The 57671-nt window shown below is 41.5% G+C and carries 45 protein-coding genes and 1 tRNA gene (1 of these 46 running past the window's edge); 37 read left to right on the top strand and 9 right to left on the bottom strand.

The window, feature by feature from the left end; all coding sequences use genetic code 11:
• On the top strand, positions 1–1130 hold the 3' portion of the coding sequence (gene proS / locus G632_RS0105050; RefSeq protein WP_022767942.1) for a proline--tRNA ligase. 304 nt of this gene lie to the left of the window's left edge; only the last 1130 of its 1434 coding nucleotides appear in the window; its start codon lies beyond the left edge, outside the window; it ends in the stop codon at positions 1128–1130.
• Between the two features lie 14 nt (positions 1131–1144).
• Here the strand turns inward: proS and G632_RS0105045 are convergent, their stop codons facing one another.
• Both G632_RS0105045 and G632_RS0105040 read right to left on the bottom strand, forming a co-directional pair.
• A complete protein-coding gene (locus G632_RS0105045; RefSeq protein ID WP_022767941.1) occupies positions 1145–2827 on the bottom strand; it encodes a diguanylate cyclase domain-containing protein in 1683 nt (560 codons plus the stop codon).
• Complete coding sequence (locus G632_RS0105040) at positions 2820–4541, bottom strand: GGDEF domain-containing protein (RefSeq protein WP_022767940.1); 1722 nt, start codon at positions 4539–4541, stop codon at positions 2820–2822. The genes G632_RS0105045 and G632_RS0105040 overlap by 8 nt, the downstream gene beginning before the upstream one ends.
• A gap of 99 nt (positions 4542–4640) precedes the next feature.
• Between G632_RS0105040 and G632_RS0105035 the strand changes: the two genes are divergently transcribed.
• From G632_RS0105035 to G632_RS18875, 16 genes are all read left to right on the top strand, one after another.
• Positions 4641–6014: a CCA tRNA nucleotidyltransferase gene (locus tag G632_RS0105035; RefSeq protein ID WP_022767939.1), complete on the top strand. Its 1374-nt coding sequence runs from the start codon at positions 4641–4643 to the stop codon at positions 6012–6014.
• On the top strand, positions 6001–7758 hold the full coding sequence (locus tag G632_RS0105030; RefSeq protein ID WP_022767938.1) for a PEGA domain-containing protein: 1758 nt from the start codon (positions 6001–6003) through the stop codon (positions 7756–7758). Before G632_RS0105035 ends, G632_RS0105030 begins: the two co-directional genes overlap by 14 nt.
• Positions 7759–7760: 2 nt before the next feature.
• A complete protein-coding gene (locus G632_RS0105025; protein WP_026512395.1) occupies positions 7761–8000 on the top strand; it encodes an RNA-binding S4 domain-containing protein in 240 nt (79 codons plus the stop codon).
• A gap of 50 nt (positions 8001–8050) precedes the next feature.
• Positions 8051–8362, top strand: coding sequence for a septum formation initiator family protein (locus G632_RS0105020; protein WP_022767936.1), 312 nt, complete (start codon positions 8051–8053; stop codon positions 8360–8362).
• 81 nt (positions 8363–8443) lie between these two features.
• Positions 8444–9862, top strand: a complete 1419-nt coding sequence (gene tilS, locus G632_RS18885) for a tRNA lysidine(34) synthetase TilS (protein ID WP_022767935.1) — start codon at positions 8444–8446, stop codon at positions 9860–9862.
• Positions 9855–10379: a hypoxanthine phosphoribosyltransferase gene (gene hpt, locus G632_RS0105010; protein ID WP_022764867.1), complete on the top strand. Its 525-nt coding sequence runs from the start codon at positions 9855–9857 to the stop codon at positions 10377–10379. The genes tilS and hpt overlap by 8 nt, the downstream gene beginning before the upstream one ends.
• A gap of 38 nt (positions 10380–10417) precedes the next feature.
• A complete protein-coding gene (gene ftsH / locus G632_RS0105005) occupies positions 10418–12283 on the top strand; it encodes an ATP-dependent zinc metalloprotease FtsH (protein ID WP_022767934.1) in 1866 nt (621 codons plus the stop codon).
• A 218-nt stretch (positions 12284–12501) separates the two neighbouring features.
• Positions 12502–14595 carry an alpha-glycosidase gene (locus tag G632_RS0105000; protein WP_022767933.1) on the top strand — a complete coding sequence of 698 codons (2094 nt, stop codon included), beginning with the start codon at positions 12502–12504 and terminating at the stop codon, positions 14593–14595.
• Positions 14596–14660: 65 nt separating this feature from the next.
• Complete coding sequence (gene fba / locus G632_RS0104995; RefSeq protein ID WP_022767932.1) at positions 14661–15524, top strand: class II fructose-1,6-bisphosphate aldolase; 864 nt, start codon at positions 14661–14663, stop codon at positions 15522–15524.
• A 91-nt stretch (positions 15525–15615) separates the two neighbouring features.
• Complete coding sequence (locus G632_RS0104990) at positions 15616–16119, top strand: GreA/GreB family elongation factor (RefSeq protein ID WP_022767931.1); 504 nt, start codon at positions 15616–15618, stop codon at positions 16117–16119.
• Between the two features lie 32 nt (positions 16120–16151).
• Positions 16152–16658, top strand: a complete 507-nt coding sequence (locus G632_RS0104985; RefSeq protein ID WP_022767930.1) for a flavin reductase — start codon at positions 16152–16154, stop codon at positions 16656–16658.
• 32 nt (positions 16659–16690) lie between these two features.
• A complete protein-coding gene (locus G632_RS0104980; RefSeq protein ID WP_022767929.1) occupies positions 16691–18031 on the top strand; it encodes an ABC transporter substrate-binding protein in 1341 nt (446 codons plus the stop codon).
• A 21-nt stretch (positions 18032–18052) separates the two neighbouring features.
• Positions 18053–21145 (top strand): ATP-binding protein, encoded by a 3093-nt coding sequence (locus tag G632_RS20970; RefSeq protein WP_022767928.1) that lies wholly within the window; start codon positions 18053–18055, stop codon positions 21143–21145.
• Between the two features lie 24 nt (positions 21146–21169).
• Positions 21170–22366: an FprA family A-type flavoprotein gene (locus tag G632_RS0104970; protein ID WP_022767927.1), complete on the top strand. Its 1197-nt coding sequence runs from the start codon at positions 21170–21172 to the stop codon at positions 22364–22366.
• A 32-nt stretch (positions 22367–22398) separates the two neighbouring features.
• A complete protein-coding gene (locus G632_RS0104965; protein WP_242826708.1) occupies positions 22399–24039 on the top strand; it encodes a DUF5722 domain-containing protein in 1641 nt (546 codons plus the stop codon).
• 1 nt (position 24040) lies between these two features.
• Complete coding sequence (locus G632_RS18875; protein WP_022767925.1) at positions 24041–25288, top strand: AAA family ATPase; 1248 nt, start codon at positions 24041–24043, stop codon at positions 25286–25288.
• A 47-nt stretch (positions 25289–25335) separates the two neighbouring features.
• Here the strand turns inward: G632_RS18875 and G632_RS0104955 are convergent.
• Positions 25336–25409, bottom strand: a tRNA-Pro gene (locus tag G632_RS0104955).
• Positions 25410–25561: 152 nt separating this feature from the next.
• Between G632_RS0104955 and G632_RS20965 the strand changes: the two genes are divergently transcribed.
• Positions 25562–26653: a GGDEF domain-containing protein gene (locus G632_RS20965; protein WP_022767924.1), complete on the top strand. Its 1092-nt coding sequence runs from the start codon at positions 25562–25564 to the stop codon at positions 26651–26653.
• 11 nt (positions 26654–26664) lie between these two features.
• Here G632_RS20965 and G632_RS0104945 read toward each other — a convergent pair whose 3' ends face one another.
• Positions 26665–27594, bottom strand: coding sequence for a radical SAM protein (locus G632_RS0104945; RefSeq protein WP_022767923.1), 930 nt, complete (start codon positions 27592–27594; stop codon positions 26665–26667).
• A gap of 377 nt (positions 27595–27971) precedes the next feature.
• Here G632_RS0104945 and G632_RS0104940 point away from each other — a divergent pair, with 377 nt between their 5' ends.
• From G632_RS0104940 to G632_RS0104850, 19 genes are all read left to right on the top strand, one after another.
• A complete protein-coding gene (locus G632_RS0104940) occupies positions 27972–29369 on the top strand; it encodes a sugar transferase (protein WP_022767922.1) in 1398 nt (465 codons plus the stop codon).
• Between the two features lie 19 nt (positions 29370–29388).
• Positions 29389–30540, top strand: a complete 1152-nt coding sequence (locus tag G632_RS18865) for a glycosyltransferase family 4 protein (protein ID WP_022767921.1) — start codon at positions 29389–29391, stop codon at positions 30538–30540.
• 3 nt (positions 30541–30543) lie between these two features.
• Complete coding sequence (locus tag G632_RS20960) at positions 30544–31164, top strand: VanZ family protein (RefSeq protein WP_155828839.1); 621 nt, start codon at positions 30544–30546, stop codon at positions 31162–31164.
• Entirely contained in the window at positions 31161–32360 is a 1200-nt protein-coding gene (locus G632_RS0104925) for a glycosyltransferase (RefSeq protein WP_022767919.1), read from the top strand. Before G632_RS20960 ends, G632_RS0104925 begins: the two co-directional genes overlap by 4 nt.
• Before the next feature lie 195 nt (positions 32361–32555).
• Positions 32556–34643, top strand: a complete 2088-nt coding sequence (locus tag G632_RS0104920; RefSeq protein WP_022767918.1) for an InlB B-repeat-containing protein — start codon at positions 32556–32558, stop codon at positions 34641–34643.
• Between the two features lie 159 nt (positions 34644–34802).
• Positions 34803–35975, top strand: a complete 1173-nt coding sequence (locus G632_RS0104915; RefSeq protein WP_022767917.1) for a radical SAM protein — start codon at positions 34803–34805, stop codon at positions 35973–35975.
• Between the two features lie 76 nt (positions 35976–36051).
• A complete protein-coding gene (locus G632_RS0104910) occupies positions 36052–37032 on the top strand; it encodes an acyltransferase family protein (protein WP_022767916.1) in 981 nt (326 codons plus the stop codon).
• Positions 37033–37266: 234 nt separating this feature from the next.
• Positions 37267–37575, top strand: coding sequence for an acyltransferase (locus tag G632_RS18855; RefSeq protein WP_155828838.1), 309 nt, complete (start codon positions 37267–37269; stop codon positions 37573–37575).
• Between the two features lie 59 nt (positions 37576–37634).
• Positions 37635–39014 carry an O-antigen ligase family protein gene (locus G632_RS0104900; protein ID WP_022767914.1) on the top strand — a complete coding sequence of 460 codons (1380 nt, stop codon included), beginning with the start codon at positions 37635–37637 and terminating at the stop codon, positions 39012–39014.
• 240 nt (positions 39015–39254) lie between these two features.
• A complete protein-coding gene (locus G632_RS0104895) occupies positions 39255–40460 on the top strand; it encodes a Coenzyme F420 hydrogenase/dehydrogenase, beta subunit C-terminal domain (protein ID WP_022767913.1) in 1206 nt (401 codons plus the stop codon).
• 61 nt (positions 40461–40521) lie between these two features.
• The gene (locus tag G632_RS0104890; RefSeq protein WP_022767912.1) at positions 40522–40974 is read left to right on the top strand and encodes an adenylyltransferase/cytidyltransferase family protein; all 453 of its coding nucleotides are present in this window, start codon (positions 40522–40524) and stop codon (positions 40972–40974) included.
• A gap of 12 nt (positions 40975–40986) precedes the next feature.
• Positions 40987–41796 (top strand): LicD family protein, encoded by an 810-nt coding sequence (locus tag G632_RS0104885; RefSeq protein ID WP_022767911.1) that lies wholly within the window; start codon positions 40987–40989, stop codon positions 41794–41796.
• 25 nt (positions 41797–41821) lie between these two features.
• A complete protein-coding gene (locus tag G632_RS20955; protein ID WP_022767910.1) occupies positions 41822–42940 on the top strand; it encodes a glycosyltransferase family 4 protein in 1119 nt (372 codons plus the stop codon).
• A gap of 15 nt (positions 42941–42955) precedes the next feature.
• The gene (locus G632_RS0104875) at positions 42956–44197 is read left to right on the top strand and encodes an O-antigen ligase family protein (RefSeq protein ID WP_022767909.1); all 1242 of its coding nucleotides are present in this window, start codon (positions 42956–42958) and stop codon (positions 44195–44197) included.
• 3 nt (positions 44198–44200) lie between these two features.
• Positions 44201–45079: a glycosyltransferase gene (locus G632_RS0104870; RefSeq protein WP_022767908.1), complete on the top strand. Its 879-nt coding sequence runs from the start codon at positions 44201–44203 to the stop codon at positions 45077–45079.
• A gap of 9 nt (positions 45080–45088) precedes the next feature.
• A complete protein-coding gene (locus tag G632_RS20950; RefSeq protein ID WP_022767907.1) occupies positions 45089–47476 on the top strand; it encodes a polysaccharide pyruvyl transferase family protein in 2388 nt (795 codons plus the stop codon).
• Positions 47477–47486: 10 nt separating this feature from the next.
• Positions 47487–48683, top strand: coding sequence for a polysaccharide pyruvyl transferase family protein (locus tag G632_RS18840; RefSeq protein ID WP_051154864.1), 1197 nt, complete (start codon positions 47487–47489; stop codon positions 48681–48683).
• A 3-nt stretch (positions 48684–48686) separates the two neighbouring features.
• Positions 48687–50213: a lipopolysaccharide biosynthesis protein gene (locus G632_RS0104855; protein ID WP_022767905.1), complete on the top strand. Its 1527-nt coding sequence runs from the start codon at positions 48687–48689 to the stop codon at positions 50211–50213.
• A gap of 85 nt (positions 50214–50298) precedes the next feature.
• The gene (locus G632_RS0104850; protein WP_022767904.1) at positions 50299–51402 is read left to right on the top strand and encodes an acyltransferase family protein; all 1104 of its coding nucleotides are present in this window, start codon (positions 50299–50301) and stop codon (positions 51400–51402) included.
• Positions 51403–51514: 112 nt separating this feature from the next.
• Here the strand turns inward: G632_RS0104850 and G632_RS0104845 are convergent, their stop codons facing one another.
• The 5 genes from G632_RS0104845 to G632_RS0104825 form a co-directional block, all read right to left on the bottom strand.
• On the bottom strand, positions 51515–52444 hold the full coding sequence (locus G632_RS0104845) for a nitroreductase family protein (RefSeq protein WP_022767903.1): 930 nt from the start codon (positions 52442–52444) through the stop codon (positions 51515–51517).
• A 102-nt stretch (positions 52445–52546) separates the two neighbouring features.
• On the bottom strand, positions 52547–53557 hold the full coding sequence (locus G632_RS21685) for an acyltransferase family protein (protein ID WP_022767902.1): 1011 nt from the start codon (positions 53555–53557) through the stop codon (positions 52547–52549).
• A gap of 58 nt (positions 53558–53615) precedes the next feature.
• Entirely contained in the window at positions 53616–54377 is a 762-nt protein-coding gene (locus tag G632_RS0104835) for a DUF4422 domain-containing protein (protein WP_022767901.1), read from the bottom strand.
• Positions 54374–55495, bottom strand: a complete 1122-nt coding sequence (glf, locus tag G632_RS0104830) for a UDP-galactopyranose mutase (RefSeq protein WP_022767900.1) — start codon at positions 55493–55495, stop codon at positions 54374–54376. The genes G632_RS0104835 and glf overlap by 4 nt, the downstream gene beginning before the upstream one ends.
• A gap of 230 nt (positions 55496–55725) precedes the next feature.
• A complete protein-coding gene (locus G632_RS0104825) occupies positions 55726–57351 on the bottom strand; it encodes a glycosyl hydrolase family 28-related protein (protein WP_022767899.1) in 1626 nt (541 codons plus the stop codon).
• Positions 57352–57671: the final 320 nt, after the last annotated feature.

The following is a 57671-nucleotide window of genomic DNA, read 5'->3' as shown; positions in this document are numbered from 1 at the left end:
GACTTGAGCCTCTTACAGAGAGATACTGCGTACGTCCTACATCAGAGACACTGTTTTGCGACTACTACAAGGGAGAGATCCACTCCTACAAGGATCTTCCACAGGTTCTCAACCAGTGGTGCAGCGTTGTTCGTTGGGAGAAAGAGACTAGACCTTTCCTTAGAAGCAGAGAGTTCCTCTGGCAGGAAGGACACACAGCTCACGCAACAATGGAAGAGGCTGAGGAGAGAACACAGCAGATGCTTAATGTCTATGCTGATTTCCTTGAGAACGACATGGCTATTCCTGTTGTTAAGGGACGCAAGACAGATAAAGAGAAATTCGCAGGTGCTGAGGCTACTTATACAGTAGAGGCACTTATGCATGACGGACGTGCTCTTCAGAGCGCAACAAGCCACAACTTCGGTGACGGCTTTGCAAAGGCTTTCGGAATCCAGTACGCAGGAAAAGACAATCAGCTTCACTATGTATGTCAGACATCCTGGGGACTTACAACACGTACAATCGGTGCCATGATCATGGTACACGGCGACAATTCAGGTCTTGTAGTACCTCCTAAGATCGCTCCTGTACAGGTAGTTGTTATTCCTATCCAGCAGAAGAAGGAAGGCGTTCTTGATGCAGCTTACGATATCGCAAAGAGCCTTTCAGATTATAGAGTAAAGACAGACGATTCCGACAGAACACCGGGATTTAAGTTCGCTGAGCAGGAGATGAGAGGTATTCCTGTTCGTGTCGAGATCGGACCTAAGGATCTTGAGGCAGGTAAGTGCGTACTTGTAAGAAGAGACACAAGAGAGAAGATCGAATGTGCTATCTCAGAGGTTTCAGCTAAGGTTGGCGAGCTTCTTGATACAATCCAGAAGGATATGTTCGAGAGAGCTAAGAAGCACCTTGCAGAGCACACCTTCGCAGCTCACAACAAAGAGGAGTTCGCAGAGGCCTTCAAGGAGACCAAGGGCTTTGTAAAGGCTATGTGGTGCGGATGCCAGGAGTGTGAGGACAAGATCAAGGAAGAGTTCTCAGCTACCAGCAGATGTATTCCTTTTGAACAAGAAAAGCTCTCCGACACATGTGTAATGTGCGGAAAGCCTGCAACCAAAATGGTATATTGGGGACGCGCGTATTAATGCGCGTCCTTTTTTTATCTCTTCATCATGTTTGCGTAGTGAGCTCTCTTGTAGTCATACATTCTCTGATCAGCCAGCATGAATACGGAATGTGTATCCCCATCTTCTGTCTCATCTCTGAAGGCATAGCCATAGGATACGCTGTGGTTTACGTCGGGAACTTTTTTATCAAGCTCTAAGAGTTCCTGATCCAGTTTAACAAGTCTTTTATCAAGCTCTATCGGAGTTGTCTTTTCAATCAGCACCAAAAATTCGTCTCCGCCGATTCTGGTACAGACTCCAAGATCACCAATAACTGCTTTAAGCGTATCCGCAAAGGACTTAAGAAGTTTATCCCCGGCAGGATGGCCGGCATTGTCGTTGACTTCTTTTAGACCGTTAAGATCAAGGCTGAGCAGGCAGAAATTCTTATCTGACTTATTAAAGGTAACAAGCCTTTCGTCGCAGCTGACTCTGTTGGGAAGGCCGGTGAGATTGTCGATATAGGCAATCTTGGTAAGGGCTGCATACTCTTTTTTCTGGGCAAAAGAGTGTGTCATATAAACAAAGTAATTGAGCAGCTGCATAAATACGAAGAACATAACTCCGGTGGGCATAATGGCGGAAATGATCGGAGTGTTGGCAAAGCCTATATACTGGTGAAGCACGGCGGCTATTATATAGCCAAACAGTGATATTGCCATGAAAGTTACGCCGCACATTAAGATCAACCGCGAGGAGTTGTGGCTTTTGCTCTTTAAGTCCATGTAGACATAGGCTCCCAGTATGAACATACCTACTGTAGAAATGAAGTAGTAGGGGTACTGGAAATGATTAATGTGCACGACATTCAAGAAGTGCAGGAACATGAAAGCAAGCGTAAAGGCAAGAGTTGACAGACCCATTACTACCAGTATCCTGTTTTCCCAGCGCCTGTGGAGGTCAAAGACTATGGCATAGATAAGCGGCGTAATCAGGTACATAGTGCAGAACTCCAGCGTGGTATTTATGGCAGGTGGAAGCACAAAGTCTGTAACGTCAAAGGCAGTAAGCAGCCAGAAACCAAGAACGATATTGAGGACGGAGCATAGTATCTGCGTAGTAACGCCGGCTGACCTGATGTAGAAGAGCAGGGATATTATCAGGAATACCTCACCGAACATCAACATGAAAAGACCTATAGTGAAGGGATAGATCATTGAATGGATCATATCTCTGTAAATGTCATCGAAATCTCCTATTACAGGCGTGATTATGTCGGCTCTTGTGTCGTTTTCGGTAACGTAGAGTCTGATGGTAAGTCTTTTACCCACGTAGTTGTCAGGAAGCGGGATGAAATTGTAGCCTACACCGATAAACTCTTTATTTGACGAAGTCTCAGGAACTGTGCTGTTTATGAGCTCTTCATCCAGGAATATCTCATAGTAGCAGTATCTTGTCTTAAAGGCGAGGTAAGGAAAATCACAATGAATATCAACAAGAGGCGCTGTCTGATTCAGGTAGACCACGTCGCCTCTCGAGAATGAAGCTCCCACCTGCGTGCTCATGTGCTCAAGATTAGTGTTTAAGTACTGCTGGTTTCTGTAGGTTACAGTCCAGCCCTTTTCGAGTTTCATAATAGGGTGCGTTGGCTTAAAGGAAAAGAAAAATGCTGCAAACGTAAAGAACAGTGCAAGTAGAGCCAGGGCTAAAGTAAGGAAAGATAAGAATTTACGCATTCTTTATCACCTCCTTACGCTTGTCAGACTGATGCTCTCTCTTCATCTCATACATACGGCTGTCAGCCAGCATGTAGACCTCCTGAGCGGATCCGCTGGGGACTTCGTAGCTGTAGGCATAGCCGTAGGACGCACTGTATTGGAATACCTGCTCTTTGTGATTCCAGTCGCTGATCATCGAGTAGAGCTCGTGTATCCTCTTGGTGGTGCTAAGGGCTCTTTCTTCTGTGAGGATTACGATAAACTCATCACCGCCCATTCTTCCTACAAGGTTAGCATCCAAAAAGCAGTCGGAGAGTATGGTTGCAAAGCCGGACAGAAGCCTGTCGCCCTCATGATGGCCAAGGGTGTCGTTGACGTGCTTTAGTTTGTTGAGGTCGAGACTTATTATGGTGTACTGAGCGCGCTCTTTTGTAAGCAGATCCATTACCTGCTCACAACGTGCTCTGTTGGCCAGTCCCGTAAGAGGATCCGTGTATGCAAGGGAAGATATCTTGCTTTGCATGGACTGAAGGTTTGAGTTGTAGATGATGTAAAGCAGATAACTAATAAGGAGCGAACAAACAAGAAGTACGGCGCCTGCGGTGAAGAATGCGATGGTAGTTGATGATTCACCCTGCTTTGAGAAGTACTTGGTGTAGTTGTATCTGAAGATGTCAACAACCGACAAAAGCGTGAAAATGATAAGACCTGCGGAAAAGACATTGTCGGAGGAAATCAGACGGAAATCCGGATCCTTAAATAGTTTTGCTGCAGCTCTTATGATTATTACGGTGCAGACGATTGCCTCAAAAAGGGCAAGCCCCTGAAGCATAGGTGTAAATTCGAAGATCCTGCGGCTTGCAATGACGGTAAAGAAGAATACCGAAAGGAATACCAGAACATTTGCAACAAAAAGTGCTCTGAATATCTTCTTTAGCTTATCTGTTGAGATGGACATGAAGTATCCGATGATGGCTGTCGGAATATTGTACATTGAAGAATATTCGCAAATGGTGTTAAGGCTCGGATTGTTGCACAGAAGATCGATAAGTCCGTAGAAAGAGTATATGAACAGACCAAGAAGTAGTGATATAAGACCACTGAAGAAGAGTCTTAAGTCATTGCTGTGGTAAATAACCATGTAGGGAGAGAGGATCATCAAGGCAAGGCCCAGGATCATCAAAAAGTCACCGATTATTATATTTGATCGCATGCCAGAGATGTGATAGGTCAGAATGTCGCGTCTTTCACCGACAGTTATGGGAGAGGCGCCTGAAAATGACCGGGTTCTGGTACCGGAAATGGCAATCCTAAGCTCTTTTCCCAGATAATCCTGTCCCAGGGCAATGTAATTGTAGCGCTTGGGGACGGTACGGTCGTTTTCATAGTAGTCATGACCGAAGGAATAGATCAGCTCATTATCGAGATATACATCTACCAAAGCGTGGATGGAATACATGATAAGACAGGGGTTCTCGAGCTTGAAATCAGGAAGTTTGCGGCTAAGGATCACCACATCACCTTCGTCAATAAGGCCAAGACCTGCATCGAGAAGTGAATCCGAAGAGTACGGGACACCATTTAAAGAGATCTCCCAGCCATCGTTCAGGCTGTAGATCCCGGATCCCGGTTTAAAGAAAGTATCTGAAATAAAGAAAATTGCAATAACTGATATTATGAGCAGCAGTATTGCCGCCAATTTATCATAGCGACTATAGTCCCAAAATTTCATAAACTTTTCCTCATTATTACATATATTTAGTATATAACCTTAATGACAAAATTCCTAGCAAATATTCACAAAATCAGGCCTATAGGCTATTATGAAGGTATGAAGATTACAATACCGGAAAATGCAAAATTCATTCTCGACACCATGCACAAGGCAGGTTTTGAGGCTTATATAGTGGGTGGCTGTGTTCGTGATGCCCTCTTAGGAAGAACTCCGGAGGACTGGGACATCACCACTAATGCGCTTCCTCAGGATACCAAGAAACTCTTTAAAAGAACCATCGACACCGGTATAGAGCACGGAACCGTTACGGTGATGATGGGAAAAGAGGGGTATGAGGTAACCACCTACAGGATTGATGGAATTTACGAGGACGGCCGTCACCCCAAGGAGGTCACATTTACAAGGGACCTCTATGAAGACATGATGCGCAGGGATTTTACCATAAACGCCATGGCTTACAATGAGGAAGAGGGTCTGATCGACAGGTTTGATGGCAAAAAGGATTTAGAGGACCATATCATAAGGTGCGTCGGGAATCCAAGGGAGAGGTTTTCTGAGGATGCCCTGAGGATCATGAGAGCTGTGAGATTTGCCGCTCAGCTTGACTATGAGATCGAAGAAGAGACGAAGAAAGCCATAAAAGAGCTTGCTCCTACCCTCTCAAAGATCAGCGCCGAGAGAATTCAGACAGAGCTGGTGAAGCTCCTGCAATCTCCCCATCCGGAGAAGATCAAGATGGCTTACGAGCTGGGAATAACCGCGGTGATCCTTCCTGAATTCGATAAATGCATGGATACGCCCCAGGAGAATATCCACCACATGTACAACGTCGGGGATCACACGGTGGAAGCCATGAAGAATGTGCGTCCTGACAAGGTTTTGCGCCTTACAATGCTGATGCATGATATGGGAAAACCTGATACAATGGAGATAGATGACGAGGGAGTTCATCACTTCTACAACCATGACCTGGTCAGCGCTGAGATCGCAAAAAAGATCTTCAGGCGCCTTAAGTTTGACAGAGATACCATGGACAGGGTCTGCAACCTGGTTCTCTACCACGATTACAGGTTTCCGCCCAAGGCTTCCAGTATCAGAAGAGCCATGGCCCGTGTGGGAGAAGAAGATTTCCCTCTGCTTTTTGAGGTCAGATATGCAGATACCATGGCCCAGAGCGATTATCAAAGAGATGATAAGTTGCAGGTCATTGAGCAGTGTAAAGCTGTATACAAGGAGATTTTAGACAGGAAGGACTGTGTTAACCTTAAGAACCTGGCAGTCAAGGGGAAGGACCTCATTGATCTGGGGATTGCCCCCGGTAAGACTCTGGGAAACATCCTTAGTGCGATGCTGATGGACGTCATTGAGCATCCCGAGCACAACACCAAGGAGTATTTGCTTAAGCCGGAGCGCCTAAGAGAAGAATACATGAAGGATCATGTGGAACGGGAGAACCATGATTACGACTAAAAGAATACTCAGGGCACTACTTGCAATTACATTATCGTTGGGCATGCTTGTCTCTTCGCCGCAGAGCATAACCAGGGCGGCAGACAATGCTGATAAGATCACTGTTTCACTTATCGGCAAGTATGATTCTGCAGATACTGCGGCCATCAGAGAGATCGACACCACCAAAAAGCTCATAAGATTCAGGAATCATCAGACAGGCAAGACCTACACCCTCTCCTATGACAACACGAGCATGATGTATGATGCCAGGGGAACGGTTTTGTCGGCATCTCTTTTAGAGGTTGGAGAGATTGTTGATGTCACTTTCCTTAAGAGCAGCAAGCATATTACAACATTAAATGTTTCATCTGATGCCTGGGTTGTGGAAAACACAAGAAACCATGACCTTGTAAGGGGTGACGGAACAGCAAGGATCCAGGGAGATATCTACAAAATAGATGCAAGGACTCTGGTCATGGCTGAAGGCGAACTTGCTCTTGCTGAGGATGTACTTGATACAGACAGAATTACAGTCAGTGGTATTGGAAAAGATATTTACAGCGTGGTTGTCACAAGCGGACATGGCTATGTGAGCCTTTCTTCGGACACTGTTGAGGACCACAGCCTTGTGGGAGCATGGCTTGAGCTTGACAACGAGGTAATACACAAGATTTCTCCGAACATGATGCTCAGCGCCCCGGAGGGAGATTACAATCTCCAGATCCTTGGTAACGGCGCAAGCTATCAGACTGAGGTAAACATCAGTCGCAATCAGGAAACCGTGGTTGATACGGGAAGAGTATCCATATCAAAGCCAAAAGAGTCACTGATCACCTTTGAGATCATCCCGGAAGACGCTGAGGTCTTTGTTGACGGAGAAAGGGCTCTTACAGGAGTTCCACAGAGCATCAATTACGGCTATCACACCCTGAAAGTCCTTGCAGACGGTTATGTTACCCAGAATAAGTATCTCAAGGTTGGAACAGCCAAGGCAGTTATTCAGATAGAACTGGAAAAAGACTCCGATGCAGCAGCGGACGCATCAAGCGAGGATGCTTCTACTTCGGTGGGTTCAAGCAGCAGCGCATCAACACTGACAAGCTATCCTGTCGGCACAATAGACTTTGGTGAATCAAGCTCTGCAGCTTCCAAGGCAGCCACAGTCAGCAGCAATTCCTCTTCGGAAGAGGATAAACCAAACAAAGAGATTAAGGGATACAAGATTTATTTCGATAAACCTTATGGAGCTGAGGTGTATTTTGACGGCGCCTATGTGGGCGTTGTTCCCACCAGCATAAACAAGATTTCCGGAAATCATGAAGTCATCCTTAAGATGGACGGATATGAGACCAAGAGCTACAGGATCAACGTGGATAAAGAAGAGGACAACAAGTCCTACTCATTCCCTGATCTTGTAAAGATTGAGACAGACGATGATTCCTCCTCGTCAAGCAGCGCATCCAGCGGAGATTCCTCATCAAGCAGCGACTCTTCCAGCACGGATGACTCATCAGACAGTGGTGACAGTGCCTCAACAGAGGATTCATCATCTTCAGGAGATGCTTCAACTACCGAGGATTCAGCACCTGCAGGAGATTCCGGCTCGTCATCTGACAGCGCATCCACAGAGGATTCTTCAGGGGAAGGAGACTCGGCATCAGAGGATTCCTCCAAGGAGAGCAGCTCATCCGAGGATGCATCAAAAGAAAGCAGTACAAACGAAGGAGCAAGCGATGCAGCAAGTGCCGTATCCGGTGAATGATAATGAGACTTGATAAGTATTTAAAAGTAACCCGACTGATTAAGAGAAGGACCGTGGCCAATGACGCCTGCGACGCCGGCAGGGTTTCCATAAACGGAAAGCCCGCCAAGGCAGGAACAGAGGTCAAGGTTGGAGATAAGATAACCATAGGCTTTGGCAACAAGGATGTCTCCGTGGAAGTCCTTGACGTGCAGGAAACCGTGCACAAAGAGGATGTGAGTAACCTTTACAGGTACATTTAGCTGTATTACAATAAAAATGGTGATATAGTGTTTGAAAGTAGGGGGTAATTATGGCGGCGAGAGCTCGTTATAAAAGGCGCAGGCTCACAAACAGAGCGGGTATCGTCTGGGCAAGCATCGTTGTACTTATTCTTGTGACGGTGGTTTCTGTAAAGAGTATCGGACTTATGCAGAAAGCCAGGGAATATCAGGAAAAGGAACAGCAGCTTCTGCAGCAGATCGAGTACGAGAATCAGAGAAGTGAAGATATCGCTGAGTTTGAGCGCTATACAGAGACGCGTAAGTATATAGAGGATACAGCCAAGGAAAAGCTGGGACTGGTTTATCCGGGAGAGATCATCTTTAAGAACTCGGATAACTGATAGCTAAGCAGTTAGGCGCAGACATCTATACGGGGGGTTCGTATGAGTCTGCGCTTTTGATATTCAAGAAGCACGATTCTAATGGACAAATTCACATCAAAGGTACTTAGTTTCATAAAGGAAAACGGGATGTTATCCCCGGGGGATAAGGTTGTGGTCGGCTTCTCAGGAGGAGCGGACTCCACAGCTCTTTTAAACGTGCTCTGGGAACTAAGGGCCGTCCTGAAGATCGAGGTGGCAGCCATTCACCTAAATCACGGGATGAGGCAGGAGGCCGGGGAGGACGAGGAATTTTCAAGGACCTTTTGCCTTGAGAGAGAAATCCCCTTTAGATCGGTGGAGGTAAGCATCCCAAAGATGGCGAGGGAGCTGAAACTGACAGAAGAGGAAGCCGGAAGAAGAGCCAGATACGAGGCCTTCGAGCTTTTTGCAAAAGAGATCGGTGCCGGGGTCATAGCTGTTGCACATCACAAAAACGATGTGGCGGAGACTCTTCTCATGAACCTGACGAGGGGGTGCGGGCTTCACGGGGCAGCAGCCATAAGGCCTGTGAGGGACAACATCATAAGACCGCTTCTTTGCGCAGACAGGAATGAGATTGAGAATTACCTTCGGGAAAAAGAGATCTCTTTTTGCACAGATAAGACCAATTTTGAAAATATCCATACCAGAAATATCATCAGAAACCGCCTGATCCCGGAGTTTGAAGAAAATGTAAATCAGAAAGCCGTAAGTCACATGGCAAGGGCAGCAGCCTCTTTTGAAAAGGCGGATGAGTTTGTAAGAAGCTATGCCCGTAAGGTATTTGAGGACATTGCTGAGGTTTCTGAAGAGGCGGTTAAGATTGACGTTACGGCGCTTCTTAAGGAAGCTGACATCATCAGGGAAAACGTAGTACTGATGGCATTTGAGGAGCTTGTAAAGAGCCGCAAGGACATTGGATTTGTCCACGTGGATGACGTTCTTGGGCTTACTGATGACATATCGGGAACAGCATCGGTGGACCTTCCCTATGGTCTTAGAGCTGTAAGAACATACAATATTCTTTATTTGGGACCTGTGGAAAACCGGATGACTTCAGATGAGGAAATAAGCTTGTCCCTCGCGGATGGAGAGGAAACTGAAATAGACATTCCGGGACTCGGAAGGGCTCAGATTGCAGTAATTTCCTACGATGAACAAAAAGAAGTCCCCACACAGACATATACGAAATGGTTCGATTATGATAGAATACAAGCAGTTTCATTTCGAAAGCGAAGACGGGGCGACATCATCCGGATAAGTCAGGGAGGGGAGCTACATTCCAAGGAACTGGCCAAGTTCATGACGGATGAGAAGATACCAAGACCTGAAAGAGACAGTATATACATTCTCTGTGACGGGGATGAAGTTATGTGGGTTCCGGGCTATCGAATGAGTGATGCTTACAAGGTAAGTAAAGCTACTAAAAGGGTTTTATCAATAAATATCAATCAGACTGGAGGAAAGAGTAATGGCTGAATCTGTACGTATATTACTTTCAGAAGAGGAAGTAGACAAGAGGATCAAGGAACTTGGAGAGGCAATAAGCAGGGATTATGCGGGCGAGACCGTACACCTTGTATGCGTCCTTAAGGGCGGTGTTTTCTTTATGTGTGAGCTTGCCAAGAGAATCACAGTTCCTGTAACAATGGACTTTATGTCTGCATCAAGTTATGGAAGTTCAACAAAATCCAGTGGTGTAGTTAAGATCGTAAAAGACCTTGATGAGCCCTTAAAGGACAGACATGTACTTATCGTTGAGGATATTGTGGATTCAGGCAGAACCCTTTCATATCTGATCAAGATGCTTGGGGACAGAGATCCTGCCAGCATCAAGCTCTGCACACTTCTTGATAAGCCTGAGAGAAGAGTAACAGATGTAAAGGTTGATTACACAGGATTTGAGATTCCTGATGAATTCGTGGTTGGATATGGACTGGACTATGACCAGAGATACCGTAACCTTCCTTATATCGGAGTAGTTGAGTTCAACTGATCCGAAGGAAAGTATTGTTAAGAGGGGAAAAACGCAAGTTGAATCGTTCAAGGAACTTTAATTCGATATTTATTTTTGTGATCGTGCTTCTTGTGGCCGTTGTGGTCCTGGAGTACGGAAGAGGACTGGTGGATAATTCAGGACCTGCTTATAACAGGGCTTCTCTTGAGAGAGACGTTGAGGCAGACAGAGTTCTGTACGCAGTTATCACACCTAATTCCGAGACGCCGACAGGCCAGGTAAGAGTAAGCTTTAAGGATGAGACCACAGACGCAAGCTTTTACTCAACGGATGTTGTTGATATTGAGAAGTATCTCACTGAGAAGGGCGTAGGCGTCGAGGTCAAGGATGTCCCTTCGGAAAATGTACTTATAAGTGGCATAATTCCCATAATTGTGGGATTGATAGTCATGGTATTTATCTTCTCGCTCTTTTCCAACATTCAGAGCCAGGGTTCAGGCAACAGCAAGATGATGAACTTTGGAAAGAGCAGAGCCAGAATGTCCACAGGTGAGGAAAACAAGGTTACCCTCAATGAAGTGGCAGGTCTTAAGGAAGAAAAGGAACAGCTCGCTGAGATAATCGAGTTTTTGAGAGACCCCGAGAAGTTCACCAAGGTTGGAGCAAGAATTCCCAAGGGAGTTCTCCTTGAAGGTGCTCCCGGAACAGGTAAGACCCTTCTTGCAAGAGCAGTTGCGGGAGAAGCGGGAGTTCCGTTCTTTAGTATTTCAGGTTCAGACTTTGTGGAGATGTTCGTAGGTGTCGGCGCATCAAGAGTAAGAGATCTCTTTGCGGATGCAAAAAAGAATTCTCCATGTATCGTGTTTATCGATGAGATCGACGCAGTAGCAAGAAGACGTGGAACAGGAATGGGCGGCGGACACGATGAGAGAGAGCAGACACTGAACCAGCTCCTTGTTGAGATGGATGGTTTTGGTGTCAACGAAGGTATCATCGTAATGGCAGCAACAAACAGAGTAGATATCCTTGATCCTGCTATCTTAAGACCGGGTCGTTTTGACAGAAAGATCACTGTTTCAAGACCTGATGTGGGCGGAAGAGAGGAAATCCTCAAGGTTCATGCCAAGAACAAGCCCCTTTCCGATGACGTAGATATCAAGCAGGTGGCACAGACCACAGCAGGATTTACCGGAGCAGACCTTGAGAACCTTCTTAACGAGTCTGCAATAAGGGCAGCCATCGATAACAGACAGTTCATCAAGCAGGAAGATATAAACAAGGCCTTTATCCAGGTTGGAATAGGAACAGAGAAGCACAGCAGGATCATCTCTGAAAAGGAGAAGAAGATCACCGCTTACCATGAGACAGGACATGCGATCCTCTTCCATGTACTTCCCGAGGTTGGCCCTGTTCACACAGTATCCATCATTCCTACAGGCCTTGGGGCAGCAGGCTATACAATGCCACTTCCCGAGAACGATGATATGTTCCTTACAAAGCGCAAGATGCTTGAGGATATCATGGTTTCTCTCGGCGGAAGGATTGCTGAGGAGATCATATTCGGCGAATCTGATATCACGACAGGCGCTTCCAGTGACATAAGAAAAGCTACTCAGGAAGCCAGAAGCATGGTTACCAAGTACGGTATGTCCGGTAATATCGGTGTCGTAAACTATGACGACAACGAGGAAGACGTATTTATCGGCTATGACATCTCTCACACCAAGAAGCACTCTGAGCTGGTGGCAGGAGAGATTGACCAGGAAGTTAAGAACATCATTGATAAGTGCTACAAGAAGGCCAAGGAGATCATCCTCCAGTATGAGGACGTTCTTCATGCAAGCTCCAAGATTCTGATCGAGAAAGAAAAGATCGGAAGAGAAGAGTTTGAAGCCCTCTTTGAAGGCCACACCATCACTGAGGATGTGGATGTAGAACTTTGATTGTGAAATATGCACAAAAACATGACGCTGTTTTTGACAAATTTGTGAAGTATTAGTCTTTACGTGGGTTTGAGGGGATGCTAGTATAATAGGCGTAACCCCCCAATACATTATATAGTTTTTTGCTATACCCCATAAGAAAGAAATACCTTCTCTAAAAAGACAGCTACCCCGCTGTCTTTTTTACTTTATACGAAAAAATATTTAAAGGAACTACTATGAATCAGTCGGCATTCTTTCACGACATGACCTTGGATTATCTAAGGCCTGCGGAACCAGATATCGGGCGTATTACGGATTTCAGATTCAGATGCGCTCATGGGGAGGCTTTGCAGGTTTATTTGGTGTACGGATCTGAGAGCAGAAAGATGAAGCACTCCGAGACTGATAACGGTTTTGATTACTTTGACGTTTCAATAAATATAGGCAAGGATCCATTCAGATATCACTTTGAGATTACAGGAAAAGACGGAAGTTTCTGGCGCTATGACAAAAGAGGCGCTGTTTCTGACGTGATGGAGAGTATGAGATTCCTTGTTATCCCGGGATTTTCCACACCGGAGTGGGCCAAAGGTGCGGTTATGTACCAGATATTCGTTGACAGATTCTGTAACGGCGACCCGACTAACGATGTGATGACCGGAGAGTATTCATACAGCGGATTTAAGGCCAAGAAGGTCGATGACTGGGGGAGCTACCCCGATCCTAAGACGGACTTTTGTGAGTTCTACGGGGGTGATCTTCAGGGCGTACTGGACAAACTTGATTATCTGAAGGACCTTGGAGTAGAGGTTATCTACTTCAATCCATTGTTTGTTTCTCCGTCCTGTCACAAATACGATATCCAGGACTATGATCATATCGATCCTCACTTTGGTAAGATTGTTGAGGATGGTGGCGACATTCTCCCTCAGTTTGAAAAAAACAACAAGAGGGCAGAGCGCTATATTAGGCGCGTCACCAATAAAAAGAACCTCGAGGCCTCTGACAAGCTCTTTGCCAAGGTTGTGGCAGAAGCTCACAAGAGAGACATAAGAGTCATTTTGGACGGAGTCTTCAACCACTGCGGATCCTTTAACAAGTGGCTGGACAGAGAGCTCATCTACGAGGATGCAAAAGGGTATGAGAAGGGTGCCTATGTGGCAGCCACAAGCCCTTATCGAAAATATTTCTCATTTTCTCAGGACAAGTGGCCCTACAACGCAAGCTATGATGGCTGGTGGGGGTACGATACCCTGCCCAAGCTCAATTACGAAGGGTCAAAAGAGCTTGAGGACTACATTATAAGCATAGGCAAAAAGTGGGTTTCGGAGCCCTATAACTGCGACGGCTGGAGACTTGATGTGGCAGCGGACCTTGGACACTCTGAGGAGTACAATCACAGATTCTGGAAGAGGTTCAGGGATGAGGTCAAAAAGGCCAATCCTGAGGCCATTATCCTTGCTGAACACTACGGACCGGCAAAGAGCTGGCTAAATGGCCATGAGTGGGATACCGTCATGAACTATGACGCTTTTATGGAGCCTGTAACCTGGTTCCTTACAGGAATGGACAAGCACAGCGACGAGTTCAGACCGATACGTGTGGGAAATGCCAGAGAGTTTTTTGATACCATGCTCTATGCAGGGGGCGAGAATTTCACAATGCCTTCTCTCTACACAGCCATGAACGAGCTCTCAAACCATGACCACTCCAGGTTCCTTACAAGGACCAGTCAGAAGGTGGGAAGGTGCGATACGCTCATGTCTTCATCGGCTGACACAGGTATCAGAAAGCATGTGATGAGACAGGCTGTAATGATACAGATGACCTGGCCCGGAGCACCTACACTGTACTACGGAGACGAAGCAGGAGTCTGCGGATTTACTGATCCCGACAACAGGAGAACCTACCCCTGGGGCAAGGAAGATAAGCAGATGCTCGCTTTCCATAAAGAGATGATCCGTATTCACAAGGAATGTCCGGAACTTAAGACAGGTTCCGTAAGAGAGCTATATGCCGAGAACAACTTCATGGCCTATGGAAGATTCAACAGAACCGCGGCTGTTGTGGTTGCAATAAACTTAAATGATTACGAGATCACAAGAGATATTCAGGTATGGCCCATGGGAATCCCGAGGGATGCCAGGTTCAGGCAGCTGATTGTCTCTGACAGCACGGGATTTGACGTTTCACCAACTACAAAGACCGTAACGGACGGAGTTTTGAGCCTTACAATGTCCAGAAACACAGGATACGTTCTTCGATACGATAGTTTCGAAGCAACAACGGATGAAGAATTCTGGACAGATAACTTCTTTGGGTTTGATTAAACAAAACAACAAGTATATAATGGTTTTAACCATCAAAACTATCAAATATAAAGGGGAGAAACAAAATGTTAGTATCTGCAAAAGACATGCTTGTAAAAGCAAAAGAAGGCCACTATGCAGTTGGTCAGTTCAACATTAACAACCTTGAGTGGACAAAGTCAGTTCTTTTAACAGCAGAAGAACTTAAGAGCCCTGTAATCCTTGGTGTATCTGAGGGCGCAGGTAAGTACATGACAGGTTTCAGCACAGTTGCAGCTATGGTAAGAGAGATGGACAAGAACCTTGGTATCACTGTTCCTGTAGCTCTTCATCTTGACCACGGCACATACGAAGGATGCTACAAGTGCATCAAGGCCGGATTCACATCCATCATGTTCGACGGTTCTCACTACGATATCGAGGAGAACGTTGCAAAGACTTCAGAGCTCGTTAACGCAGCTCACATGCTTGGCCTTTCAATCGAGGCTGAGGTTGGATCAATCGGCGGCGAGGAAGACGGTGTTGTAGGAATGGGCGAGTGCGCTGATCCTGCAGAGTGCAAGAGAATCGCTGATCTCGGCGTAGATATGCTTGCAGCAGGAATCGGTAACATCCATGGTAAGTATCCTGAAGGATGGCCCGGACTTAGATTCGACGTTCTCGATGCAATCCAGCAGCAGACAGGTGTAATGCCTCTCGTTCTTCACGGCGGCACAGGAATTCCTTCAGACATGATCAAGAAGGCTATTGACCTTGGCGTATCCAAGATCAACGTAAATACAGAGTGCCAGCTTTCCTTCGCAGACGCTACTCGTAAGTACATCGAGGCAGGCAAGGATCTTGAAGGAAAGGGATTTGACCCTCGTAAGCTTCTTGCTCCCGGCGCTGAGGCTATCAAGGCTACAGTTAAGGAGAAGATGGAGCTCTTTGGATCAGTTGGCAAGGCTTGATTCAGGTAATAGACAGATTTTCCGGAAGGGTAGAGCCAAGGCTTTACCCTTCTTTTTCTTTTAAATTAAATGATCAGGGGTATGGGTTTAAATGAACAACGAATTAACCAAAAAAGACATCGAAGATATGGAAGCTGAGATCGTGCACAGAAAGGTAGTTGTGAGAAAAGAGCTTTTGGAGCACGTAAAGGAAGCAAGAGCTCAGGGCGATCTCTCGGAGAACTTCGAGTACTACGCAGCAAAAAAGGCCAAGAATCAGAATGAGAGCAGGATCAGATTCTTAGAGAGAATGATAAAGACAGCTCACGTTATAGACGATAATACTAAAGACGACGAAGTAGGAATGAATAAGACCGTTACCATCAGAATGGAAGATGACGGCAGCCTTGAAACCTACAAGGTAGTGACCACGATGAGGAAGAACTCCCTAAAAGGCCTCATCAGTATTGAGTCTCCTTTGGGCAAACAATTACTTGGACATAAGGTAGGAGACCGTGTTACTATTATAGTGAACAGTGAAATTAGTTACGATGTAACGATAATGAACATAGAGAATACCGGATTGACCGAGGAGGATACCATAAGGGATTTCTGACTCGGGGCTCTTAAGAGAAGTGGAGGGAATACATGCACGTTTTTCAGCCAGTTGATCCTGTCGATATTGAGCAGGGAGCGTATACTTTTGACGGTACCAAATTTCTTGTTACAGCAGGAAGCGGAGGCAAGGTAAACACAACCACGGCCAAATGGGGTGGCGCAGGTTATCTCTTTGATAAGAGAGTTGTTTATATTTTCCTTCGTGGTAAGAGATATACCAGGGAACTCCTTGATGAAGCCGGTGAGTTTTCACTGAGCTTTCTTAATCAGCAGGAATTTAGAGGGGCCTTTAAGTATCTTGAGGCCGTTTCCGGAAGATTAGAGGATAAGATTGCCGGTGCCCGTCTGACAGTTAACTACGATGACGGGATACCTTTTATTGACGAGGCCGACAATGTCATAACAGCAAGAGTACTCTACAAAAAGGACTTTAGGGAGGATGGTTTTGTAGATAAGAGTCTGGCGGATGAATATGAAAAAGATGGAGAATATTATATCGTCTATGTTGGGGAAATCAAGAAGATCATGATCAGGTGATGGCTAAGTAAGGCTATTCTTATGAGGTACATATGAAGGGCAGGAAGCTAAGAAAGATCTTTGTAAGTATTTTTTCCTCAGTAGCTGTTCTGACAGGTGCGCTCAGTGGTATAAATGTTGCCGGGGCGAACCTGTCTTTTGCTGCGGAAATCCCTGAAACCCACGTACTTAAAGGGATGGAGTCTGCCCCGGAATCAGGAAGAGAAGAAGATCTGACAATCAGGATCGGTACCTGGTACACCGAGGACAATCTAACTAATCTTAAGGCATATCTGGCCGAAGAATTTCCAAATTACAATTTTGAATTTGAATATATCGGGAAGAGCAATTACGAGCCCATTATGGATGCGAAGCTTTCTTACAAGGGAGCTCCGGATATTATTTACGTCAACCAGGAGATGGCTGAAAAGCACGCCATTACCGGCTATATTGCCAACCTTAGCGACATAACCGAGAAGTTTAACAAAGAGGCAAAGATAGCTTTTGGCTACGGAAATGCAGTTTATGCAGTTCCGAACACCTCGGAGCTGGAATGTATCTTTTACAACAAGGACATGTTCAGCGCAAAAGGAGCAAGTGTTCCAACGGATTTTGCCACATTCATAGGAGCCTGTGACTACTTCAGAGTAGTGAGAAAGATAAGACCACTGGCAGCGAGCCTTAAGGATCCTTACAGCTTTGCCAACAGCGCCATGGGAGTTCTTGCAGCAAATTACTTCTCCACCGACAGAGGAAGTGGCTTTGGAGGAAGACTACAGTACGGAAGAACATCTTTTTCGGAAGAACTTCGTCCCTACATGAAGGACTGGGAGACACTTCTTGAGCACAAGGTCCTCACCCCTGAAATGTACACCATTGACGGGAAAAGAGCTGTCGAAGAATTTGTAAGTGAAAAGGCAGCCATGATAGTCGGAACCCCTGAGACGTTTCTTGCCATCAAGGAAGCAAGGCCTGATATGAATATCGGAACGATGCCCTATTACGGAACGGACGGAGTGGGAATGGCGATAATAGGTGGATGTGACCTGGGATTTGCGCTCAATTCAAACGCCCTGAACTATGACAAGGCAAAAGAAGTGCTGGCTTCTCTTTCAAGAGTTAAAGGCCAGGAAGCTCTCTGGAAGGACAGACCCGGAAGCCAGACATATCTGGAAGGGTACGCTTTTAACGTAGATGAGGCATATAAAGGGATTGAAGTCTGCTACAAAAAGGGACTGGTGTTTACTCCCTGGATGGACTGGGGAAAGGACTTAAACAGAAGAGTGCACTATACCTACGGAAGAGAACTTCAGAAAGTGCTTCTAAAGAGAGAGACGCTGGATGAGGCGCTTGCCAACGTAGATAAGCTTGTATATGAGATACTCCACGAGTGATAAGTAAGGAGCGGCTAAAGAATGAGAAGGATTGGAAGGATTGGAAGGTTCGGATACGCGAGCAGCATAAGGAAAACCCTTATCCGGGTATTTGCTGTGCTGATCATAGTTCCCATCTTATTGCTGGGAAGCTATTCTTATATTGTTGCCAGAAATAACCTGATCGAGCAGACTAAGATCGCCATGATAGGAAACGTGGATGTTATCTCACACGGTATTGAGAACGGTGTCAAAAAAGAAAATGACGTCGTAAAGTTCTTTTCCTATGAAGACGAATTCAGAAAAGCGCTGGAGAGAGTAAAAAATGATCCGTATACCCTGACAGAGGAGCTCAATGATGAGATCGAGCCCCTTATCTGGTATTACCTGAGCAGCGACACAAATATTGAGTCCATAATCATATATTCGGATCTCATAGACGGCGAGCATATGGGGGACTTCCTTCTAAAGCCCACCACCGACAAACAGCTGCAGTGGTATCAGGAGACAAGTGAGGAATACAGCGCTTTTTGGGATGTTGACGATGACGGAGGAGTATATCTTATTAAAGCGCTGCTGGACTCCCCGACATCCTCAAAGCGCATAGGAATGATCGCGCTTAAGGTAAAAGACAGCGAGTTCTTTTCCATAGTAAACAAGACCGGTTACCTCAATAACGGAATCATAATCCTGGACTCCAACGGAAAGACCGTCAATCACAGAAAAATTGATGATACAGCCCTTGAAGAGAGGATCCTGAGCGATATAAGAGACGGAGAAGTTGAGGAGTTTCACTCAACCGGTGAATACTTTATTGCAGAATCTCAAGGTACGGCAAATGGCTGGACACTCTATTACTATGTAGACAGAAACGAGATCACAGCTGACGTATACAGCATACTCCTGTCAGTCATCGTAATTGCAGTGGTGCTCTTTTTGGCGGCATTTGTATTCGGCCAGCTGTTTGCGGATCGCTTCAGTAAGAGGCTTGGTGCCATCAATGATATGGCCCATGAGATTGAGAAGGGACATTTTGACGTCAAGAATCCGGATAACCACAATGATGAGATAGGACAGCTCTCCGAGTCAATGGAATCCATGGCGGATACCCTGAACAAGATGGTTAAGGAGATCGACAGGATGAACAAAGAGCAGCTCATGCTCAAAGACAATGATATTCATTACAGAGAGTGGCTCTTTGATTTCGTGGTTGAAAAGAACAATGATATCCTGGCAGTTATAAGCGGAGACGGGTATGAGGCGAGCTTTATCACAGCCAATGCCGAGGCCGTACTTGGTATTCCGGCAGACGAGCTGAAAGCAGATATTAGAAGCCTCAATCAGGCTCAGAGAAAGGGCGATGGCAAGGACAAGAGGATTGACGAGGCTATTGAGAATGCAAGAAAGACCGGCGACACTCAGGTATTTGAGGAGATAAGGCTTAAGAATGTAAAGACAAACGAGCATCTCTACTATCGTGGAATCATCGTCTGCACCATTGATGACGGCGGAAAGAGAATGGCTGTTGCGCTCTATGACAGAACTCAGGAGTTCAGACGCAATCATCAGCTTCAGGAGGCTCTTAGTGCTGCAGAGACGGCAAATAAGGCAAAGACCAGCTTCCTTGCTAACATGTCCCATGACTTCAGGACACCTATGAATGCCATTACCGGCTTTAATCTGCTGATCGATAAGCATGCAGACGAGCCGGATAAGGTAAAAGAGTATACTCACAAGATTTCACTTGCATCGCACAATCTGCTATCGCTTCTTAATGATGTCCTTGATATGAGTAAAATCGAGTCGGGCAAGACAACGCTGGATATCCAGGAGATGGCTATAGGACTGCTTCTTGAGGAGATCAACTCTGTCATTGGTTTCCAGGCAAAGGCCAAGGATCAGACTTATACTGTGAAGATTGAAAACATGCAACATGACGTTTTCATGGCGGACAAGCAGAGAGTCAATGAGATACTCATGAATATCCTTGGAAATGCTGTCAAGTATACTCCTGAGGGAGGAAAGATCGACTTTACCATTTCTGAGTCCGATTCTTCTTCAGAAGGCTTCCAGAATGTGAAGTTTGTTGTTGCTGACAACGGAATCGGAATGAAGCCGGAGTATAAGGATAAGATCTTTGATGCCTTCTCGAGAGAAGAAAAAGGCGCAACCAAGACCATCCAGGGAACAGGACTTGGAATGGCCATAACAAAGAGCCTTGTAGAGCTTATGGGCGGAACTATAAGGGTTGAGTCGGAAGAAGGCAAGGGAAGTACATTTATTGTAAATCTGCGACTTAAGGCGGTAGAGACCGGGAATGTGGATTTCTGGAAAGCCCATGGAATGCACACGCTTCTTACTGTCAATGGAAGCTTGACGGATGATAAGGTTTATAAGGAAAAATACAAAAAAGACCAGATGGATTCCACAGTGGCCACAGGCGGATATGAAGCCCTGAAGCTGGTGGAGGAAATGGCGGCAAAAGGCAAGGCTTACGATCTTATAATTGTAGATGAAAACTATGATGACATGGAGCCGGCTGAGGTAATAAGAAATATCAGAAAGAAAGATAAGAGCCATCACAGCGTAATCCTTGCAGTTACCGAGTTCTTTGAGAAAAATGAGGATGCTCTCAGAGAAGCCGGCTGCAATGAGGTTATGCAAAAGCCGGTATTGCCGTATAACTTAAGGACTACCATAGACGAGATCACCAAGATAGAAACATCCGCGGCAGAAGAACCTAAGAACCCTCTTGAGGGCATGAAGTTCCTGGCTGCGGAGGATAACGATATCAATGCGGACATCCTGATCGAGCTTATGGATATGTACGGGGCAAGCGTGACAAGAGGCGTCAATGGACAGGAAGTTGTTGAAATGTTCAAAGCCGCAAATGAAGGCGACTATGATATGATACTTATGGATATTCAGATGCCTGTCATGAACGGTTATGAGGCAGCTGCGGCCATCAGAGCTCTTGGAACCGACTGGGCACAGACCATACCTATTATCGCCATGACTGCAAATGCCTATGCCGATGACGTTCAACAGGCCTTTGACGCCGGCATGAACGCTCATGTTACAAAGCCTATTGATATAAAGGTTGTTGAAAAGACAATCAGTGAATTTAAAAAATAAAACAGCAGAGAGGAGTTATTTGACATGAAGGGAATCAAAAAGGTAGCAGACGGAATTTTCTGGATCGGAGGGAGTGACAGACGGCTTGAGAGATTTGAGAACATCTTTCCAATACCGGAAGGCGTTTCCTATAACAGCTATTTTATAGATGATGAGAAGACAGCAGTGTTTGATACTGCCGATATCACCGTGGCTGATCAGTACATTGAGAATTTAAAGGAGGCACTTGGGGACAGGAAGCTTGACTATCTTATAGTGCTCCATATGGAGCCGGATCATTGCTCACTTATAGATAAGGTGGTAGCTCTTTTCCCTGAAGTTACGGTAGTTGGCGGTAAACAGACCTTTACATTTATGCAGCAGTTCTTCCCACAGGCACAGGGCTTTAATAAGCTCGAGGTCAAGGAGGGAGATACGCTCTCAACCGGAGCTCATACCTTCAGCTTCGTGGCAGCGCCCATGGTTCACTGGCCTGAAGTTTTATTTGCTTATGATGATAAGAATAAAGCTCTTTTATCCGCTGATGCCTTCGGTACCTTCGGAGCGCTTGACGGCGGAATATTCGCGGATGAATTTGACTTTGAAAAAGATTTTCTTGCCTCAGCCAGAAGATATTATGCTAATATAGTTGGAAAGTATGGCCCTCAGGTACAGGCAGCCCTTAAAAAGGCAGCAGGACTGGACATTCAGATGCTCCTGCCTCTGCACGGACCCGTATGGAGAAAAGACCTAGATGTGCTCCTTGGTAAATATCAGAAATGGAGCACCTATGAATCTGAGGAAGATAGTGTTATAGTAGTATATGGCAGTCTCTACGGACATACAGCCAGCGCTGCTGAGGCAGTGGCTGCATCTCTCCGTGATAAGGGTGTCAAAGGCGTTAAGGTTTATGACGTCTCCGGAACGGATGTCTCATACCTCATCGGGGAAGTATGGCGCTGCAGGAAGATCGTCCTTATGTGCCCTACCTACAATAACGGGGTATATCCTCCAATGGAGAACTTCATAAACGATATGGCAGCACTTGGTGTTCAGAACAGGGTATTTGCCCTTGCTCAGAACGGCACCTGGGCGCCGGTTACCGGAAAGCTCATGAGTGAGAAGCTTTCAGGCCTTAAGAACGTAACCGTTCTTGAAAATGTATTAACCATCAAGAGTGCGCTTCATTCATCGGATGCAGAGGCACTCAATAATTTCACGGATGCGATCATGAACGCATAAGTGGATCAAGTTGGAGGTTTGTTGTGAAAAAAATGAATTTAATGAAAAGGATCTTTGCCGGAGCAATGGTGGCTGTGACTATGATCGCTTCTGCAAAGAGTGCAGCAGTTGTTTCAGATCACAGCGGAGCTGTGGCTGAGGCAGCCGGAAGACCGGTAAGCATTACATCCTGCACAATTCAGGGGGACAACGTTGTTGTAAATGTTTCATGCAGTTCTGTTCCTTCTTCATCAGACGGAAAGTTCTATCTATATGCTGATGAGGTTTATCAGGACGGCTGTGTTGGCAAGATCGTTGCCGAGACAGCAGCAGGAACCAATGCGACATTTACTTTCCCGCTCAATCATTACACTGCAGAATCTAATCTTTCAAAGAAGTTCCTTGTAGCTGTAAAGAGCGGCTCAATGGTTCAGGTAAGTGACGAGCACTACATCACAAACCCTGAGGCTAAGGCTACCAAGACCGTAGCAAGAAATGACCACGGTATGAAGGGTATCCTTCCCAACAGCGCAGATGCAGCAACATTCAAGGATCTTGGAGTTGCTCAGATGGTCTACAACCTTTACATGGGTGATATCGTAGGCCCCGGGGATGGATCAAATGTAATTCCTTTCTCATATAACGGAGTTGATTATCAGTTTAACGGTGCAGCTCTTGCACAGTATGACGGATTTGTTCGCTGGTGTCATGCCAATGGCTTCCAGCTCACCATGACTATTCTTAACAACAAGACAGCAGCCGGCGCAGATCTTATCCATCCTCTTTCAAGAGATGCCCATGTTTGTCCCGGATATGCCATGAATACCAAGGAGGACGGCGGCACACAGCACCTTAAGGCTATCGCAGCTTTCCTTGCTCAGAGATATTCAGGTGGTGCATACGGAACCGTTGATAACTGGGTAATCGGAAACGAAGTAAACGCAAGAACAGAGTGGTATTACCTTAACTCAACAAACATCGAGCTCAATGTCAGCGAGTATGTTAAGGCTTTCCGTATCTTCTACAACGAGATCAAGTCTGTAAATGCCAATGCAAGAGTTTACACATCCTTTGATCAGGAGTGGAACAGAAAGTCAAATCCAGGATGCTTCCTTTCAAAGGAGTATATGGACAGATTCAACTACTACATGAACCGTGAGGGTAACATCGACTGGTCACTTTCAGTTCACCCTTACAACGCACCGCTCTTTGATCCATACGCTTGGAAGCAGCAGTCACAGTATGTAAATACAACACTTGCAACTCCATATATCACAATGGAGAACATTTATATCCTTACAGATTACATGTGCCAGGCATCTTACCTCAATCCTGCCGGAGCGGTTAGAAACATCTCTCTTTCAGAGATCGGCTACACATCAAGCTTTGGTGAGGATGCTCAGCTGGCATCTATCGTATATGCCTACACAATGGCTGAGAACAATCCTTACATCTCAAGCTTTATTCTCTTTAGAGAGACAGATGATGCGCACGAGATGGAGAGCCACATCGCTCAGGGTCTTAAGAACCTTGACGGCAGCAAGAAGATGTCTTATGACGCATACAAGAATCTTGGTACAGCAAACGCCGCAGCTGTTAAAGCTCAGGCATCACAGATTATAGGACAGGACGTAAACGCCCTTGTAACAACAAGAACTTTCCTGTCAAGAAAAGGTTGGTTTTTGAACGATTGATATGGAAAGAGATAAAGAATTAGAAACACTCAAGAAAATTACAAATATGCAGAAGGACCTTTTGGGAAGCCTGTACGGAGACTTTTTCTCTGCAGCAGGAACGGGTTCAAAGCCGGAGACTCCGAGTTTTGAGCCAAAGAGTGAAGGCCCTAAGAACGGCAGCGTATACATTCCCCCTGAAGATAAGAAGAGGGCCGACGAGGCGAAAGCTCAGGGACAGGATGCAATTACCAATGCCAATGACGCCTTAGAGGAGGCGAAAGCTCTTTTTGCAAAAGATAATAATGTAAAGCCCGCCGAGCCCGAAGAGCCCAAGGAGCCTGAAGAGGATCCTATGGAGACCCTCGATAAGCTCATCGGCCTTACTACAATCAAGGATGATGTAAAAGAGCTTACGGCTTTTGTTAAAGTTCAGAAGGCAAGGCAGGAGCAGGGACTTAAGTCAGTTCCCGTTTCACTCCACCTGGTATTCACAGGTAATCCCGGAACAGGTAAGACAACTGTAGCCAGGATCATTGCTCAGATCTACAAGCAGATCGGCGTCCTTTCAAAGGGACAGCTCGTTGAGGTTGACCGTTCGGGACTTGTTGCCGGTTATGTCGGACAGACAGCGATAAAGACCCAGGAGCAGATCGCCAAGGCTAAGGGAGGAGTTCTTTTCATCGATGAGGCTTATGCCCTTGCACAGAAGGATGATGCTTTCGGTCAGGAGGCTATTGATACTATCCTCAAGGCCATGGAGGACAACAGAGACGACTTTGTTGTTATCGTAGCCGGATATACAGAGCCTATGAAGAAGTTCATTGACTCTAACCCGGGCTTAAAGTCCAGGTTTAACAAGTACATCGAGTTCCCGGATTATAACATTGATGAGCTTGAAGAGATCTTCAACATGAACTGCAAGAAGTACGACTACATCGTACCTGAGGATGTTAAGCACCAGATCAGAGCTCTTATCACAGCAAGGAAGATCGAGAATATCGACAATTTCGCCAATGCCAGGGAAGTAAGAAATCTCTTTGAGGAGATCATTACAAATCAGGCTAGAAGGATCGCTGCTATGGCAGAGCCCAGCGAAGAGGATATGATGACCATTCTTTTAGAGGACCTTACCGATACGGTTAAGAAGCCTGAGGAAGAGAAGAAGGAAGAGGAAACTTCCACAGAGCATGCTGCAGAGGAGACTCCTGTAGAGGAAGATGTTCCTGCAGAAGAGGCCGAGCCTTCAGTTGAAGCAACAGAAGAATAATTTAGGCATAATAAAAACCAGTCTACATAAGTAGGCTGGTTTTTTCGTCGAGGCGACAAGATTCGAACTTGCGGCCTCTGCGTCCCGAACGCAGCGCTCTACCAAACTGAGCCACGCCTCGATTGACATTTTTGATGCCGACTTACCTATTATAGGAGAAAATGCTGTGTTTCGCAAGGGCTATCGGCCAGACGAATATTTAATTATTTTTTAACATTCATTCCTGTCCGGATAACGTACAATTGAGGTGTGGAAAAATATAAAGGTGGGTACATGGGAGAAGAGACTTTAAGGGACAGAACTTATAAAGAAATATCCAATGGTGATTATCTGGATAACAGTCAGTACATGGTGGTGGCTGTTTCTCTTGGAGTTACGCATTTTTTGATGGAGTTCTTCTATATCTGGATTGGCTGCACTCCAATGATCATTATCAACATTTTCAGCTTTCTGTCGTATGTTGTCAGCGCGTTTTTGATATCTAAGAGAAGACATCTGATGACTGTATGGATAATGGAGGCAGAGATCTTTTTGCATGTGATTTTTGCCAGTATTTTCCTTGGGATTAAATGTGGATATCATCTGTGGCTCTTTGGTACATTCTCCAGTATATTTCTTCCTTTCTTTATCCCAAATCTGAGTAAAAGGCCCAAAAAGCAGATTGGAGTTTATGCAATTACTATAGTGCTGGGCTTCGAGATTCTTGTTTTCCTTGGAAAACACGGATACTTACCTACAAAATATAATGTTGATGAGAACTTGGCGGAAATACTTTACTACATAAATGCAGCTCTTGGTTTTATCTCCATTATGATCTACACCTCGATCTATAACCAGAGAATGGCTATGAAGAATGAAGAGATGACGTATGTGGCCGAACATGACTCGCTTACGGGAATCTTCAACAGAAACAAGATACAGGGTATCCTTGAGGCGGAAATTCTAAGAAAAGGTGACGTCAAAGAAGGAAATCTCTCAGTTGCCATCTTGGATGTCGATCATTTTAAGCAGATCAATGATACTTACGGACATCTGACGGGCGACAGCGTCCTTAAGAGCATTACCGAATGCTTCAAAAAGTATCGTGACAAAGGCCTTATCTACGGAAGATGGGGCGGAGAAGAATTTCTTTTGATATCTCCCGAGACAATTTCCTATGAAGAGTTCGGAGAGATGCTGGAGGATCTGAGGATGACCGTTGAAGCCCTCCAGCTTACATCCGGAGGAGAGACTATCAGGGCAAGCGTATCCATAGGCGCAGCAGCCTACGAAGAGGGCCTGAGCATGGATAAGTTCGTGCAGAAAGCTGATGAGAGGCTCTACGTGGCCAAGGAAAACGGAAGGAATAAAGTGATTGTCGGCTGAGAATCATTTTTCTAATACTTTTTCCCAACGGTGTGAATGCTTGTTGTAATTATTCCTTTATCAGATGAATGCGCTCCCTCATCAAATTGTACCAGACTCTTTATCTTTTTAAATGAGTGGTATAATATGTGGTTTTTATAAAATGTTCTTATCAAATAAGGCCTTTGCAATGCCAGATGTTTCATTCTTGTTACAAATGATTCATCATGTTCCAAGCCCATCAAGCAATATTTGCAGGAATCCATCATTTTAGTATCAGATATATAGGCCTCAAGTCTGCTCCGAAAATCATCCGCAGATATCTTTACTCCATCCGTTATTCGCAAATCCTTGTCTAGTTTTATACCATGCCTCTTCTCAAGATAAAGGTTAGTTGTTTTTGGTCGCATACATTTATAATAATATCCATTAAAAATACAGCAACCATCTACTATTCTTCTGCAATTATGATATCCTTGCTGTGCTTCACCTTCGGATATACTTATGGTGTCAATTTCATTAAAATAACCTATAGATTTGATATAATAAGTAAAGTTATGCTTTTTCGACAACGGTTTTAAATAATCAGAAATCACCTTTACCGAATCTTTCATTTCCGGATAATGCGATATTTCCAAAACATCAATTGTATCCATTAATTGAGGTGATAATCTTTTATATAGTAAGCCGTTCGATAACACTCTATATATTTCGGCCATCTTCTTATCTCTTGCGTACGAAATATACTTATCCAGGTTCTCGCATAATAATGGCTCTCCCCCCATAAATGTCATAAACCCAAAGTGAACATGTTTGGATAAGTTGTCTATATCCTTTATGAACTGTTCTAATGGATAATAACTCTTATCTATTAGATTAGCATGACAGTTACACAGATCACAATTAAGATTACAATGCTCAACTACCGGAACCTCGGCATGAGGAATATATATTTTTTCCATTATATTAAAATGCTCCCGCAATAATTTTACAAATCCGTAGTCAATGAGACGTTTCTGTTTGACTCACTTTTTACAAACGAAAACAAAACCGCGTACTTATCATATCACTTCATGAGCACATATTCTTCAAAATTTTCTCCATCATGACCGGTAGATTTTTTGCTTTTCCGGATTTTCTTTAAATGGAGCATCATATTCGCGATACTAGTTTTCGAAAAAAAGTTTCATTTTAAACATTAAGTTTTGAATTAATTATAAACTAATTATAAACTCCGGTGTTTATTTTTAAAAGAATGTGTGTTATAATTCATAGACTGTAATGTCGGGTGATATTGATAATATGTTAACATAGTGTTGACTTGTGTGGAGAAAATGTTATGAATCGCTCAAATAGTGGGGCTTCTTTTGATATAGTACATGTTGTTTTGGATATATTTGTCCACGTCATATCGTTCATTATTTCTTACAATGTGTGGGGCAGAGGGATTTATACCGCTCATGAGTGGGGAGCCTTTGCAACGGTATACATTGTATCGATTATTATTTTCCTATTATGTAACAGGACACTAAATATTTATAATTCAACCATTTTCTTTTATCTGGATAGAATCGTAAAGAGGGAGTCCGTTTCCTTCGCACTTGCAGTATGCTGTGCAGCGGTAATCTTTTTGAAGGCCTCTTATATAGAGTTTAATGTAGAATTCATGAGGGGACTCTGTTTAGTTACCTATGAAGTTATGATTCTGGAAATTCTGTTCTTTGAGAGGATATTGGACAGGATCATCATGCGTAAGTACATTTCCAGGGTGCTTTATGTTGGTAGTAAGGATTCCTACAACAAGTTCAGATATTTCCTTAAAAAAACATCTATCATCATCAACGAGATTGGCTATGTGAGCTATGATGATAATGACGATTCGCTGGAATACATTGGCAAGCTCTCAGACCTTGAGAAACTCATCAGAAAATACAATATCGATCAGGTCTACATGTTACAGAAGAGGGATATGGATATCAACAACCTGCAGAAGTATGTGGATCTCTGTATTGAGATGGGGGTAACCTGCCGTGTTATTGTGGATACCTTCAAAAGGCGTAAGTCATTTTCCTATGTCAGCAGCATAGGAACATACCCCGTGACGACATTTCACACTGTTACCATGAACACTTACGAGAGAGTATTCAAAAGACTCTTTGATATATGCTTTGCATTTGTAGCTATTGTTTTGACTTCTCCTATCATGCTTATAACGGCAATAGCTATTAAGATTGACTCCAAGGGGCCGGTGTTCTTTAAGCAGGTTCGCGTGGGCAAGAACGGAAGGCACTTTAAGATGTGGAAGTTCAGGAGCATGTACCAGAACGCCGATGAGTTGAAATCCTCACTTATGGAGTTTAATGAGATCGAGGACGGCATGATGTTCAAGATGAAGGATGATCCGCGAGTTACAAGGGTCGGAAAGTTCATCCGTAAGACCAGCATCGATGAGCTGCCACAGTTTTTTAACGTACTGTTTGGATCTATGAGTGTTGTGGGTACAAGACCCCCGACAATAGATGAGGTTGCCAAGTATTCCACTAAGCAGTGGAGGAGGATAAGCATCAAGCCCGGTATTACCGGAATGTGGCAGATAAGCGGAAGAAGCAGCATCACAGACTTTAACGAAGTGGTGGAAATGGATACCAAATACATCGATGAGTGGTCGCTGTGGCTTGACTTCAAGATTATTCTGAAAACAGTAGCAGAGATTTTTATACACAAGAACGCGTATTAAGCAGTAAGGGTTACGTATCATGAAGATAGCAATGATAGGGCATAAGAGGATTCCATCCAGGGAAGGCGGAATAGAGGTCGTGGTTGAGGAACTGTCGACCCGTCTTGTGCATATGGGACATTCAGTTACCGTCTACAACAGAAAAGGAAAGCACGTATCCGACAAGAATGCTGACCTGGAGGCTCACAAACTAAAAAAATACAAAGGTATCAGAATAGTAAACGTACCTACCCCGCAGAATAAGGCAATGAATGCTTTAGTTTCTTCTTTTGTTGCCACACTTTATGCGCTGGTTGGTAATTACGATGTTATACATTACCACGCCGAGGGTCCATGCATGATGCTGATGATACCCCATTTCTTTGGAATCAGGACAGTTGCCACAATTCATGGTCTTGACTGGCAGAGATCCAAGTGGGGAGGCCTTGCTACAAAGGTGATAAAGCTGGGCGAGAAAATTGCGGCACTTTATGCGGATGAGGTTATAGTTCTTTCCACCAATGTCCAGCAGTACTTTAAGGACACTTACAACCGTGATACCATCTATATCCCAAATGGCGTCAATCCGACAGAGTTCAGGGATCCTGATATCATCACCAAAAAGTTCGGCCTTGAAAAGGAAAAGTATGTGCTGTATCTTGGCAGATTGGTGCCTGAAAAGGGTGTTACATATCTGCTGGAGGCTTTTTCCAAGGTAGATACTGACATGAAGCTTGTCATTGCCGGCGGAACAAGCCACTCAGATGAATATGTGGAACAGATAAAAGAAATGGCTGCGAAGGACAAAAGAGTTGTCCTGACAGGCTTTGTTCAGGGAAACCTGCTTGCTGAGCTGTACAGTAATACCTATCTGTATGTACTGCCCAGTGATGTGGAAGGTATGCCCATAAGCATTCTGGAGGCCATGAGCTATGGCAGGAAAGTCCTTGCAAGCGATATTCCTGAGAATTCAGAGGCTTGTCGCGACTATGCCATGTATTTCAAAAAGTCCAATGTTGATGATCTTGCAATGAAGCTCCAGGAAGCATTAAACCATCCGGATGCTTTTCATACCAAGGACGAAATCATGGAGTACTGCTATAAGAGATTTGACTGGAACAAGGTTACCGGTGCCAGTGTAAGGCTGTATATCGACGCGATTTTGAATGTTGAGAGGATAGAGCAGGTGTAAAGTGTGGAAAGCTTAGGAATGATTTTGAGCATGAATGGCGGATTCATACAGGACCTTGCAGAAATATTAAAGAGAGAAACCGAGGGAATCAATATTGTTGACCACTTGTTAATGCTGGTGGTGGAAACGCTTGTGATATTATTACTTGGTCGGGTGTTCCTAAAAAAGGGATGGATCTCTAACTGGAAAGTTATTTATATCATGCTAGTACTGGCCTACATCAATATGCTGTTTTCTATTACGATATTCAATCGAATGCCTGGATCAAGGGAAGGAATCATCCACCTTAACATAAATCTCGGATTTGGACTCCGAACAGGTCACCCCTCATCATGGGTGCTCACATTCAGCCTTTTAAATATCCTTTTGTTTATTCCCTTTGGGATACTGGCTTACCCTATTTTCAGGAGTTATAAAAGGGTATTAAGGATATTGGTCGTTACAATGGCAGGAGCTTTAACCAGCCTTGGTATAGAATGTATCCAGCTTGTGACCGGAAGAGGGATGTTTGAAATCAGCGACCTCGTTACAAATACGGCAGGGAGTTTTATAGGAGTGGTAATGGCAGCTGTTTTTTACCACATAAAAGAAAGAGTTATGAAGGGCAAGGCAACTAATATATGAAGATATTGTTTGTAAATAAATTTCTATATCCCAATGGCGGATCAGAGACCTACATATTTAAACTTGGAGAAGCTCTCACAGCCAGGGGACATGAAGTAGAATACTTCGGAATGGAGCATGAGGGCAGATGCGTCGGCAACAGGGTCAATGCGTATACCTCTGACATGGATTTCCACAATGCGAGTAAGCTCACTAAGCTTACATATCCGCTGAAGACAATCTATTCTACAGAAGCTCGCAAGAAGATAAGACTGGTTCTGGATGATTTTAAACCGGATGTTGTACACCTCAACAATTTCAATTATCAGTTGACTCCATCCATAATCCTAGAGATTGTGAAATGGAGGAAGGAGACGGAGCATAAGTGCAAGATCGTATTTACCGCTCATGACTATCAGCTGGTTTGTCCAAACCATATGTGCAATAATCCCGCTACCCGGGAGAACTGTGAGAAGTGTCTTGGCGGCAGTTTTATAAACTGTACAAAAGGTAAGTGCATTCACGGAAGTACTGCCAAGAGCTTTATCGGAACCCTCGAGGCTTCTTTCTGGAAGCTGAACGGGGCTTATAAATACATCGATACATTCATTTGCTGCAGTGAGTTTATGAAGACAAAGCTGGACACCAATCCGCTTTTTGCAAAAAAGACTGTGGCAATACATAACTTTATAGATAAAATTCCATGGGTCGATGTGCCTAAGGAAGATTATATATTGTATTTCGGAAGATTTTCTGAGGAGAAAGGTATTGGAACGTTGTTAGAAGCGGCCAAAAGAATGCCTGAAGTTAACTTTGTATTTGCCGGAAAGGGACCACTTGAGAGCCTCGTTGATAGCGTAGAGAATATTAAGAACGTGGGATTTAAAAGCGGTGATGAACTTGCGGACCTGATCCGCAAAGCCAGAGCTTCCGTATACCCATCAGAGTGGTATGAGAACTGCCCATTCTCTGTAATGGAGTCGCAGCTCTATGGAACACCGGTTATCGGGGCAGATATAGGTGGAATACCTGAGCTTATACAAGCCGGTAAGACAGGGCTTCTGTTTAAGAGCGGAGATGTGGATGAATTATGTGATAAGATCCATATCCTCTGGCAGGATGATGCCAAGGCTAAAGAAATGCATGATGCCTGCAAGGAGCTGAACTTCGATACGATAGATGAGTATCTTGAGAAACTGATGAAGATATATAGGTAACGGTGTAAACCTTTAAGTTATTATTATATTATGGAAATTTAACACATACTTAATAAAGTCATAAACGAAATAATGTTACAATTAATGTGCTTGCAAATGGTATTTTGCAAGCACATTTTTTCATTTTTGGGCATCGTAAGTAGACGTTTTTTAGTGACCTTCTGTTTCCGTTAATCCAGATAAGGAGGAAAAGATATGTTCATAAGAAGGCTTTTGGCGGCTGGAATCGCAGGAGTACTGGTTGTTGCTACGACTGGTGCAGACAGTATTACAGTACGTGCGGGCGAAGATGATGTTATTATTTTTGATTTAGACGAACCTACGACGGAAGATGTCGAGGAAACTGATGAAGAAAACAAGTCTGATGAACCTCTTATTATCCCGGATTCGGAAGAAGATGCTGCTGATGATTCTGTAGAGGAAGAGGAACTTTCCGAGGATGCAGAAGAAGAGACGGAAGAGGATGCCTTATCTGAGGAAGAATTAGATCCAGAACTGGAAGCACTAGTAACGTATGACACATATTATATTGAATTTATTCCGGGCGATGGAAAACTTATTTCAAGTCTGGACTTTGGTGAAGATGTATCGAGCTGGGAGTATGATGTCAGCAGTGGAATTATGACTATTACTGTTCCTGGCGAAGTTAAAATTCTGAAATCTGTAAATTATGCACTTGTTGTTCCTGATGGCAGCAAGGAGTTTGACGGATGGTATTTTGATGAATCGTATTCAGAAAAAGTTGATTTCGATGAAGGCTTAACACTGGCGCAGGAAGAAAGAATAAAGTTATATGCGAAGTTTAACGAAACTGGATATCAGTTTGACGATGTTCCTATCGCAATGAATGAACCTATAGCCGAAGCCGCATTGCCATTGTCAGAAGGATTTGCATCAGAAGAATCATTTGCAATTAATGATGACATAAGTGAATATGAGCCTATTTTAGAGAAATCAATAGATTTCGAAGATGAAGAAGTACCTGAAGCACCACCTGAAATTCCACAGAAAGATTATGTAAATCTTGATGAGGCAGCGCTATCTGGTGATGTACCCGCTCAGACCTACAGGGAGAGTGGCGGTACTCCGCAGTCTGTCGGCGGCGATGTGATAAGCCTGTTTAAAAATGGCAGTATAACAGTCAGTGCAGGAGGAGAGGAACTTCAGTACGTAGATGATAAAGATGCTTCATCAATTTCAGAAGAAGGATATTATTTTACAGTTGTAGATCCAGCTGAAAGTAATTCTGATGTAAATCGTAATATAGATGGTGACAACTATGTAACTCTTGTTCCCACTGATGCACCGGAATACAACCTGGTTGAAGGAGAATTTAAAGTACCTATTACCATTACGGCTTTAGAGCTGGCTGTAACTGTCACTAATGCAAGACGTTACTATGATGGAGATCCCGTACTTGTATATAACGACAATGGCAGTGTCAACAATGAGGAGACAATAAAAAGACTTGGTGCAGTTGTAACAGATTCCAATAATGAAGCGGTGTCAGCTGATAGGTACACCATCTCAGCAGCGAGCGACAGTGCTGAAATAGGAACAGTAGCCGTTATTTTTGAAGGAAAACCTGAGAGGGGCGTAAAGGGAAGACGGACTAAGAATATCAAGATAACCAGTAGACCGGTGAATAAAACTGATGTGGCAGTAAGCTTTATTGATAGTAAGCTTGATCCTAACAATGTGCCTATGGATGGAGGAAAGGCAACACCAGGTGTCATAGTCAAGCTTGCTGCTAATGGAAAAGAGCTTGTCAAAGACAAAGACTACTCTGTTACATATTCCAACAATGATGCTGCAGGCAAAACCGCGGGTGTTACTCTTGAGTTTGCGGGCAATTACAGCGGAACATTAAGCAATGCCCTTACATTTACAGTGGCAAAGAATGTCCTCAGTAAGAATACAGTTGTGGCCAGCGCCGCTGATAAGAGATATAGCTTTTTCTCACGGTTTACTTCATTTAAATCCACTCCTGTTTTGGAGTATGGTGACAAAACTCTTAAGCTGAACACTGATTACGAATATGTTGATCAGCCAAAGTATTATTATGCTAAAGATTTAGTAGAAAAGAATTCCAAGGGGCAGGTTACATATTCGAGAAAAGCCGGACAGCAGATCCCTGATTCGGAGACTGTTCACAGAGGTGCTACGATAGAGTGTAGATTCAGTATAGTACCTTCATCTTCCAGCCAGGAATATACAGCGGCTAAGAACAATAGTGGAAGTTATATTCCAATCAGCTACACAGTTACTTATAGTATGAAATAAAGATAAGATTAAGAGGCAATAATTAAAAACCTCTGTGTTACATTTAAAGGTAGCACAGAGGTTTTTTTATATTTTCATTGTCAAGAGGCGGTATTTGGTTTATAATCTTGCGAGACTATTATTAATAAGAATATACTACATAAATGCGAGGAGTTTATTATGGCGGAGAAGAAATTGAATGGAACGGTAATTGTAACGTATAGATGTAATGCACGTTGCTCTATGTGCAACAGATATAAAGCCCCCAGTAAACCTGAGGAAGAAATCTCAATTGAAACAATCAAAAAGCTCCCGAAGATGTATTTTACCAACATCACAGGTGGTGAGCCTTTCATCAGAACAGATATCAAGGATATTGTAAGAGAGCTTTACAAGAAATCTGATAGAATCGTAATTTCTACAAATGGTTTCTTTACAGATAGAATCGTAGATCTTTGTAAAGAATTTCCTCAGATTGGTATTCGTATATCCATAGAAGGTCTTGAGAATACTAATAATGAGATCAGAGGTCTTGAGAACGGATATCAGAGAGGTTATCAGACTCTTAAGACGCTTCGTGAGATGGGAATGAAGGATGTAGGATTTGGAATGACTGTTCAGGATAAGAATGCGCCTGATCTAGTTCCTCTTTACAAACTCTCTGATGAAATGGGTATGGAGTTTGCTACAGCATCTCTTCATAATAGCTTCTATTTCGTGGAAGCCAAGAACATCATCAAAGATCGCCCGATGGTTGCTCAGAATTTTGAGAATCTTGTCAATGAACTTCTTGCCAGCAAGAGCCCAAAGAAGTGGTTCAGGGCATATTTTAATCATGGACTTATCAATTATATTTATGGTCAAAAGAGACTTCTGCCATGCGATATGTCTTTTGACACATTCTTCATTGATCCTTACGGGGATGTTATGCCTTGTAACGGAACCAAGGACAAAGAGGTAATGGGAAATCTTAATACTCAGACCTGGGACGAACTGTGGAACTCAAAGGAGGCAGAAGCGGTACGTACCAAGGTGCGCTGCTGCGACAGAGACTGCTGGATGATTGGTTCGGTTTCTCCTGCTATGCACAAGTATATCTGGGTACCTTTGTGGTGGGTAATCCGTCATAAGGTTAAATTCTGGACTAAGAAGAAATACAGCATGTATGAGAATAAGATTGTTCGCGACCTTCGTGATGGAAAGGTGACTAAGGAAGAACTCGATAAATGTAGCACTTGCGATATGTGTGCCGTTGTTAACAATGGTCTGTCTGAGGCATCCAAGGAACAGCTTAAGGACAGGACAGGAGAAGAGATTGTCGATGCAGATATTGCAGCACAGATGAACAAATAAGACTAAGCATAATAACCACCGATACAAACCGGTGGTTATTTGTTCTTGGTATATCAGACATTGAAAGGCTATAATCGTGCAAAAAAGATATGAAGCAGTAGATGGGCTTAGGGCAGTGGCATGTATTGGCATCGTTGCGATGCACATAAGCGGAAATCTGCCTTTTCAGTTTGAGGGATTTCTTTTTGAAAGTTTTATTCCGTCTTTGACGGATGTGGTCTTCTTGTTTATGGTAATCAGTGCATTTGGTATGTGCTGCGGTTATTATGAAAAAATGATTGATAAAAGATTGGATATTGTGTCATTTTATAAGAAAAGATACAAAAAAATCCTGCCTTTTTTTGCTTTTCTGTGTATCATAGATCTAGCAATAAGTCCATCACTTGAGTCACTATATGAAGTTTTTGCAAATCTTACATTATGCTTTGGATTGATTCCCAATGCCAATATTTCTGTTATAGGAGTGGGCTGGTTTTTGGGAGTAGTTTTTGCGTTTTACTTACTGTTTCCTTTTTTTTGCTTTCTTATATCCAGTAAGACAAGAGCGTGTTTTGCATTTGCGGTGTCACTTGTGATGAATTACTTATGCATAATCTACTTTGATGCCGGACGAACGTCAATTGTTTATTGTTTTGTTTTTTTCATGGCCGGAGGTATTGTTTATATCTATAGCGACCGTATTATGCAACTGCGAGGTATAAGATGGATCTCATTGGCTGCTTTTTTAGTCATGACAGTACTATACTATACTTATTCACACAGTACCCTGACTATACTGTTGACAGATGTATTTGTGCTGATATATGCAATGAGTATTGACGGAAAAAGTATTTTTAGCGGTCCTTTCGTGAGAATGATAGGTGGCGTAAGCTTTGAAATCTACTTATGCCACATGGTTTTATTTAGAGTATTTGAAAAAACAAAGCTGTTAAAAGTTATATCTAATGAATATGTCGGTTACGTGTTGACGGTAATTGTTGTTTTGGTTAGCAGTGTTATTTTCGCTGTAGTATTTAAGAAAGATTTGGATGTTATAGAGCAAAAACTGAAGCGTTAAGAGTTTGAAGGTACATATCTATGAATAAACGTACATTATTGATGCTTAAGTTAAAGTTGTATTCTGTACTTGGAAAAACCACGAGAAGGCAGATCTGGTCAGGAAATCAGGACTGTTCAAGAGCTATGGGGAGGGGGATATTGGCATCCTGATTGGATACCGTCATTTCCTTATTTTATTGATATAGGCAATAATGTGACTGTTTCTGCTGATGTCAGAATATATGAACATGATATGATTCAGCGCATGTGGGACCATGATCCGACATTCAAAGGAGAGCAGATGAAGGTTAAGGCCGATTATATTTCGATTGGCGACAATTCTGTTTTGGGGGCCAGAAGCATGGTATTGTACGGTGTTCATATAGGTAGAAATGTGGTTGTTGCTTCAGGAAGTGTTGTTACAAAGGATGTACCTGATTATGCTATTGTAGGAGGTGCTCCGGCGAGAATTATAGGGAATACAAAAGAGTTACTTAAGAGAAGACTTCGAGAGAATGGTGTTGATGTTAGTGATTTCTCATATGAGGATTACTTTGAATAGAAGATTTCACCAGCTTGTTAAGAGTATGAGTAGAGACATTGGAAATGAGGTGAGCATTTGTGTTTCGTATCACTTTTTTGTGGGTTTTTACGTTGGTGCTGATAATTGCCAATGTGTATTGCTTTAAAAAGAAGAAGTATTTATATTTATTTATCCCCTGTATGCTGTTTTTGCCCGATTATTATGGATTGGATTTTTCGGAATCTCTGCCAATTATTTCTGTAAGCAGGATTATGTTTGTCATTTTCTACGTGTATGCAATTGTTAATAAGAAAAGGGATCTGCATCTCAGGGAAATTGATTTAAAGAGAATCCCAAAAGAATACATGTTCTTAGCGGGTTATTTTCTCTTTAGAATTGTGTCAAACTTATATTATGTAACGACGTATGGACAGGCTGTAAAAACATTACTTGGGATAGTGTTTGAGCAGTTGTTTTTGTTGCTTGCTATTTATTTGTTAAAGCCCACAAAAAGTGAAATAGATAAAGTAATAAAAGCTATCGTTGCTACCGCAGCTGTTCTTTTTGTTGTAGGCATTTTTGAAAGTGTTTCAGGCTTCAGGATATTTGAGTCGTTGATTACTGTTTCCAGAGAAATACTTGATCTTAACGTGATGCGTCTGGGGCTTGTCAGAGCCACGACAACGATGAATATGCCGGGTTTTTTTGGCAATATGTGCGTTTTAGTGCTGCCGCTGATCTTCTATTTGTATGAAGAAACTAAGTGTTCCCTATATCTGTTGGTATCTGCTCTTGATGTGCTGGCAACTATTCATTCGGGAGCACGGTCCGACATGTTATTTATATTGGTTATCACTGTAGTATACCTGCTGTTTGTTATTAAGTCTTCAAGACGCCGACTTGTTTTTTGCAGGAATATGCTTATTGTGACAGGTGTGCTGCTGATTTATATAATTGGAGTATCTGCTGTCAGTGATGATCTGAGATATTATTATGTTAGTAATGGCAAGGCTGTTCTCAATGAATTTGGCTTTAGTTTTGACTTGAATGAGGGGGCACCTGAAGGTTCGGGAGGGTATGGTGGAAACCTGAATGGGTCAGTTTCGCGCACCCGTCAGTTTACGGGGATGTATTATGTTGCTACCATCAATCCGATATTCGGGTTGGGATCAGGTGCGCAGATCAGAGGTGAGGTTCAATACTATTGGCACTTCCCTACTGGCAAAGATGCCTGGGTAGTAAGCCATACTTATGATTTGGGCATAGTGCAGATTTTTTGCGATGAAGGATTGATTGGACTTGTGGGGATATGTTTCCTGTTTATATATCTGATCATTGAGGCAAGAAACAATCATTTCTATTTGTTCTTAATTTTTTGCTATCTGTTATCGACATTAAACACGGCGAATATGATTCCTTTTTTGATGTTATATGTGATGCTTATTTCGAAAAAAATGATATGTGAAGCAAATATATAAGTGGCGTATATGAAAGGGATACTCTTATGATCTTTATGAGTATCTCTTTTGCATTTGTGAAAGTGCATAAAAGAGACAAGAAATCTTTCAATAATTTTTATTTTATATGTCAATTGTCAAACAGAAGTAAATAGCAGTATAATTATGCGACATTGTGGGTATCTATACGCAATTGTGTAATCTGTATGCTCTGTTTGGGGGCTGGAAATTCGATAATGAGATGGAATAAGAGATTTAGTTATGGCTGACACCTACCTTGACAATAATGATATATCTATGTGCTGCGGATGCTCTGCCTGCGCAGATTCATGTGCAGTAGGCGCAATCGATTTTGAATATGGTATAGATGGTTCGCGATATCCCCATGTTGACATGACTAAATGTGTTTCTTGCGGGATGTGCAGGAATGTCTGTCCGATTAATGAGAAGCCCGCTATTCCGGAGCCGGGATTCGAAAAAAAGGCCTATGCATTAGTGTTAGATTCTGAGCAACAGCGTTTAAGGAGTGCCTCGGGCGGTGCATTTGAAGCAATTGCGACTGTGTTACATAATGAATACACAGATCTGATGATTGCCGGTGCAGCATGGGGAGATGATCTGAGAGTCTATCACAGGCTGGTTTCTTATGATGAAAGGGCAATACTTAAAAAATCCAAGTATGTGCAGAGTAATTGTAAGGGAATATATAGGGAAGTTAAGCAGAAATTGAATGAAGGAGTTCATGTGTTATTTACAGGGACTCCATGTCAGCTTGCTGCTTTACGAAACTATCTTCGCAAGTATTACGACAACCTGTTTATGGTGGATTTGATATGCCATGGCGTTCCGGGAGAGTTGATCTTTGACAAATATATACGGGAATTAAACTCGAAGATGGATACTAAAGCCGTAAAAGCTACTTTTCGGTACAAGAAGAAAGACTTATATGGAGAGGTCCATTCGAAATACATTCGCATAGAGTTTGATGATGGAAAGGTATTTGAAGAGCAAGCAAAAATAAATCCGTATCTAAGAGGTTTTCATTCAGGGCTGTTTTACAGAGAGAGCTGCTATAGCTGTAAGTATGCTAATATAGAAAGATTGGGAGATATAACAGTTGGTGACTACTGGCGTATTCAGGAGCTTAATCCGGAATATGTTGACTATACGGGAGTGTCATGTTTGTTATTAAACACAAAAAAAGGTTTGGGATTGATGGATAAAATGGCTGATTGCAAGGTATTTGAGACTGATGTTGAAGCGTTGTGCAAACGCAACGGACAGATGGTATTTCCGTCCAAAAAACATCCGAGTCGGGATTTCTTTATCTCAAAGATGGACAGTGAATCCTTTGAGGGATTGATGGATCGCTGCGTAAAAAAAGAGAGTAGATATAAATTAGTATTATCTGCTATTTTACCGGGGAAATTGAAACGGAGCGTAAAAAAATTACGGAAAGCACGGTGACAAATTGACTTGAATAAGCATTTGTTTATATATCAATCAAATAGGATTTAGGGAGAATAATATGAGCGACAAAAAGTTTAGAATTGGATACACTACCGGAGTATTTGATTTGTTTCATATCGGACATCTTAACGTACTTAGGAATGCAAAAGAACAGTGTAATTATCTGATTGTGGGAGTAAGTACTGATGAATTGGTTGAGGAATACAAGCACAAGAAGCCTATAATTCCATATGAAGAGAGAGTTAAGATCGTGGAGGCTATCAAATATGTTGATGAAGTAGTACCTCAAACATCGATGGATAAGTATGCTGCGTGGGAGAAGCTTAAATATAACGCATTATTTCATGGAGACGATTGGAAAAACTCTGCTATGTACAACAAATACATTGAAGAGTTTAAGGACACCGGTGTAGAACTTGTTTTTCTGCCTCATACTGATGGAACATCTTCTACTCTTTTGACAGAAGTACTTCATTCGGTGCGTGAAAAAGAAAACAATTCTAATAGTTGATGGGGATGCAAAATGGATCAGAATACATTGGATAGAATTCATGAAGTTCAGATTGAAATGCTCAAAGCTTTTCATGCCTATTGTAAGGAACACAACATCAGATACACGATTATCTGTGGTACATTGTTGGGTGCAATAAGGCATAAAGGCTTTATTCCTTGGGATGACGATATTGATGTTGGCGTGGTAAGAGAAGATTATGAAAAACTGTTAGAGCTTCTCCAGAAAGAGCCTATTGAGGGATGCTTTCTTCAGGAATATTCAACTGATGAACATTATTATCAGCCATATGCCAAGCTGGTTAAAGATGGTACGGTTTTTATCGAGAGTTATCGCAAGAACTGTAAGGCCAAAAGTGGTTTATTCATCGATATTTTCCCTTTTGACAGTATTAAAAAACCGGGGCTTTCCGGCACAAAAGCCAGAAGAGTAATCGCAAGGATCCTTACATTTGGCATATGGAGCAAAGAAGGTTGTCATATGGAGAGAAAGGGCAACAAGAAACTCTTGAATGCGTTGGGCACAGTTGTTGGACTTCTTCCCAAAAAGTGGCTGATCAATATGCAGAGAAAGCTTGTGATAAGGCAGCGCGATGATTGGGAATACCTGGCAAGTATGTTTTCCAGCAACTATGATAGCGACAGACTGTATTTTAAAAAGACTGATTTTGACAGTTTAATTGAAATTGGGTTTGAAAACATTGTTGTAAATGCACCTGAAAATTGGGAGCAGAATCTTAAGAGACTGTACAAGAATTATATGGAATTCCCGCCGGAAAACAAAAGGAATTCAGGTCATGATGTATATAAAATCTCAATTTGATCTTTACAATTCATGAGGATTATGCATGAGAGTACTAAATCTACTTACTAGTGGCGAGGCTGGTGGAATAGAGAGCCTATGTCGTGATATAGGAATTAACAGTGAGTATGAGAATGGATTTTGCTTTCTGTTCTCAGAAGGAGCCATTTATGATCAGATGAATGAGCTGGGGCTCAAAACATACTCATTAGCTGGTGCTAAGAACAAATTAAGCAAATTCAGCATAAAAAAACTCCGATTACTGAGCAAAATCGCAAGAGATTACGATATTATCTGTGTACATCACGGCGAACCGTTTTTGAAACTATATGGTATGCTGGTGAAACTAATTACCGGTAAGAAAATGGTAACAGTTGCACACTCCTGTTTTGACCGCAGGTTCTTTTTCCCAAATAACAAAATAAAATTTCATTTTGCTCATTTAATATTTGCGCTGGGGCTTAATTATTCTGATTTGATCATATTTGTATCTAATGCCGGTAAAGAGGCATATGAAAAGGAATTTGGTCTGAAGAACAAGAGAAAGGCGGTTGTTTATAACGGCATTTCTACAGACAAACTCTTGCGAGGGAGAGATAACGTTGTTCCTGTAACAAAGCCTTACAAGATTACATATATCGGAAGATTGAAGAATGTAAAGGGTGTAGACTATTTGATTCGCGCCATAGCCAGGATAAAGAATGATTATCCGATTTCTGTATCCATTGTTGGAGATGGTCCGGAAAGAGATAATCTGGAAGAGCTTTCTAATGACATCGGCGTTAGAGATATAGTCAGCTTTGAGGGAAGACATACCGATGTTATTCCTTTTTTGGAAAATACCAGTGTGTTTGTATACCCTTCTGTCTGGAAAGAGGTTTTTGGTATTTCTCTGGTAGAAGCAATGGCCTTTGGAATCCCTTGCGTTGCAAGTGATGTCGGAGGCATTCCGGAGGTTGTGCACGATGGGAAAACAGGTTTTTTGACGTCAGAAGCAAATGATGAGGCCCTGGCAGAAGCTCTGCGTCATGCACTTGATATTCTCGATGATGAGAAATTGCTTGAAAAGATCTCACAGGATGCAAAGAAGAAGGCAGCTGACTTTTCAATTACAAATACGTGTAAGCGTTTAAAGGAAGAATATTCCGGAGTGGTTGTAGGGTAACATAGAGGAGTTAAAGTGAAATATATTACATTTAACAAAAAAAATATACTGGTTATATTGCTGTTGCTGCTTCCGGAACGTTTTGCTTATTTGGTGAATCAGAATGCATTTGCAAGTATATTTCATATTGCGTATTCTGATTTTGTTATAGCAATATATTTTTTGCTGTTTTTATATGTTCTTTTTCATTATAAAATTAGTGAATATCAGAATTATTATTTTGCAAGTAATGTATTACTGATCGTTCCATTAGTGTTGATGGCGTCTGTTGTACCTTATTTTTTATTCGGGCAAGCGGTTTTGGGTGCAATAATAGCTCAAAAATGTTTTCTAATGCTATTATGTTTCTATTATACTGTCAGAACACTCATATTAGAAAAGGTTGTAACGCCGGATTATCTTTGGAACTGTCTGTATAAACTTTCGTTTGTCGTCACCGGTGCTGTTATAATTCAGCATGCGTTAGTTAAGCACATAAGAATCTTAAGTGTTTCATATGCGACGCGATTTGGTATTCGAATCTATGATAACGTTACCTTTGCGAACATTTTATTGATTGGATCTTTATTTTTGTTCTTTACAGCTAGCAATAGAAGAGAGAAGATAACAGCCGCGTTAGGCTTGGTAATGTCATATTATCATATAATGATCGTGTCACAGACCAGAATAATTATGGTGGCAACCGGTGTAATGACGATAGTAATGGCATTGTTCTACCGCAACAGCGCTTTGAAAAAAATAACATATATATTCATTATCCTTGGTATAGCTCTTATTATTTCCCAAACTGAGTTAGCACAGTATTTACTTTCTGCACTTGGTGATTCATCTACTGATCCATCTGCCCAGATAAGAGAAATCGGTAGAGTGTTTTATATTTATGAGATTGGTAAAACACCTCTTGTAGGAAGGGGGTTTCCGAGAAATGAAGTGGCATATCAAGCGGCTGGACTGTATAACAATATTTTCTTAAACGATAATGGTTTATATGGGTTTGCATATATATATGGAATAATCGGACTGATATGGTATATCTGGTTGTCTGTTAAGATGATTATCTGCTCCTTTAAGGTGGCCAAGAAGGGAGATTATAGATTTTTGCTTCTTGTGGTTTATCTCCAGGTAGTATCTCCCAACATAATCACGTGGTATTGGCGTCCCATGTATTCCTTGTTTTTAGCAATAATGCTGGCACTGATGGAACAATATGCTAACGCAGACTCTGAACATAAGGTAAGAATTTATTTTGGCAATTAAATTATGAGTAGTAATAACAAACTGGCAATAATAGTATTAAATTATAATAAATATGAAGACACTGTTCAGTGTGTAAGACAGTTATTGATATCCCAGAAGACTGTGTATGTAGTTGTTGTTGATAATGCTTCAACGAATGATTCATATAATATCCTGAGGTCTGAGTTTCACGATGCAGAAAATGTATCTGTTATCAGGAACGATACGAATGCCGGATATGCCGCCGGGAATAATTTTGGATTCAGATACGCAATTGAGAAGTATCCGGAAATAAATTATGTGGGCATTATGAATCCTGATACTCTCGTGACTGAAGAGAATGTCTTTGAAAAGGTGATGGACAAAGCATCATTATTTGAAGATGTAGCAGTAATAAGCCCAGTGCTTATTTCACATGGAGTGTATGACATTAATCATTCCTATTGGGATATCCCGACTTATAAGGAAATGATCAAGCGTGGCTTTATAAAGTATAGAACAAGAAAGATGTCTCCGCTTATTGTGCTTCCTGAGAAATGTGCATACGTTGATGTTGTGCATGGGAGTTTACTTCTGATCAAGGTGGAAGCTCTCCTGAAAATTGATTATCTTGATGAGGGAACATTCTTATATGGAGAGGAAAATATTCTGGCACTAAGGCTTAAACAGGCCGGTTATCGGGAAATGATAGATCTCGAGCACTTTTTCCAGCATAACCATGCCAAGAAAGGGAAAGCCCCTTCGTTAAAAGCCAAATTATATGTTCCCAACGAGGCGCTGAAGTCAAGGGAATACACTTGTCACAAATATTACAACAAAAAGGGATATCTGCTAAAAGTATTTAAAGTACTCAACAATATAATTTTAACCGTGTCATATTTGAAAGAACGAGCAAGACAATAGGGAGCTTTTATGAAATTAGCTATTTTAACCTGGGTGTCAGGTACATCTAATTACGGTTCTGTTCTTCAGGCTTATGCTCTTCAGGAATACCTTACAGCGCTGGGCTTTGACGTAACTGTATTGAATTATAAGCCGGTTATGGACGACGTTATATATCCGCCGAAGTATAACCTGTATTATAAAAAAGCAGTCAATAAAATTGATCGTCTGACTCATAGAAATGTAACGATGAAATATGTACTGAAAAGAACTCAGCTTATTTGTGATGAGTTTGTGTCACATAACATCGAACTGTCCAAGCCTGTTCAAGGGATTAGTGGATTAAAAAAAGCTGCAGATGAATTTGATGTGTTTATTTGCGGCAGTGATCAGATATGGAGCATGAATAAAAAAGTGAATCCTGCTTACTACTTGGAGTGGGTTCCGGACACTAAGATCAAGATTGCTTATGCGCCAAGCCTCCCGGTTCATAATCTGAACAAACTGAAAATAGATTTTCTTAAGCAGGCATTAGTTAATTTTGCCGGAATATCTGTACGAGAAGAGGAAACAGCTACAGCCCTGACTGCGATTATTGATAAGCAGGTGCAATCTGTATTGGATCCTACATTATTGGTTGATAAAAAACTTTGGGAAAACTTACTTATTGATGGCTCAGCAGATAATGATGAGCCATATATTTTGTGTTATTTCCTGGGAAAAAGAGATTTTTACACCAAGGGAATAGAGACAATCCAAAAAGCTACCGGCCTTTCAATAAAGCTTATCCCTACTTCCCTGGACAGTGCTTCATTTAACCTTGATATAGTGGAAAATGTAGGCCCGACAGAGTTTTTGCGCCTCATTAAAAATGCTGAGTATGTGATTACCGATTCTTATCACGCAACTATTTTTTCGGTGATTTTCCACAGGGAATTCTTTTTATTTAAACGATTTGATGATGGAAAAAAAGATACGCAGAATATCCGCATTTACGATCTGGCAAAGAAACTTCAGATCAGCGACAGAATCATAGACTCAGGCACATCTCAGATTTGGCCGATCGAAAAAATAGATTATGTCAAAGTTGATGAGAGTATTGCAGAGTTACAGGATAAATCCAGAGCATTTTTGGCCAATGCCTTGCCTGATGTTAAGCTGGCCGCCAAGGAAGAAAATTACAGTACATCTGTAAATAGTTTTGACACGGTATACACTGATAACAGTAAATGTTCCGGGTGCGGTGCGTGCCATGATGTCTGCCCTGTAAATGCGATAGAAATGCAGGAGGATAAGACCGGCTATAGATATCCCGTAATAAATCCGGATATCTGTTTGAAATGCGGGAAATGCAGAAGGACATGTCCTCTTAGTAACCCGGTACAAAACGGTTATAAACCTGTCACATACATAGCCGCCACAAAAGAAGCAGACAAAGCATACAGATCATCATCGGGCGGAGTATTTCCGGTAATGTGTGATAAGCTGCTCTCGGAAGGCGGAGTTATATACGGCGCCGAGATCAGTAAGCACAAAGATGGATTGTTTTATGTCTCGCATACATGCGTGGACTCTCCTGCTGAAGTAGGTAAGCTGTACAATTCAAAGTATATTCAGAGCGATACTACAGGAATTTATTCTGATGTAAAAGAAAAATTAAATGCGGGCAAAAGAGTTCTTTTCTCAGGTGTGCCCTGCCAGGTTCAGGGATTAAAGAATTTCCTCGGAAAAGATTATCCTAACCTGCTCACGGTTGAGGTTATTTGCCATGGTGTGCCGTCCCATAAGATTTTTCATAAGTACCAGCAATACCTCAGCAGGCAGATCGACGGAACATTGACAAGTATCTCGTTCAGAGATAAGACAAGAGGCTGGGATAAAAACATTTGCGTTGAGTATGTGGATAAGAGTGGGATAACTAAAAAGAAGATTATTCCATTTTATGAGTCTTCATATTTCATGATGTTCTTGAAGGGTGATACCCTTCGTGACAGCTGCCTGGCGTGTCCTTTTGCATCCAGGAAACGTGCTGCCGATATTACATTGGGTGACTATTGGGGCGCAGAGCATGAACATCCACGCTTTGTAAAAGCGAATGGCAACAAGAGTCTGAGACGACAGGGCTTATCATGCGTGATCATCAATACTGATAAGGGCAGGTCCATGTTCGAGCAGATAAGAGATCAGCTTGTATATGAAGAGAGTACCTATGAAAAGGTGGCGCTTCATAATAAACAGTTATTGTTCCATTTACCGACTTCCAAGAATAGAAACAAGTATCTGGATATGCTGTCGGATCAGGACTATTCTGTTGTAGATAAAGATGCCGTTTCCAGATACGGCGCGGCCAGCAAGAAGAGCTATAAAATGAATAATCTGGCTATTATGGTCAGGTTGTTAACGACAAAGAAGAAGTGAGTATTTTGACATGGATAACAGGAATATGAACATATTGCTATGTGGATTATTGGTTACAAACGGAAATCTTGGATGTGTTGCATTAACATATTCAGCTATTAGTGTTTTGCAGACGGTATCCGAGAGAACTGGAGTCGTATTCCACTATAAGATTGTCGCAAGTAAAATAGATGAAAAATCAATAGATGTTCTGTGCGACCAGTTAAATGTCGACAGAAAACTTGTTGAAGGCGAAGTGATCAAAAATGTATACAGGAACAGGAAAGAGAAGCAGAAGTTTTTGAATATAGTGAAAAACTGGGCTGATATAGCCATAGATGCGACACAGGGAGATAGTTTTTCTGATATTTATGGCTGGAGAAGGTTTATAAACTATACTTATGCCAAAATCCTTATTGAGAGAAACGGTGTTCCGCTGTTGCTTGCGCCTCAGACCTATGGGCCCTATAAGAAACTGAAGACCAGGATGATTGCAAAGTATGCATGCAATCATGCGTCTGTTCTGATGTCACGCGATGAAATATCAAAAAATGTATTAAGAAAAATGGGTGTCAGAAAACCTATAGTTGTTGTATCTGACATGGCGTTTTTCCTTCCGTATCAAAAGCAGGAACTTGATAATTCTGTGACCAATATAGGGCTGAATGTTTCTGGACTTCTGTGGAACGGTGGATATACGAAGAATAATCAATTTGGACTCAGTGTGGATTATCAAAGTCTGATCAGGTCTGCTATTGAAAGGTTAAAATCGGATTTACACAATAGAGTTTATCTGATTGGACATGTAATATCTGATAGTCTTGATAGTGTTGAAGACGATTATTCGGTATGCCGGAAATTAGCAGAAGAGTATAAAGTCGAGTGTGCACCAAGTTTCAGAACACCAATTGAAGCCAAATCCTTTATTTCCGGACTTGATGTTTTTATCGGATCCAGAATGCATGCTACTATTGCTTCATATTCATCCGGTGTTGCGACCATTCCGCTGGCATACAGCAGAAAGTTTGTTGGTCTATTCAATAATCTTAATTATCCATATGTGCTGGATATGTGCGATTCTCCCGATAATGAAGTGCTGAATAGTATGATAGGATACATTGGAGAATATGAAAAAATGATGGATTGTATCTCGGAATCAAAAACGATGCTTGAAGAGAAAAAGGATTTGTTTATAGATGAAATCGTGAAGTGGATACAGGAGTTTTAATTTATGGCACAGTCTCGTTCGAAAAACGCTTCAAGAAATATTGTATTTGGCTTATTGAATAAAGTGGTAACGCTTGTTTTACCATTTGTCGTTAGAACGATAATAATATATACTTTAGGAAATGAATATGTGGGTTTAAGCAGCTTGTTTACTTCATTGCTGCATGTTCTTAATCTGTCGGAGTTGGGATTTAGAAGTGCAATTGTCTACAGCATGTATAAACCGATAGCCGAAAAAGATATTCCCAGAGTTAATGCATTGCTGAATGAATTCAAAAGGGTATATCGAATAGTGGGATGTGTAATGCTTTTTGCCGGTGTTATCATGAGTTTCTTTTTAGATAAATTGGTAAAGGGAGACTGCCCGCCAGATGTAAATCTTTACGTTCTGTTTTGGATATATCTTTTTAACACAGTGAGTAGCTATTTTTTATTTGCCTATAAGAGTTCTTTGCTTATGGCAAATCAAAGAAGAGATATTATCAGTACTGTAGATATGGTGTTATCAATAATAGAATACATATTGCAGATCACTTTGCTGCTTATTTTTAAAAACTATTATGTGTATATAATTATTGTCCCCATGTATACAATCGCAAATAATATTTTCTGTGCTAGAGCCGCTACAAAACTGTGGCCTGAATATACTCCCGTTGGAACATTATCGAAGGAAGAGCGTAAAGATCTGTATTCCAGAACAGGAGCAGTTTTGGGACACAAAATAGGAGCTACAGTTATAAATTCTGCTGACAGCATTGTGATTTCCGCATTTCTTGGACTTTCAATTTTGGGTATATATAGTAATTATTATCTCATAATGACTTCTATAGTAAGTATATTCACAGTAGTATATACTTCTATTGTTCCAAGCATTGGTAATAGTATTGTTACTGAAAGTGAAGAGAAGAATTATGAATTGTTTCAGAAACTGTATTTTATAACAGCGTGGGTTGTCGGCTTCTGTTCATGTTGTTTTTTGTGCCTTTATCAGCCTTTTATGCGAATTTGGGTTGGTGAAAACCGCCTATTACCGTTTTATATGGTTGTTTGGTTAGCAATCTATTTCTATACATGGCAGTTTCGAGCAATGGGATTACATTTTAAAGATGCTGCAGGTATGTGGAAGCAAGACTTATTAAAGCCTTACATAGGCGCAGTGATAAACGTAGCTACAAATATTATTTTAGTACAGTTAATAGGCTTGGTTGGTGCGCTAATATCTACAATAGTTATTTTTGTCATTATATATTTTCCATGGGAAACGAAAGTTCTGTTTAATGATCTGTTTGAGTGTTCTGCGAAAAAATATCTGATTAATACACTGATTTATGTATTAGCTACCTGTGGTGTTTCGGTGGTCTGTTTATGGCTGTGCAACATAATAACGGTCAACAATCCAGTTTTACAGTTGGCGATAGATATAGCTGTATGCTGCTTGGTGTTTAATGGAATGTATTTCATGGTTTTTAAGAGATCCAAGTATATACCAGAAGTTAAAGCAATGTTGCTTAAGTCGGTTCGACGGAACTAATGGTTACATAATATCGATTATGAATTATGTCAAATAAAAAGTGTAAAATAAGTAAGATCTCGCAATATTAAAAGGAGTTGACATAATGAATTGTACTCAGCAGAGAGTGACAGAAAGGCAGCGGATAGACTCGCTACAGGCACTTAGAGCGTGGGCTTTTTTAGGAATCTTTTTTTCGCATGCCAATTTCTTTATCAGTTGGCCCAGACTAGGGGTGTCTGTATTTTATGTGATGTCAGGTTTCCTTATGACATATAGATATGAAAACGTTGAACTTATTGCATCATTTAAGAATAATCTAAGCTTTTCTCTAAAGAAGATAAAGAAATTATATCCTCTTCATATCATAACTATGCTCCTTGTGGCTATGATATATCTTAGGAGCATAATACTTAGTGGATGGGAAAAAGGAGCATTAGTTTCTTTGCTTGTGCACATGGGACTTAATGCTGCGTTGTTGCAGACATGGGTACCTAATAGAGTCGTCAATGTTTCACTTAATGGTGTTGCGTGGTATTTATCAGTTACAGTGTTTCTGTACTTTATGTTTCCGTGGATAAAAAAGATAATTGAGCAGGCTGCAATTATCAAGTTATCAATTAGTTGTGGAATCATTTTATGTGTCGAGGTTTTTGCCTGTATCCCTTTTGTATTGGTGTTTGGGAATGATAGTCCAGTGTACGTTTGGTTTATGTACTGTTTCCCTGTTTTCCGGATGGGAGACTTTTTTATCGGATGTGTTTTGAAACGAATCTTCTTTGAGAGCAATGTGAGAGATATGGGAGCACTGAAAGCAACAGTCTTTGAGGTGCTTGCTGTTGCGGTTACTGTGTTTGTGTTACTCTGGCTTGAAACTGAGCCTGATAATATTGTACTGCAGGCGTTGCATAACCAGACAACAATGTACATACCGTTGGCAGCAATATGGGTATTTCTTTTTGCGGCAAGCAAAGGCTTATTAACAAAAGTATTATCAAATAAGTTGATGTTGTTCATTGGAAATATTAGTGCTTATTCCTTTTTGATTCATTATGTTATAACTAAATACACATCTCGCTTGTTGTCCTACATGAATGTTGAAGTCTATGGATGGCACAGAGCAATACTTGTATTCGCAGAATTAGTGGTAACTATTGTGTTTTCTTTACTTTATAAAGCATTTCACGAGAAAGCCTATAGCAGGGTATGATTAATCCCAAAAGGGTCTGGCATAAAGCCAGACCCACATTAAATTTGGCAAACCCTCAAAAATAATAGGTTTATGCTAAAAATACCATCTTGTATCTTTTGAAGTGTTTTCTCTATCTAACTGTCAGAACTTCATCTATTGGTCTTCTACTTGCACATAAACATTTAACAGTATCATTCGGGATCCCAAACCCAACTGCGGCGATTATAGCCTCATTCTTCGGAATAGCAAGCAGCTCTCTAATTTTATCCGTTCCTTTATTAGTAATTGGCATTTGAAAAACCACGCCTCCTAACCCAAACGCATGAAGAGCCAAAATAAAATGATCCACAAAAATACCACCATTAACATAATACTGAAGGGTTTCCGTCCTACCAAATAGATCCCTCCGCGCTGTAATAACAACCCAATTATGAATTTTATCTTCAAACCCTTTGTTTCCAGGAATGTATTTAGCAATTTCTTTTGCGTTGCTTTTCGCATAATAAACTTTGGCAGGCTGCCTATTACATGCACTAGGCGCTTTCATGGCCAAATGGGTAATTTCCTCAATCAATGAATCTTCTATTATAGTATCTTTAAAATCTCTTACACTTCTTCTTGATTGTAAAAATTTTTTAGCAAATTCACTATCAAAAGAATCAAAAAGCATATTAGTATCAACATAATCAAATCCAGCAGGTATTTTTGAACAGTTTTCTATAGATAGTTCATTAAACTTTTTCTCTATTGCTGAAACATCAGATCCGATACTTTTAGAATATTCAATATAAGATTTAATTGTGCTGTATGCCTCATTCCTTACATATGATGATACATCTAGGTTCCGCAAATCTTCTATTGCTTTCATTGCTTTTTCTTTACCAAAATCAACTCTGGGTATTGCCATTCCCATCCCTTTCTCTAATGAATGACATAGCAATAGCAACTCTCTTTCTAAAGATCTAGGCCAACCTATGTTCTCTGACATTAATGCACGATAAATTTTCAATGCCTCTCGCTGCCTAACCAGATTTCCCTTTATGTCAGATAATATCGACATTGCTAATCCCTCCTTCTTTAAATATTCTATTATTCGCGTAAAATGTAGGCGCTATTATTTCATAACATAAATGTGGTGGTTGCGCGCCACCCATCTAAATATTTAGCGCGTACGATTAAACTTTATGTATCGCGTAGGGTATATCAAAAAATCTAACGGTTTAATGATCTCCATAACATTCATAGCTATTATCGGCCCAATAAAAGTAACAATAATACCGACAAAAAAATGAATGAAGCTATTTGTGATGCCAAGTTTCTGCAGCAAAATTCGTATTGGTGCTGCAAATATTGTGTGCATCAAAAAAACGGGCATCGTATACTGTGTGAAGCGTTCCCAATACTTGTTTTGTTCTGTATTGCTGCTAACGCTGTAGTTAAGACAGATTATTGAATAACATGCCAATAATCCAAGCAGGAATTTAACTCCTGTGAAAACAATAACATTGCGATAAACCAGAACACTTCCAATTATAAATAGTGCAAACAATACCAGACAATACTTCCATTTGGCTATTGGCACATACTTTTCTGCAATTAACATTCCTAAAACGAACCAAATCCAAACAATAAAGGTCTTATCTATTGCATAAATGTGAAAAGCTTTCCCAAATAAGGAATAGATTTGACAAAGTAAGGAGGCAAAAAACAGAATTATCAAACTTTTTTGGGTTTTTCCGGTGAATGAAATTACAAAAATAATAAATAAAATAAACAAATACCAATATGGCGACAATGGACTAATAAAGAGGCAGTGAAAAAAACCATCCGTTTTTGAGTTGACGACAGAAGAAAAGAGATGTTTTAGCATCCAGGTGATCGTTGAAAATGTAAAGTATGGTACTCCTAATGCAACAAATTTCTTTATAATATTATTCTTCCACTCTTTGTAAGTTGTAACTGATGAATACTTTTGATAAAGATAACCACTGCAGATAAAAAACAGTTGAACATGAAACATATAAATAGTTGTAATAAACCAATCGATAAAGACATTATCCTCAATAATATGCGCTTCATTTAGCGACATAAAAAAATGCCCTAATGCTACAAGAATACACGCGATGGCTTTAACATTATCAACCCAGATATCTCTTATATTTTTACTGCTCATATATAATACACCCTATGATGATTTCAAGATTATGAAACTATCATACTTCCTTACTATCTTATAGTTTTCGTGCAATATATCTCTTTATGCGCGATATAGTAGACGGCTTTTCGGTTTCCAGTATAGGAAGCTCCTTGATTTTTATTTTATTTTTCTGTGCCCAGATGTCCAGACAGAATTCACTGAGCGCTCCCGCATATCTTCTCTGATCTTCGCGATCAGCGCTCATAGAAACAGCACGGTCTATGATAGGAAAAAGCCAGCTGCAATATGCATCAAAATTACTCTTACTCATAATAAACATGTTAAGCATATGAGCATTACTTCCGCCAAGAACTTTAGCTGCGGCATCATCATAGTCGGGATTACATTCATGAATTGCTTTTTTTAGCCTTTCAATATCCTTCATATGAATTTTTTCGTATCCTTTTAATGAGTGAATATAATGTCCCTCAATAGATTCCATATAATGTTTGGATGGTGTTGTAAAAATTGTGTCTGTGCCATATTCTGCGCACAGATTATTTAACTGTTCCTCAGACAATGCCATGTCAAGCGTCGCCGCACCTTTTGTTAATGAAAAATGGCGACGATAATGAGCAACTCCCATCCAATCAGCGTTAAGATTCTTCCATGCCCAATAAATTGCAGTTAATTCGCAGTATGTGGAATTTTTGTCACTAATGTTTTCGCCTTCATTGTCGGGCTGAAATTTATGTGATAAAGATTTAAGGCCTGTTCCAACGCAGATAGGAAAATATAAATCGTCATCTGGCATCTGATAGTCCTTATGGGTTACAACGATTATTTTCTGATTCATAGCGCAAACTCCTTCTCTGCTTCATCAAACGCGGCTGCAATAATCTGATCCATGTCATAATATTTATATACGCCTAAACGTCCGCCAAAAATGACATTTTTATCTGCATCTGCAAGTTCTTTGTACTTGGCATACAGTGAATTGTTTTTTTCATCATTCACAGGATAATAAGGTTCATCCCCGGGCTTCCACTCAGTAGAATACTCTCGGCTGATTATAGTTTTAGGCAGATCATTTCCTTCTTCATCTTTGCCGAATTCAAACCACTTATGTTCGATAATACGTGTCCAGGGAGTTTCTCTGTCCGTGTAATTAACTGCAGCGTTGCCCTGGTAATTTGGCTTATCAATAAGTTCATTTTCAAAAGAAACGGAACGATATTCCAACACTCCGAATTTGAAATCATAATACTCATCAATAGGGCCCGTATAAACGATTTTATGTGCTAAACCACAAAGCTCTTCTTTGTTGTCAAGATAATTGGTTTCCAGCCTGACTTCGATGCCATCTAAAATTCTTTCAACCATCTTGGTATAACCACCAATAGGAATTCCCTGATACAGAGCATTAAAATAATTGTTGTCAAAAGTCATCCTGACCGGAAGCCTTTTGATAATAAACGCCGGAAGTTCTTTGCAATCGCGCCCCCACTGTTTCTCTGTATAGCCCTTTATCAGCTTTTCATATATATCACGTCCCACAAGTGATATTGCCTGTTCTTCAAGATTCTGAGGCTCTCCCTTAATTTCCTTGCGCTGCTTTTCAATTAGTGCGATGGCTTCATCCGGACTTACGACGCCCCACATTTTATTAAATGTGTACATATTAAAAGGTAATGAATACAATTCACCTTTATAATTAGCTACAGGGCTGTTGGTGAATCGGTTGAATTCAGCGAACTGTGTAATATAATTCCATACTTTTTTATTGTTTGTGTGGAAAATATGAGCGCCGTACTTGTGAACATTGATTCCTTCTATCTTCTCAGTGTACACATTTCCTGCTATGGTAGATCTTTTGTCAATTACCAGAACTTTTTTTCCGCGGTTGGTTGCTTCGCGTGCAAATATAGCTCCAAAGAGCCCTGCCCCTACAATAAGATAATCGTATTTTTTCATTCCTCATTAACTCCATGTATACAGATACTTGTAAAAAAATCTTTGATAGTATATCACAGTTTATTCTAATTTGAAACAAAAATAAATGCATTTGATAAGCATTACAGTATTGATCAAAAAAGCAGGCCAAAATGAAGCCTGCAAATCAAGTTCAACCTAGCAATTAGCACGAAAAACTGTTTTCAAAACTAATGGTCGTGGCAAATGCCACGACCATTGTTTGCATGAACTCAGTGTGTTGTTACAGTGTTTTCCTGACCCTGGTCTCTAATTTTGACCGAAGCAGGAACAGACAGCGAAGTGTTGGCACTCTTTTTTGTCAACCAGATTGAAGCATTACTATAAGTAATATTCTCCATATCTATATCAGTTTCACAATTGAAGATTATTCCAATCTTGCTGGTAGTATTGTTATATTCAATACTTGAATTGGTGAAAGTTATATCGCTATTCTTTGTGCCGGTGAATCGGATACTAACCCAATCGTTTGTCGCCTGACCACAATTGATAGCTGTTAGCTTATTGATAGTAACATCTGAACAATCTGTTATTTGTAGACCATCCTGTTGAACATTTGAGCAAGTATTACCATCAAGGATTACGTTATCGCAGTTCATCACTTTAATTCCACAACCGCTGACAGTATTTGAGATGCTATTGCGTAACACTTGAACATCACTAGAACTTTCGACTCTTATGCCTGAAGCGGTAGCATTAAGAGTATTATCTCTGATGATAACATTGTTATTATGCTGCTTGCCTCCAATAAAAATGCCACATGCTTTTGCTTTGTTTATTATTGTATTATTCGCAATCAAGATATTTGAGTGGGACGAATTTGCAAAAAGCGAAATGGGCTCTGATGATTGATGGCCGTCAATCGAATTGTTCGTTATAGTTAAATCGTGGATACTGGCGGCAGAACCCAGTGTAATAAAGCCACAGTCGGTATTTTTGAAATGGCAGTTGGTAATTGTTACATTACTGCTTCCTACATTACGAATTGCTGTATAGACGTTATCAATGAAACTGCAATTGTCCACAGTTATGTTATCACTGTTCCAAAGCTCCAACAAATGAATACCATCTTGATCATTCATGTTTTCATAATTGATAGATGAATTTCCGCTTATGCAAATGTTTTTAAATACAACATTTGTTGCTTTATCAACTTTTATCATGTCTGCCCCGCGACCGGTACCCGGCGCTGCGATGATAACCGAAGAAGCGCCATCTCCAATAATCTGCATATTTGAAGGGATACGAATACGGCTGGATATCACGTAGGTGCCACGTGGGAAATATACTTTTCCATCAGGATTGTTTTTCAGGGTTTCTATTATGGCGGCGGTATCGTCTGTTACGCCGTCACCCTTCGCACCATAAGTGCGAACTGATGAAGGATCGTCTACTGCTATAGGATCAACTTCACTCTTATCAGTACTTAAACCTATAACGCAGATTTCTTTGCTTTCATTGTACAGGTAAATACTACCCCAGGACACAGCCTTATCACTGGGTAAGAAAGAAGAATAATTCGGTTCGCTGACAATCAGAGACGAAACCTCACTCGGATTATTATATATATCTCCTGTAAAATATACTGTGCCCTCACCGATATACTCAGCCAAATCAGGAGTCACATTTGTAAAATCCGGGGTAAAATCTCCGGGATTAAACAGGTAGAAAGATGCCTTGGCTTGAATTCTATCACTGAGAGGAGTGTTGTCATCTGGGATGATGACAGGATTACTTGGCTTTTTGTTCGGCAAATTGAAAATTACGATGACTACTAGTGCAAGAAAAAGAACAACACAGGGAATAATACGTTTTAAATATCTTCTATAGGATGTCATATATGAAACCTTTCTTAGTAATAAAACAAGTTCCCAACATCAGATACAGATTAATTATCTCAATAACGAGAACAAAAGTAAAAAAAAACAGTATAAATAAACAATAAACAATGTATAAATTAATTAGAGTATGGTATGCAGTCTACAACTTGTGTATGAAATAGTAAAGAGTATGGTCATATATTTGTATGAAAATGTTTACAAAATTGGCTATAATCCACAAAAACGGCGCACACAAAATTCATAAAATTTCTATAAAATATCAGTATACAATCACAAGCAATAATGCTATAATACCACGGATTGTTTATCGAATTATT

The organism is Butyrivibrio sp. NC2007 (assembly GCF_000421405.1).
Classification (GTDB): domain Bacteria; phylum Bacillota; class Clostridia; order Lachnospirales; family Lachnospiraceae; genus Butyrivibrio.
The sequence above is the reverse complement of the archived record's forward strand: the minus strand, read 5'-3'. Positions and strand labels throughout refer to the sequence as shown.

What these genes read in the sequence shown, in the direction of transcription:
- G632_RS0105045 (WP_022767941.1), bottom strand. Translation starts at nt 2,827, where the DNA reads ATGCGTAAATTCTTATCTTTCCTTACTTTAGCCCTGGCTCTACTTGCA.
- G632_RS0105040 (WP_022767940.1), bottom strand. Translation starts at nt 4,541, where the DNA reads ATGAAATTTTGGGACTATAGTCGCTATGATAAATTGGCGGCAATACTG.
- G632_RS0105035 (WP_022767939.1), top strand. Translation starts at nt 4,641, where the DNA reads ATGAAGATTACAATACCGGAAAATGCAAAATTCATTCTCGACACCATG.
- G632_RS0105030 (WP_022767938.1), top strand. Translation starts at nt 6,001, where the DNA reads ATGATTACGACTAAAAGAATACTCAGGGCACTACTTGCAATTACATTA.
- G632_RS0105025 (WP_026512395.1), top strand. Translation starts at nt 7,761, where the DNA reads ATGAGACTTGATAAGTATTTAAAAGTAACCCGACTGATTAAGAGAAGG.
- G632_RS0105020 (WP_022767936.1), top strand. Translation starts at nt 8,051, where the DNA reads ATGGCGGCGAGAGCTCGTTATAAAAGGCGCAGGCTCACAAACAGAGCG.
- tilS (WP_022767935.1), top strand. Translation starts at nt 8,444, where the DNA reads ATGGACAAATTCACATCAAAGGTACTTAGTTTCATAAAGGAAAACGGG.
- hpt (WP_022764867.1), top strand. Translation starts at nt 9,855, where the DNA reads ATGGCTGAATCTGTACGTATATTACTTTCAGAAGAGGAAGTAGACAAG.
- G632_RS0105000 (WP_022767933.1), top strand. Translation starts at nt 12,502, where the DNA reads ATGAATCAGTCGGCATTCTTTCACGACATGACCTTGGATTATCTAAGG.
- fba (WP_022767932.1), top strand. Translation starts at nt 14,661, where the DNA reads ATGTTAGTATCTGCAAAAGACATGCTTGTAAAAGCAAAAGAAGGCCAC.
- G632_RS0104990 (WP_022767931.1), top strand. Translation starts at nt 15,616, where the DNA reads ATGAACAACGAATTAACCAAAAAAGACATCGAAGATATGGAAGCTGAG.
- G632_RS0104985 (WP_022767930.1), top strand. Translation starts at nt 16,152, where the DNA reads ATGCACGTTTTTCAGCCAGTTGATCCTGTCGATATTGAGCAGGGAGCG.
- G632_RS0104980 (WP_022767929.1), top strand. Translation starts at nt 16,691, where the DNA reads ATGAAGGGCAGGAAGCTAAGAAAGATCTTTGTAAGTATTTTTTCCTCA.
- G632_RS20970 (WP_022767928.1), top strand. Translation starts at nt 18,053, where the DNA reads ATGAGAAGGATTGGAAGGATTGGAAGGTTCGGATACGCGAGCAGCATA.
- G632_RS0104970 (WP_022767927.1), top strand. Translation starts at nt 21,170, where the DNA reads ATGAAGGGAATCAAAAAGGTAGCAGACGGAATTTTCTGGATCGGAGGG.
- G632_RS0104965 (WP_242826708.1), top strand. Translation starts at nt 22,399, where the DNA reads ATGAATTTAATGAAAAGGATCTTTGCCGGAGCAATGGTGGCTGTGACT.
- G632_RS18875 (WP_022767925.1), top strand. Translation starts at nt 24,041, where the DNA reads ATGGAAAGAGATAAAGAATTAGAAACACTCAAGAAAATTACAAATATG.
- G632_RS20965 (WP_022767924.1), top strand. Translation starts at nt 25,562, where the DNA reads ATGGGAGAAGAGACTTTAAGGGACAGAACTTATAAAGAAATATCCAAT.
- G632_RS0104945 (WP_022767923.1), bottom strand. Translation starts at nt 27,594, where the DNA reads ATGGAAAAAATATATATTCCTCATGCCGAGGTTCCGGTAGTTGAGCAT.
- G632_RS0104940 (WP_022767922.1), top strand. Translation starts at nt 27,972, where the DNA reads ATGAATCGCTCAAATAGTGGGGCTTCTTTTGATATAGTACATGTTGTT.
- G632_RS18865 (WP_022767921.1), top strand. Translation starts at nt 29,389, where the DNA reads ATGAAGATAGCAATGATAGGGCATAAGAGGATTCCATCCAGGGAAGGC.
- G632_RS0104925 (WP_022767919.1), top strand. Translation starts at nt 31,161, where the DNA reads ATGAAGATATTGTTTGTAAATAAATTTCTATATCCCAATGGCGGATCA.
- G632_RS0104920 (WP_022767918.1), top strand. Translation starts at nt 32,556, where the DNA reads ATGTTCATAAGAAGGCTTTTGGCGGCTGGAATCGCAGGAGTACTGGTT.
- G632_RS0104915 (WP_022767917.1), top strand. Translation starts at nt 34,803, where the DNA reads ATGGCGGAGAAGAAATTGAATGGAACGGTAATTGTAACGTATAGATGT.
- G632_RS18855 (WP_155828838.1), top strand. Translation starts at nt 37,267, where the DNA reads ATGATTCAGCGCATGTGGGACCATGATCCGACATTCAAAGGAGAGCAG.
- G632_RS0104895 (WP_022767913.1), top strand. Translation starts at nt 39,255, where the DNA reads ATGGCTGACACCTACCTTGACAATAATGATATATCTATGTGCTGCGGA.
- G632_RS0104890 (WP_022767912.1), top strand. Translation starts at nt 40,522, where the DNA reads ATGAGCGACAAAAAGTTTAGAATTGGATACACTACCGGAGTATTTGAT.
- G632_RS0104885 (WP_022767911.1), top strand. Translation starts at nt 40,987, where the DNA reads ATGGATCAGAATACATTGGATAGAATTCATGAAGTTCAGATTGAAATG.
- G632_RS20955 (WP_022767910.1), top strand. Translation starts at nt 41,822, where the DNA reads ATGAGAGTACTAAATCTACTTACTAGTGGCGAGGCTGGTGGAATAGAG.
- G632_RS0104870 (WP_022767908.1), top strand. Translation starts at nt 44,201, where the DNA reads ATGAGTAGTAATAACAAACTGGCAATAATAGTATTAAATTATAATAAA.
- G632_RS20950 (WP_022767907.1), top strand. Translation starts at nt 45,089, where the DNA reads ATGAAATTAGCTATTTTAACCTGGGTGTCAGGTACATCTAATTACGGT.
- G632_RS18840 (WP_051154864.1), top strand. Translation starts at nt 47,487, where the DNA reads ATGGATAACAGGAATATGAACATATTGCTATGTGGATTATTGGTTACA.
- G632_RS0104855 (WP_022767905.1), top strand. Translation starts at nt 48,687, where the DNA reads ATGGCACAGTCTCGTTCGAAAAACGCTTCAAGAAATATTGTATTTGGC.
- G632_RS0104850 (WP_022767904.1), top strand. Translation starts at nt 50,299, where the DNA reads ATGAATTGTACTCAGCAGAGAGTGACAGAAAGGCAGCGGATAGACTCG.
- G632_RS0104845 (WP_022767903.1), bottom strand. Translation starts at nt 52,444, where the DNA reads ATGTCGATATTATCTGACATAAAGGGAAATCTGGTTAGGCAGCGAGAG.
- G632_RS21685 (WP_022767902.1), bottom strand. Translation starts at nt 53,557, where the DNA reads ATGAGCAGTAAAAATATAAGAGATATCTGGGTTGATAATGTTAAAGCC.
- G632_RS0104835 (WP_022767901.1), bottom strand. Translation starts at nt 54,377, where the DNA reads ATGAATCAGAAAATAATCGTTGTAACCCATAAGGACTATCAGATGCCA.
- glf (WP_022767900.1), bottom strand. Translation starts at nt 55,495, where the DNA reads ATGAAAAAATACGATTATCTTATTGTAGGGGCAGGGCTCTTTGGAGCT.
- G632_RS0104825 (WP_022767899.1), bottom strand. Translation starts at nt 57,351, where the DNA reads ATGACATCCTATAGAAGATATTTAAAACGTATTATTCCCTGTGTTGTT.